The sequence below is a fragment of the Robertkochia solimangrovi genome (assembly GCF_007279655.1).
Classification (GTDB): Bacteria; Bacteroidota; Bacteroidia; order Flavobacteriales; family Flavobacteriaceae; genus Robertkochia; species Robertkochia solimangrovi.
On the sequence record NZ_QKWN01000001.1, the window covers coordinates 519,045 to 576,715 of the forward strand.

Genomic DNA, 57,671 nt, shown 5'->3' on the forward strand with positions numbered 1-57,671 from the left:
ATATGCAATTTTTCTTTGTCAAATAAAGCGATCGCACAAGAGGGGCCATTCGAACCATGCATGATCCAGGGCTTGGAATAGACGGCCTTATGTGTGATCTGAGCATTTTGCTGTGCCTCGGCTAAGTTGCCGTTTTCTACATCGGTTTGTGTGTCTGCCGGTAAGGATTTAATGTAATTAGTAAGGTTTTCGTATTGCGGCAGTTCTTTGGTGACATACCATTTACAGCGATCGGTCATTTTCTGCTGGAGTTGTACTGCCTGGTATTCACCCTCGGTGATTATACCCAGGAAACTTCCTGATCGTACCAGTTTTAAAAATCCCGGTTCCAGGTCGAGCTCTTCTTGCCGAATGCTTTGCAAAACGGCTCCGTAAACCGGAGGACGCACAACCCGGGCATGGACCATTTCCGGGAATCGCATATCATGTATGTAAAAGGTTTCACCCCTGACCATCTTTTCAAGATCCGGTCTTTTTACCGGTTTACCTACAATATTCCGTTGGGTTTTGCCATAATATTCTTTTGGTTCATAGGCAGCGCGTTCTATCTGATTTCCCTGTAACAGTTCATGAAAATTTTTAACTTCTTCTCGTCCGCGTATTTGTCCGTCTTCTAATACCAATTCATTTACGGGTAATTTCATAGACGTTCCTGCGATCTCCATCAGAATCTCTCTGGCACAGGCTGCCGCCTGCCTGACCGACATGGCGGAAGTTTCAATGGAACGACTTCCTGCTGTGATCCCTTCATCCGGAGTGATCCCTGTTTCTGCCAGATGAATCGCAATCCTTGAAACAGGAATGTTCAACTCTTCTGCAGCGACCTGCATGATCGCAATAGAAATGCCTTGTCCGAGCTCCATCTTACCCGTGTAGATTTCGATACTACCATCTTCCAGCACCTGCAACCAGGAATCGATACGTTCGTTTTTTGGAGTATGTTCGAACACCATTGCCAGCTCCTTTTCGTTTTCAGTTAAGCAACTAAGGCTTCCAAATAGTGAAAATCCAATACTTACACTGCCCAGTTGTTTCATGAAATTCCTGCGTCCCGGCTTATTCGAATACTTCATGGGGCTATAGATTTTTTAATGGCTTTTAGAATACGACAGTGTGTACCACAACGACAGATATTGATCTGTAATCGTTCTCTGATTCGTCGCTCATCGGCCTCGGGCTCTTGCTCTGAAATAGAAACCCCCTGCATGATCATACCGTTCATGCAATAGCCACATTGAGCCGCTTGTTCGTCGATAAAGGCTTGCTGAACTTTATGCAGGTCACCATTTTTTGAAACCAAACCCTCAAGTGTTCGTATATCCTTTCCAGAAACCGCAGATACAGGTAGCATACAGGAAGGTTGTGCCTGACTGCCGATAAGCACCATGCAGGCACCACATTGCTGGAGTCCGCACCCGAATTTGGGTCCGTTCAATTCAAGTTCGTTTCGTAAAACGTAGAGTAAAGGCGTATTGGGGTCAGCGGTGATGGTATGTGTCTCACCGTTTACCTTAATTTCAATGGTTTCCATAGAATCAGAATTTCACATCATAATTTACAGAAAACTAGAACGATAAACAAGTGACGGGAAGGCTCAGGTTTTGAAAATCATTTTTGGAGTTTTCAGAGGATAAGTATCGCAGATTGCATTTTGTTGGTATCCGTTTTAACAGGGCTTTTTAGTGATACAAATCATTTTTAGGACATCAACAAAGTCTTTTCGTAAATTACGTCAGTTTAAAAAAATAAGTAATGTTAAAAATTATCAAGGGTACCCTTCTTTTCTGTTTTATAGTTATTATAACTCCCGTTCTTTCACAAAATACCGAATACAAAGAAGTTCATGAATTGTCTTATCGTCAGGATGGAGATGATTATTCGAAACAACAATGTCTGCTCGATATCAGTTATCCCGTAGCTGTCGAGGATGCTCCTGTCGTTGTTTGGTTTCACGGTGGCGGACTCACCGGAGGACACCGGGAAGTGCCCGAGGTGCTTACCAAAAAAGGGGTTGTCGTTGTTGGCGTTGGCTACCGACTTTCACCCAGGGTCGAGGTGGTTGACTGTATCGATGATGCGGCTGCAGCGGTTGCCTGGGTGATAAAAAATATTTCAAAATATAATGGAGATCCAAATAAAGTCTTTGTCAGCGGGCATAGTGCCGGAGGTTATCTGGTAAGCATGATCGGTTTTGACAGATCTTGGCTGCAAAAATATGGAGTACAGGCAGATCAATTGGCAGGGCTTATTCCTTTCAGCGGACATACCATCACACATTTTACAGAGCGTGAAAAACGAGGAATTCCCGGCACTCAGGCGATCGTTGATTCCCTTGCGCCTTTGTATCATGTGCGTAAAGATGCCCCACCGACCCTTTTGATCACCGGCGACCGGGAACTGGAAATGTTGGGACGTTATGAAGAGAATGCCTATTTCTATCGTATGCTTAAGGTGGTTGGGCATCCGGAGGTGGATATTATGGAGATGCAAGGCTATGACCATGGAATGACCTATCCGGCATTTCCGATATTGCTTAAGTTTATTAAGAATGGGTTGTAGGGTTTTAATCTTTTGGTCTGCTGCGCACTGAAAGTGACGATCTCCTGCCTTCGGCGGCGTCGAGTGTCGTCGCTATTTAAGTCCTTTAGCCCTAAATGCTGGAGTGACCTGTGGTGGTAGTGTTCTTCGCAGGCTCAGGTTTTTTTGGGTATCTTCATGGTTAGAAATCAATCTTATAAAATCATGAAATCATTATTGAAGCTGGAAGGGGTGGGGCTTTTGATCCTCTATGTGGTAACGTACTATTTTTTAGATTTTTCCTGGGGATATTTTGCCTTGTTATTTTTCGTGCCTGACCTTGGATTCTTAGGTTACCTGATCAATCCGAAGATCGGTGCAGTTACGTATAATATTTTGCATCATCAGGGTTTGCTGGGGATCGTATTAGGCCTTGGAATTCTGACGACATCCGACATAATTTTGGAAACAGCTTTGATTTTTCTGGCGCACTCAGCATTTGACCGGATCTTTGGTTATGGCTTAAAGTATAACGATAGCTTTCATCACACCCACCTGGGCTGGATAGGAAAGAATTCTGATCAGCGCGGACACGAATAAATACATTTACAAGAATTAAAATTATATAGAATGCCACATATCACGATTAAATTATATCCTGGTAAAACGGAGGAACAAAAAGAATCACTATCAAAGGCGATCGTTTCCGATATCATGGAGATCATGGGAAATTCGGAGGCTTCAGTATCCGTTGCCTTTGAGGAAGTGGAACCGGAACAATGGAAGGAAGTATATCGCGAGGAGATTCTCCCTAAAATGGACAGCCTTTATAAAAAGCCTGGGTATAATCCATTGTAGGTTGAAATACAGTTCTTTAAGTGTTTTTTGGTGAAAATATTTTCTTTAAATTTGATTTACGTATTAATCTGATAATCAAATTTTTATATCATGAAGACACTCTTAGTTGTTTCACTTTTTTTGATCACCACTTTCGTGAGTTATACCCAGGGAGATAATTGGATCAAACTGGCGGATAAGTATGTCGCTTTTAAAACTGAAAAGGATAAAGTTTCTGTTTCCGGGAAGGAAAAATCGGTAGACAAGATCAAGATTACCTGCGTACAGGGAACGGTACAGATCAAAAGTATAAAGATCGTAATGGCCAATGGAAAGGAAAAGGAATACGATGCTAAGGGTATTGGAGTAATGACTAAAGGGATGTCTTCCCTGAATTACAGTGTTCCCGATAAGGATGAAAAGATCAAATATATCGAATTGGAATATGATTCCAAGGGAAGTATTGTGACCAACAAGCGAGCCAAGGTAGAGATCTGGGGCAAGAAAGGTGGAGATGATGATTGATTATGCTAAAAGTGAATGCAGGTTTCTTTGAAGAAAGGTGCATTCCATTTCACTCTTAGTTTTCTATTTCAGTTACGTTTTGTTTGATACTATACCGTTCACTCTTATCGATAAATTCGTTTAAGAATTCCATTACCCGATCCCAATCGGTGTATTCGAAATCATGACTGGTATCGGTAGGACGACCTTCTTTTTTAGAGATCATCTTCATGATGAGCTTTTTAAAGTAATTGTATTCTGTATATTTTAATGCGCCGGCAATATGTTCAACCAGCATTGGGTTCCATCCGGTATCTTTCAAATATTCATTGGCGATTCGTACTGCCTCCTTGTGCTCTTCTTCCAGTGTTGAAACAATAGCAAGACAAACAGAAAAGAATGCTCCGGGCATTTTGTTTAGCGCAGTAACATGCTTTTTGATATAATGGGTTACACCACTTTGATAATGTCCGATATGAATAGAGGCTCCAATGAGCACAGCTTCGAAGTCATCTGCCGACGGCGGGTCCATGGTCGCATCGCAGATCTCAACACTATGACCTTTTTGTTCCAGGATGTTTCCCATAAATCTTGCGATCTTGCGGGTTTGTCCTTCTGAGGTGCCATATACTATTAAAACTTTCATTTTTATTTTAAAGTAACTCAATAAAAACCGGATGTAAATTGATATAAATCAATACGGGCGTGATTTTAATTAAAGGCGTTGTAAATCACCTCCGAACCTAAGGCAAGACTAAGAGGATTGGAACTTCTTTTAGATTCTGAATCTAACAGTTAAACTTATAAAGTTATTTGGTTCTCACTTGTTTTTGGTTCCCCAAGGGCAGCGTTTAACCAGATAGTTGATCGTACTTTGATACTGGTCAAGGGACGAACCAAATCCGTTTCGTTTCACATTGTAAAGGTTCTGACCCTGATCATTGAAGATGTTCATTTCGATCGTGGTATCATATTTTGTAAGCGTTGAGGTGCTGGTACTACTGAATTCTTTACCGGAACTCTTTTTCTCTTTATCCTCTTTTTTTTCTTTGTCTTTATAGGTCGTGCTGGTGCTCCCGAAAGTAGAAGTGCCTTCAAAGTTGATATTCGCAGTTCCATACACTACGAATTCCACACCTAAAAGTTTTGCAACTTCCTGAGGCAGTTTTGTTTTGATAGTTTCCGCATTCAGATTATTCCTCAATAACAAAGCATTGGTGGTCATGGGATCCATGATAAGGATTCCACGGGTATTCTCTTTAAAGGAGTTTACCGTGGTATGCTGAATATCTTCACTCATTTCCCGCGTGGTCAAAGATCCTTCATTTGAGATCATAACATAGGGTATGACCGCCAGTTTATTTCTTGAATCGCCCATAGGTGCCGTTGTGGTAGCAGCTGCCGGGGCCGCTTCATTGATCACCTGAGTTCTGCCACTGGCAAAGACGATCTTACTGATCTTAGCTTTTTCAAAGGTGTACTCTAAAGTCTCCCCTTTATAAATAAACGTGATCGAGCTGGCTTCGATGGCTTTTACCGTTCCTTCGTTGACATCACCGTTTAACATATAGACCTTGTCTACATTCTCTTGCGCATAGATATTTATGTTTATGAAAAGTAAAAATAAGGTTCCGAAAAAGACTGTAAATTGTTTCATTGTATACTGAAATATAGTTGATTACCTATAAAAATACATAAAAGAATTCAGATTAATTCACAAATGTTTTTAGACTTATTGTTCTAATGACCAGTCATAAGCGTAAAAGATCCGGAAGGGAAATTCTTAAGTAATTTGAAATGTATAATGGAAAGTTTTGAGTGTGATTTCCTTAGGGTAGATAATGAAAAGATGATTTTTTACAAAATCAGATGAACCCCAACAAAAAAGCCCTCCCATTCGGGAAGGCTTGATTTTACTGGTGGTCCCACCTGGGCTCGAACCAGGGACCACCTGATTATGAGTCAGGTGCTCTAACCAACTGAGCTATAGGACCAATAAATATCGTTATTTAAGAACTTTTGCTATTTGACTCCTTAACCGGAGTGAAGGAGAAAAGCGGATGCAATATTACTACTATTTTTAAACTACTGCAAGGTTTTAATTAAAATGATCTTTTAAAAATTATTGCGAATCTAAGAAAATTGTAAAACTAACGGATAACCAATATTAAGGATATTTCTATTGATTACCTGCTTTAAATCAATCACATAGCAAATTTTACACTTTTCATGAAATCAGAATTGTTAATAAGTCTTTATTGCAGAGTAAGAAAATATTTACGAAAGTAGTTCATGATGCTTTATATTTAGCCTGAATTCAATAAATAAATACCTAAAAATGAGAAAATTTTTACTTCTTTTCTCTGTATTCGTATTGCAATATGGATACAGTCAGACCCATTTGTATGTTCATGAAGATGCTGAACATTATGTAGCAGAAACTAACATTATCGCAATTTTACCTTTTGATGTGGAAGTTAAGTTACGTCCAAATGCCATGAAGAAACTTACCGCTGAACAATTGGTAGAAATGGAAAAAGCCGAAGGCCTGGACGTTCAAAGGGCTATGTATTCATGGTTTCTAAAACGCAAGAAAAGAGGTGATATGCGTATTGAAGTATTGTCACCGCAAAAGACAAATGCGATTCTACAGAGAAATGGGGTTGATCTTCATAATTTAGATAAATATTTGCCCGGTGAATTGGGGGCAATGCTAGGTGTAGATGCTCTGGTTATGGGAGACCTTGAAACCTCTAAACCAATGTCTGACGGTGCCAGCATTGTTGTTGGAGCATTATTTGGCTTTTTTGGTTCTACCAACAAAGGCGTAATTAATCTCGATATCGTTCATACCGCTGATGAAACGCTGGTGGTGAATTATAATAAGAAAGTATCAGGTAGCCTGGGTTCCAGTTCTGAAGACATGATCAATGTCCTGATGCGAAAAGTAACCAGACGTATACCTTATACGGGTTAAAACTAATATAACATTTTATAAAGTCCGGATAATTGTTTCCGGACTTTTTTATTATACTCATAGCTTTAAACGATAGCGGTGTTGCTTGATGTTTAGTTCTATAAGCACTACTAACACCACAATTGATTCATAGTTACTATCATAAGGTATAGTTCATTATAGTCCTTTCTTAACGTAAATTTCTGATTTCTATCCTTAAAAGGAGTTAATTTTGCACCCGAATTAAAAACCTGAATCATGAGTCTTATAGATAATTTGAAATGGCGCTATGCCGCTAAGAAGATGAACGGGGAAAAGATACCTCAGGAAAAACTTGATTATATCCTGGAGGCTACCCGCTTATCTCCCTCATCATCCGGATTGCAACCCTACAAGGTTTTTGTGATCTCCAATCCTGAATTACTGGAAAAGATCAGAGGAATAGCCTGGGATCAAAGCCAGGTAACCGATTGTTCTCATCTGTTAGTCTTTGCAGCATGGGATGGTTACAGCGAAGAGCGTGTTTCTTCCGTATTCAACTATACCATGGATGAGCGAGGACTTCCACATAGCACTATGGATGAGTATAAGGAGCGTTTGATGGGTCTCTATAAACCCCTTGGGAAAGAATGGCAGGCAACGCATGCTGCAAAGCAGAGTTATATAGCTTTCGCTATGGCGATCGCTGCTGCGGCTGAACAAAAAGTTGATGCTACTCCAATGGAAGGATTCCTTCCGGAGGAATTGGATAAAATCCTTGAACTGGATAAATACGGACTTAAAAGTACGCTTTTGCTTACCCTTGGTTACCGTGATGCGGACAACGACTGGTTGGTGAATATGAAAAAAGTTCGTACGCCTAAAGATGAATTCTTTGTAGAGATCGATTAACATTCGATCATTTCATACAACTTATAAATTAGAAACTCCCGGCTTACACCGGGAGTTTCATCCCCCAAACCTCGTCTAGTAATTGCACTAAACGCAGTGTTTATTTTAAAATCAAATTTGATACTAACAAATATTAAAAAGATTACGCGTTTTTCGTTACGGAATTCCGTAAATAACAGATAATTTCACAATAAATTTAATATTTATTCATATAATATTCGAAATTGATAAGATATCTTTAAAAGTTAGGGAACGATTATTATAAGCATATTCGTTTTACTATCAGACTACTAAGGTGCTATTCAGAAAGGTTCAAATAGGATGCCACCGACCTTTCATTATGTCTGAATCTTTTTTCAGATCTATAAAAATTTTTCTCTTTTTTTTCTAAAAGTTCATTTCGCCCACTAAATTTTACTCTTTTGGCACTGCTTTCTTGTGGGGTTGAGATGAATAATTCCCAGCGACCCGAACGAACTGCTTCTTTATGGTAGGGCCATGGATCACTCATATCGATGCCATGAGCCTGACTATGGCAATAAGCAATGATGATCGAAGGTCCGTCATAAGCCTCAGCCTCAGTAAATGCTTTTAACATTTGATCCGGATCGGCACCCATAGATACTGAGGCTACATAAACATGGTCGTATTGCATCGCCATGGCACCCAGATTTTTTTTTGCCTGTTTTTTCCCTTTGGAAGCCAGGCGTGCCTTTGCACCTGCAGGAGTTGCTTTGGAGGCTTGCCCTCCCGTATTATCGTAAACTTCATTGTCCAGCACCAGGATATTAACATTCGCTCCAGAAGCCAGAACGTGATCGAGTCCGCCAAAGCCGATATCATAAGCCCAACCATCACCACCAACGATCCAGATACTTTTCTTTATCAGCGCATCTGCCTGGCTAAGTAAATTTCCTGCCTGGGGGTGGTCACTATCCTTTAATGCTATTTTCAGTCGCTCCACGCGAGCTCGCTGCTGGCGTATACCTTCTTCCGTTGATTGGTCCGCTTCCAACAGATCGAAGACCCTATCGAAATCCAGAAACGGTAGCATTTGTAACAACAGATTTCGTGCAGCTCTTTCCCTGGAATTCGCAGATAATCTGAAGCCGAGTCCGAATTCAGCATTATCCTCGAATAATGAATTTGACCATGCCGGCCCTTTACCCTCTTTATTACTGCGCCATGGCAACGCTGATGGGATTCCTCCGAAAATTGAGCTCGATCCGGTAGCATTGGCGATAAGAAGCCGATCCCCGAACATTTGTGTCAGCAATTTTATATATGGTGATTCACCGCAACCGGGGTCACATTTCGGATAGCGGAATAAGGGTTCCTGTAATTGCTGTAGGGGTAGATAGGTCGCCTCGATCTCGGTCCTGTCAATTTCGGGTAACTGTTCGAAGTGTTTCCAATTTTCCATTTGTTCTTCCTGATCACCTTTTCTAGCGGTCATCATCAAAGCCTTTGCAGGACATGCATTTTCACAGTTACCGCATCCTGTACACTGATCTGGATTTACCTGTATGGTCATCTGGTCATAACCGGTCATTGCATAATTTTTATTGACCGGAGCTGATTTCCATCCAACGGGTGTTTTTACAGAATCCTGATCAAATACCTTAACCCGGATACTGCCTTGTGGACATGCCAGCGTACAGGCGCCGCATTGGATACAGGCCTCTGGATCCCAATCGGGGATCATTCCATTATTACAAGTCAGGGATGCAATGGTATTGTCTGTTATATAGGTTCCGTCAACCGGAAACATACCGACAGGAGCTTTATTTCCTTCTCCCGCCAGTAGTATTTCCATCAAGGTTCGGGGACTCGTAACCGGTGTATTGTTTTTTCTTTCTTGTTGCTGACCAGGGTCTGTAAGCACTAGCTTGTTAAGGGATGTGGGAACTGTATCATTATCGATCAGTTCCAATACGGCAAGGAACAACGCATTTAAACTAGCATTCTTTTGACCGATACTGTAAAGGCGCACATGTTTTTTATTGAATTCATAAAGAACTTCCTGGGAGCATCCCTTCTTGAATTCTGATTTTAATGCTTCATTGATGATCAAAACGCCTCCTTCGCGCATGCGTCCCGGTAGTGTTTTTATCTGAGAGTAATGCAGTTCACTACAGAGAATGAACTTAGCTTCCTCGATGAGATAGGGTGCCTTAACCGGTTCTTTGGCAATTCGTATATGGGAAGTTAGCACTGGAAATGATTTGATGTAATCGCATTCGGTATAACGCTGTACGTACCTGTTGGTTCCTAATTTTTGTGTGAGATACTGTAGTCCTTTCAGATCACCTTCTTTTCTGCCATGAAGTAATATTATTTCATCATTACCGGTATGGAGGTTTGGTATAGGCTTTTCTGAAATATGGCTTTGATGCTGATCATCGTCAATTCCTATGGTAAAGCCATTCTTAATTTCACCGGAATTTAAAGAATCAAAGATCGCAGCTACCATTCCAGGGGTGAACTCTTTGGAGGAGAGTCCGTATCTGCCTCCGATAATACGGGGAAGGGTCTTTTGATTGCCTTCCTGAAAGGCATGGGTAAGTGTTTGTACGACATCCAGATAAAGCGGTTCTCCGGTGGATCCCGATTCTTTCGTTCTGTCAAGTACTGCAATATTTTTACAGGTTGCCGGAATAGCTTTCAGGAAATGCTCAGCGCTAAAAGGACGGTAGAGCCTTACTCTTATCATACCATATCGTGATCCGTTTTGATTCAAATGAGCGATGGTTGCTGCTATAGTCTCAGTAGAAGACCCCATGGAAATGATAAGGTTTTCTGCTTTTGGATGACCGAGGTATTCAAAGATCTGATATGCTCTTCCTGTAAGTTTATTAAAGGAATCCATGGTTTCCTGAACGATGCCTGCACATAAATCATAATATTTTGTAGCGGCTTCACGACCTTGAAAATAGCTTTCAGGGCCTTGTGCGGTACCTCTGATCACTGGATTTTCCGGAGAGAGCGCACGATTCCTGTGTGCTGTGATGTCACTTGAGTCTATCATAGCTCGTATAATTTTATTATCGGCCACTTCAATCTTATTGAATTCATGAGAGGTGCGAAAGCCGTCAAAGAAATGCACGAATGGCACCCGTGACCGTAGGGTGGCTGCCTGTGCGATCAGGGCCATATCCTGGGCTTCCTGAACACCGGATGAGCCTAATATTGCATATCCCGATTGACGAATAGCCATGATATCAGAATGATCTCCGAACACTGAGAGTGCATGGGTGGCGATAGTTCTTGTCGCTACATGAATAACATTGGGAGTGAGTTCTCCGGCGATTTTGTACATATTGGGTAACATTAATAATAACCCCTGCGAAGCGGTGAAAGTTGTGGCCAGGGATCCCGTTTGCAAGGCTCCGTGTAACGTACCTGCTACTCCGCCTTCACTTTGCATGCTGATGACCTCAGGAACGTTTCCAAAGCAGTTCTGTGTTTTATCGGCATACCATTCTTCTGCTATCTCAGCCATGGGTGTGGCCGGTGTGATCGGATAAACCGGCATGATCTCATTGGTTTGATAGGCGATTCGGGCAACCGCATGATTTGCGCTGGTAACGGTATATTTTGTTGTTTTCATGTTTTTAGTGCTAAAGGATGGGAGGGGAAAGAAAAAATGGTCGCTTACGGGCGACCATTTTTTACTGTAAGCTTACTTAACGATCTCGATCTTTACCGGTGTCGGATTTGTAATGATGTCGAGTACCGGTGAAAATCTGGCAAGATTTTCAAGTTGTTCGGTAGTGGCGTCAGATTTCACTTTAAGTTTTACGGTGATACCGTCAAAACCTTTTCGCACCTCCGGATCGAGTCCCAGGAATCCGTGCAGGTCACATCCTGCAGTCAGGCTGGACTCAGCACTTTCGATTTCGATTCCATTGGCAGCAGCATGATAGGTCATCGCTCCGGTTAAACAGGAAGCTAAAGCATGCATAACTACTTCGGCAGGTGTGGCCGCAAGGTCATTTCCAAGTAATACGTTCGGGTGGTCACATTCCATGGTGAACACTTCCTTGCGGGTAGTGTCTTCTTGTCCGGCTCCATAGAACCCTTTTACACTACTAACACAATGTCCGCCATCGATCCAGTTATTTTTTGCTCTGAATTCGAACTTAGCCAGTTCTGGCTGTTCCTGAATGTGTCCGATGGTTTCTACCAGTTGATCTACGTTTACTCCGTTTTTAACATTTTTTGATGCAATCATTTTGATTAAATTTAAAGTTGAACAATTTTGTTGCAACTCATAAAACCATTTGCGTGCCAAAAATGATAAAACCCAGTAAATAAAGGGGTTTCGAAGGTTTTTATAGATTTGAAGAACTCACGTAATCTCGTGTATTCACGAATTTTCGTGAGATTATTTATGAGATCTCGTGAAATTAAAGGGGTCTTGAGATCCCAAGTGCTTTCATTCGGGACGAAAGTGTGGTGGGAGGAATATTCAGTAACGCAGCTGCTCCGTTCTTGCCGGATATTCTCCAGGATGTTCGCTTTAAGGCTTTTCGGATATTCTTAATTTCCAATGCCTGCATTTCTTCAGCGGTAAGTATTGTATCTTCGGCGGGAGCAACAGAATCCGATGGTTTGGAAGCACCCGGAAGTATGGTATGCCAGTGCACTTTTCCTGAGCCAGCCAGTATTACTGCTCTTTCTACCAGGTTTTGTAATTCCCTGACATTTCCCGGCCATGAATAGGCGAGTAATTGTTCCCTGTCGGTTTCCGATAAGCTGAATGTCGGGATATTCATCTTAGCAGTATAATGAGCTATCATCGTGTTTGCGATCAAACAAATATCGTTACCACGGTCGCGGAGTGGGGGTACTTTAATCGGAAAAACATTGAGACGATAGTAAAGATCTTCCCTGAACTCATGCTGACGGGAACGTTCGAGCAGATCACGGTGAGTTGCGGCGATGATACGAACATCTATCTTGATGGTTTCAGAACTTCCTACCGGTTCAAATTCCCGTTCCTGAATCACTCTTAATAGTTTGGGTTGAAGATTCAAAGGAAGTTCACCGATCTCATCCAGGAAGATGGTGCCTTTGTCGGCCAGCTGAAACCTACCTTTTCTACTACTCACGGCTCCTGTAAAAGCACCTTTTTCATGTCCGAACAATTCGCTTTCTATGAGATTCTCCGGAATAGCACCGCAATTGATCCGTATAAGGGGGTGTGCATTTCTATGGCTTTCATGGTGTATGGCTCGTGCAACCAATTCTTTTCCGGTACCCGTTTCTCCTGTGATCAATACATTGGCATCGGTTCTGGCTACCTTACCGATCATTTTAATGACCTCTTTCATTGAAGGAGCTTCTCCAATGATGCCATGATTGTTGGTGAGTTCACGTATTTCATTTTCCAGATATTGCGTCTGTGAAGTGAGGAGACGTATATTATCTTCATTCTTGAGTCTCTCTTCAATACTTCTCAGGATCAGGATATAAAACGTTTCCGAATCGGTGCCACTTTTGCTGAGCGTAGCTTCACAGAGAGCGGTAGTGTCGTTGGAGCCGATCACCTTAAGCGGGAATTTGAAAAAAATGCTGTCGCTGGCAGCTACTTTTTCAAATTTGTCACGGATCTGTTCTTCTAGTACGGTGGAGGAAGTTTCATCGAAGAAGTAAAGAATATTTCGTTGCAAGACATCGCTATTTTCCAGTATTGATTCTGCGGCATGGTTGGTATGAACAATCCTGAAATTCTTATCGAACATAAGAATGGCATCCATGGCGCCATTGATCAGTGTATTCATACGCAGGTTGGCATTTTCAAGGGCTTTCCCGGAGGTTGCCAGTTGTTCCTGAATAATATCGAGATCACGGTGTCTTTTGATGAGTACCGATAGAATGCCTTGTGAAAATCCCTGATCGGAAGCCATCAATTCCATAAATATTTCGCGTGTGGCAGTCATAAATTTGCTGTCTCCCGCTGCACTTACGGTGGTAGATCTGCGTTGTCTGTCGATCATGGCATATTCTCCGAAACACTCCCCGGATTCCAGATATCCATAAATATGGGTGTTGTCATGAATCATGACTTTGCCTTCCAGAATAACATAGAGGGTATCGCCTTCATCTCCTTTTTCAAAGATGACATCGCCTTTATCTACAGTGATGATCGAGGCCATTTCACAAAAGCGAAACAGGGAATCATGAGCCACTTCTGCAAACAATGAAGTTTTAGAAAGAAAGCTACAGATATCATTTACTTGTTTATCGGCCATGATAACAGAAAGGATGAAGTACCATTTTTATAAAGATAGAAATAATCCGCTTTTCTTGAATGTTGGTTGCTTTCGCCTGAATATTCATCATGGTTCGCTAATGCCATGTTCTTTTAATAGTTGATTATAGCGTTCTGTTCCTTTCAAATAATTAAAGAAGTACAGATGATCGTCATTAAAAAGTGTCGTTTTATTTCTGGTTGTATCTAAATAATAATAAACACTGTCGTTGAGTTCGATTCCGGCGAAGACTACTGCGATTCGATGGTTTTCCAATCTGCTGCCATCCTTCGCTTTGATCTCCTTTATAGTCTTTAACGCACTCAACGTGTCGCCAGTCTGACCATAGGAATAACCGAGAAAGCGGAAATAGGCAGGGTCATCTTCGGCCAGTTCGGTTAATACGGGAATCGCTTTCTTATAATCAGGTTTTGACATATAAAGGCGCATATACAACCTGTTCATCGTAAACCTGTCGGCTTCTTCATATTCATTTTCAATCTTTCCGATAAGGTCTTCAGCATCCTTATACTTTGCATTGAATATAAGGGCGCTAAAATAATTGGTAGCGGCAGCAAACGAAAGTGGATCGAGCTTATATGCAATCTCAGCTTGTTCCAATTGACGCTCATACTGATCTGTGTAGTAGAAAAATGTGGCGTATTGATATCTGGCGGTAACATCGTTCGGCGATAGGCTGATCGCTTTTTCAAAAGCCTCTTTGGCGGCTTCGTATTGTTTCTGATGATTAAGTAATAATCCTTTTACCGTATAGATTCGGGTAAGTTTATTATTAAGTTTTTCGGCTTTCCGCAGGTAGATCTCCGCTTTTTCTGTTGCTTCTTCTGGATCAGCACCTCCGTAATACGTTTGAAGAAATGTGGAATTCGCGATCTCAGCATAGGCTTCCGCATAGTTTGTATCGATGGCGATAGCCTTTTCGTAATATTCAATGCTCTTGGCGATACTTTCGCGGGTTCTTTTATCAGCTTCATTTCTGCCTTTGAGAAAGAATTCATAAGCCTGAATGTTTTCTGTGGGGATCGTAGCAAGATTTTCAATATCCTCATTACTGATGTTCAGTTCCAGTGCCATGGCGATCTTTTGCGCAACCTCGGCCTGTACTGAAAGTATATTAACCAGGGTCCGGTCGTAATTATCAGCCCAGATATGCTCATCGTTTCTGGCATCGATAAGTTGAGCCGAAACCCGGATGTCATTTCCGAATTTTCGAAGACTTCCGTCAAGCACATAATTAACACCCAGTTCTTTCGCGATTTCGGGGATGGTCTTGGAAGAGTTCTTATAATGCATCACCGATGTTCTTGAGATCACGTGAATATCTTTTAGCTTTGACAACTGCGTAAGGATGTCCTCTGTGATTCCATCGGAAAAAATGTCGTTTTCCAGCTGATTGCTGAGGTTCTTGAAAGGAAGCACGGCGATGGAAAAGTCTCCTTCCCGGGCTGCCGGTCTCAAATATTCTACATAAATGATCGAAGCCAATGCTATAAGTAATGAAATGATCAGGATGAGTCCTCCTCTGGAAAGTTTCTTAGGTCTTCCCGAACGGATGCTTCCTGATCTCAGTTTTCCCTTGATTTTTTTGGCATCCGGAATAGTCAGACCTTTATTGGCCAAAGCGAAGATCGGCATGGTGCCCTCCACATTTTTCAGCTCATAGGCATCCAGGAATTTGAATTCGAATTGTTCGTGATTTCGGGTTTGGTCATGGACCTTATCAGAAATCAGTACACTGCCGGGAATGGCACAGGATTCAATTCTGGAGGCAATATTAACGGCATTTCCGATTATATCATCTTTGGAAGTGATAATATCCCCTACGTGGATACCGATCCGAACAGGGATGACCGGTGATTCCTGAAAGGCTTGTTGCATTTCAATGGCACAGGCTACGGCTTCTACACTGCTTCGGAATATGCTTAGCGTACCATCGCCGAAATACTGGATGATCTTTCCGTTATACTTCCCTGTCAGGGTATTAAAGATCTCTCTGTGTTTTTCGCGGATCAGAACCGCTTCGCTTTCATTCTGATGCATTAATTTGGTATACCCTTCAATGTCGGTGAACATTATGGCGGCCAGTTGTCTCTTTTCTGCCATTATTAGATCGGATAGGTTGGTCTTGTAAGTTAAAGATAGTGAATTGTTTATCATGATAGGTCAGCTAATTTTAATCGGCCTTACTTTACAGAATAGGCCACCATCTTAGCGGAATAGGTTGCGCTTTGGTTTCTTTCGATCTTTAAAAGAAAATAGGGATGTGTATTCATCGTATGAAGTCTTCATCTCATTCAAAAGTGTATAGCACACCTGAAAATTGCCTGACATAGTCGTAGCGATATCAGATGGTCAGTTTTATAGCTATCCAACTATCTTTTAATAGATAAAATTGTGTTAAATGTGTTCAAAGAGGCTATTAAATTATCCTTTGGAAAGTGAAAGCAGTATTCCGGTAATAGCCAAAAAGTTAGGGCTGCCAGTATAACCATTATATGTGTTTAAATGTTGTTTTAACGTTGTTAAACGGCATTTTTCACCTCCGTTTCATAACCTATATCATTGTTCGGTTTGAAAAATGCATCTATATTTGAGATATGGACCTCTTTATATCAGCTACTGCTGTTACTAATTTTATATGGCTTCTTATACTATTTTCATAACCGAAACGTATGGGTAAAAAGCAGGTAGCCTGGCGGCGTACATCAGGCTTCCGGAGGTAATGGAAATGCCAGTTGTACAGTGTTTAGCTGCTTCAAGTGGTATAGCTGAGTTGGCAGGGTCTGATAATGATGGTTCTATATATTTCAAAGCGTTAGAACCTTCTGGCAGAACAAAATGATAATACGGTCGTCATTGCTTTCAGATAGGTAGTGATCTGAGGAGATCTACCCTACGATACGGAAAACCGTATAAATATCGCAGGAGTAAATATTAGTTTTGAATCGGCAGTAGATGCCGGGTTTAGTACAAAAATTACGTTTTAAATGTTTAGAAAAGTTTTAATCGCAGATGATCTCGGAAGTATAAATGCTGGGGTAAGGTCTGTCGCCGAATCTTTGGGGATTGCAGAAGTCGATCAGGTACAATATTGTGATGATGCCTGGTTAAAGCTGAAAAAGGGAGTAACTGACGGGGCCCCATACGATCTTCTGATCACGGATCTTTCATTTAAATCAGACCATAGAGAACAACGCCTCCATAGCGGCGATGATCTTATTGCTGAAGCAAAGCAATATTTTCCTGAATTAAAAGTGATCGCCTATTCCATGGAAGATCGTTTACAAAGAATCAGAATACTTTGTAATAATTTCGGACTTGACGGATATGTATGTAAGGGAAGACGTGGTTTACAGGAATTGGAGATGGCTATCGGTGCAGTCTATGATGCTCAGAACTATTTGTCGCCTGAAGTTTCTCAAGCCCTTCATCCGAGGTCTGATCTCGAGGTGGAAGAATTCGATGTCGAACTGATCAAACAACTTTCACTTGGGCTTTCTCAGGATGATATCAGCAAATTATTCAGAGCGCATCATATATCCCCAAGCAGTCTTAGTTCTATTGAAAAGCGTATCAATAAACTGAAGATTCAGTTTAAAGCGAACAATGCGATTCACCTGGTGGCGATCTTTAAGGATCTTGGGTTCATTTAAAGGCTCATTTCATGCAAACTGTGATGTCGAAGTAAAAATCAACCTCACTAACGTCGCCGTCAATGGCAGAAAGCATATGAATAACATCCATAGGTTTTCCGTTTATTCGGATTAGCTTATGGCCTAAATGTTGTAATACCATATTATTCAGGAGGGCTATGTATTTTATAGTGATATATTCCACCTCGTGGGCACCATAAAAGTCATCGGTAATAATAATGGCGTTCTCAGGGGAACTTCCATCACCACCGTCAATAGGAAGGTCCTTTCCGAACCGGATCTTAATCATTTCTTTTAAATTCATTACAGTGTAGTGTTATGAATTTAAATTAAATATAATTATGCTGAAGGTCATTACGGTTTTCCGTATGAGAAGAAAATAAAAAGTCTAAATTCAGATTTATTCGTTAAAAGAGATTCTTTTTTAAAATTAGTCTTCCCATCCGCAAAGTGTGCGTTTAAGTTCACGGGCTTCCTTAAGGGTTGTTTCATAGACCTTTGTGGAACAATTACTAAGCCCACGGCATTTCGGTGTTAAATGGTATTTCTTACTGGAAGGGCCTTTGCAAATATATACCTTGGTTTCACTACTTCCGAAGGAAAATAGAAATACCGAAGCAACAATAAGGAACCCCTGAGTAAGGTATTTACCTTTCAGGTGCTTTATCATGATCAAGGATTTATTGATGGCTAATGTATGAAAAAGATGTCAAAACACAACATATATGTGTTGAAAATTTTTTAAACATATCAACCTCCACTTCAGATCATCGACATTATGAAAGGAAAGTTTGATTATTCCAAAACGGCATATCCAAAATTCACCGAAAATTCAACACACCAAACGATGAGATATTTGTGAGTTTCGAAATTGACATTTTCAGGGATGTCATACGTGTAATTTCCTTCGAGTCCTTTTAATTCCCCCAGTGTGATATAATCAGTTGCATTTTCATCGGTGGCCAGATACAGCTCCAGTAGGGGGCCATCATCAGATTTGAAATCAGAAAGCGAAATTTCAGTCATTTCATTGTTGACACTCGCTTTTCCTTCCGTGTCGTGAGCCACGCTGATAAAATCACCCATAAGTAGGGAATCATCTTCTGTCATGGAATCATCCTCCTCATCCATGGCCATTTCATCCGGAGTGTTTACCGTGGGATTATTAACAGGAGAACTATCATCAGAGCTGCTACAGGAGATGGTGATGGCATATAAAATAACCAGCAATAAAAGCAAAGATCTCATAGGGTTGGTGTATTGGTTACTTTAATTGGGTCGGGGATCCTGAAGTATCCTTACAGATCAACGTATGTTACATTTGCTGAAGTGTGCATTACAGCGGTTTAGTGGTTCAGAAAAATCAGGTCTGTGAAACTACCTCGATCAATCACAGGTTTGCTGACACTCAGCATTCATTTTATCGAGATATGCACGGGTATATTTATCAGGGTTGTCATCTACATCCTGTGGCGTGTACGGTTGTTTTAGATATTGACCGACTTCTGTATAATACCTGCAATCACAGGTTTCGTCTTTTTCACAACTATTGGTTAGTAAGAGTATGCAAAGCAGGGTAAAAATCTTCTTCATAAGCATTTCTGTAATCCGGATAGCTAAGTGTTAAGGAGCGCCTATCCGCTAATCATCAAAAATACTGCTGTGACTTAAGCTTTGGGTTAAGTCAATATTACCTAAGTTTTAAGAAATATCTGTTGTTAATTTAACGTTGTGATCGTTTGCGGTACATTGTACTGACTTCGCGGTAATGCGAAATGATCTGCTCTTCTTTAAGGCGGAGGAAACGCGCAGCATTATGATACAAGATATTATATTTCTCCTCATTGTCCAGCCATCCGATATCATAGACCACCCTAAGGTTTTGTTCTATCGTGCCCGTGTAATCAGACCCGAACATCAATCGGTCTCCGAGACCTTCCTCGTAAAGTAAACGAAGATTAGGTTCCCATATTTGTTTAGGCATCATAATACAGATAGCTGAAAAATCGCAATACACCTGTGGATATTTCTTCATTAAGGCGATAGCTTCTTCGGTATAACCCCCTCCGTAATGCATAAGGATAATCCTTAGATTCGGATATTTTTCAAGAATGGGTGCCAGTAGTTCAGGATTCGCGAATTGCGGACTGTAGTTTGGTCGCTCCTTTTCATCGACTTTCGGTGGGCCTGTATCGCTGTGTACTCCAACTGGCAGATCCATATCTGCAGCAAACTTCCAATAGGGTTCCAGTCTTATATCCGTGGGGGGGATTCCATAATAATTGTATACGGATTCTCCGAGAATTTTCAGCTCATATTTTTCATAGAGTTCTTTTAATTCGTCGTAGGTAAAAAATTCTTTTTCACAGGGTGATTCCATTTCAACCAGTTTACTGCATGGGAATTGGAGTCCGCCCCAGAAATCTTCGTCTGCTTCAGCATAGAGTCCGGCATACTTGGCAGTCCCGCCAGCAAGGGCGAGCACTACATTGTTCTGTTCCATTTCCTGCTGAGTCCATTTTAATTTCAATTGATCAAGGGAATCACCTTCTGTCAAACCTTGAGGATTATAGGCTTCATTTCCTTCATATCCTTTGGTCAGATGCATATGGACATCGATCACGGGTCTGCCTCTCATGAATTGTTCAAAGGTTTGGAAGGTTGATGGATTCGCCGTCATGATCAAATACCCTCCACTGAAAGCGAGGGCAAAAACTAAAAGCCTGAGTAATTGTATCTTCATCAGAAATTGCTATTGAATCAATTAAATTAAAGAAATACCCGCTTTAAACCTATTATTAAGGATAAGTTTCGATGTTTGACCTATGAATACTGAAAAAACACTATTATTTAAATCTTACTCCAGCAACCGTAGAAGATCCGACTTAGAAACAGTTAGGAGTCCTGCGGCCGGCAATCTTTTGGTGAGCTCGCGCCAGTTTGTATCTTCTGCATAGATCTTCTTTAGCATCGGGAGTGCATCGTCGGTCTTGCCATCATTTGCAAGTGTAATCGCTGTCCAGTACTGCATTTCGAGATTGTCGGGAAACATCTCCATAGCCGCATTATATTCTGTCATGGCTTTATCCATCTGAAGTTTTTCCACATAGAGGTCTCCTTTATTCATATGTTCATAGGCTCTGTGGACTTTCAGCAATCTTTCGAGCTCTGCGATGGGGTTGGTATGATCATCTACCCGAAGATCTACCAATCGATCATTCCAGGGTTCTTCACTCGCTTTTCCCGGTACGACTAAAAGAGCAGCAGATTGTTTTCCTCTGATATCTCCTCCCGCGTTCTGCGCTGCTTTTAATACGTATACCATACGTTCGGCGAGGGGCATGGTTTCACTTTCATTCCATGCTTTCACCATGGCAGGTACCACCTTGTTATTAAGCATCATGTTGGCCTGAACTGAGAAATTTTCCCCATGGCTGTCACCGGCATCTTTGATACAACTTTTACCGGTATGCACCGCAGTCCTGCCATGGGTGTCGAGTATTGCCAATTGCCGGAATTCCCTTCCTTCGTCGGTAGCGAGCAAAGCCTTCACGGCGTCCTCCGGAGATTTTCCTTGCTTCAAAAGTGTTAGGCCACGCGGACCAAAGGATTTGTTTATAAATGACTGTGTAGCGATAACGCCAACACCCGCTTCTCCCCAGGCAACGGAAGTTCCCACTGCGAACCAGTGACTTTGAACCGCCACCGCCATTTCGCCGGTACGGGCGTCGCGGGCGACAATTGAAAAAGTATGGGCCAACGGATCAGCTGGCTTTTCCTGAGCAACGGAAAAATTGCAAATAGCAAACAGAAGAGCGAGGGAAAATAAATGTTTCATATGGATGGTTTTGGTAGTTGATCATTTTTTTAAAATCTGTAATGGCGGACTAGTAATTACGCTTCTGCTGTTCGTAACACCGATAAGGAGTATTAAAAGTGTAACGGTAGGCAGCAAAACGACAAACGGGAATAATGAGGGGGTAAAGGTAGTTTCGAACATATACACCGCCAGTAACTGACTTGCGAGAAGGGAGAGTAGGATTCCGGATAATGCACCTAATAATCCCAGATAAAGATATTCAAGTGCAACAATGGAAAGTATCTGTTTACCTCGTGCACCTATAGTTCTGAGGAGAACACTTTCTTTGATCCTTTGATATTTACTGCTTCTGATGGATCCCAACAATACGATAATTCCGGTGATGATACTGAAAGAAGCCATGAACTTGATGATCCAGGAGATCTTGTCTAGCAGATCCTCGATTACAGAGACGACCTGTCTCAGATCCAGAATAGAGATATTTGGATAGGCTGAAACTAGTTTCTTTTGCAGGTTCGCGGCACTTTCCGGAGTGGCAGATTTGCTGGTGATCACACGAAATTGTGGGGCATTTTCAAGTACACCGACCGGGAATACGATCGAAAAATTGGGCTGCATCCTACTCCAGTCAACTTTTCTTATTCCGGCGATCCGGGTATTCATCATCAATCCCTGCACATTGAACTTCACGGTATCCCCGACGTTGACCATCGCACTTTCCGCAAAATTTCGGCTTACCGTTACCGGAATCATTTCCCGTGAGGAAACAGCAGGGACGAATTCACCTTCTTCCAGTACTTCTGTATCTATCATGTGATCGCGATAGGTTACCCTGAATTCGTGATTAAGGATCCAGCGATTAATATGGGAAGTGGTATCCTTCCGTATAAGATCAGCGGGTTTGCCATGGAGCTCGGCTACGCGCATGGTGATGATCGGTATATTGTCAAGTACCGGATTTCCCGTTTCCTCAATGGTGTTAACAACCGCTTCTGACTGGTTCGATTGTACATCGAGAAGTACAATGTTCGGACTGGCTGAATCATTCTTTATGGAAGCCTCGGCAAGCAGCAGGTCACCTGAAAAATAAAGGGTACTTATCAGGAAAGTACCGGTTCCGATGGCCAGTATGAGTATAAGGGTCTGGTTTTGTGGTCTGAACAAATTGAGCAAACTCTGCCGGGCTTCGAAACTCCATTGAGAGGGGAAAAAACGTTTCACAAGTTTGATAAAAATTCTTCCGATTCCACTCAGGATTCCAAAAGTGACTGCAACACCGGCGATAAATGACAGGGCATATTTCCAGCTTCCCAACAGCCAGTAACATATGAGCAGTAGTGTAATTACGATACTGGCGATCACATAAAATCCGGTGCGACCGGCTCCTTTGGTGTTCTCATCACTGACCCTCAGCACCTGAAGTGGAGATACCTGCCATGTACTAATCAAGGGATGTAGTGCAAAGAGTATCGCCATCAGCATACCAAGTAAAATACCGGTTAGAATGGCACGGGGAGAAATGGAGATCACCAGGTCAACCGGGATGAGGTCATGCAACAGGTATGGAAAAAGATACTGAAGCATCACTCCTATAGCACTTCCTATAATACCACCGCAGAGTCCGATGAATCCAACCTGGATCAGATAGATCATAAAGCTCTGCTCCTTGCTGGCGCCGATACATTTGAGCATAGCAATAGAGGGAAGTTTTTCTCTTATATACAATTGGATCGAACTGGCCACCCCTACACATCCGAGGAGTAAGGCTATAAATGCTACCAGATTCAGGAATTTACCAAAATTTTCATAGCGTCTTCCAAGTCGTTGGCTGGTAGAATTATGTGTGTCAAGATCGGCATCTTCGGCATCCAATACCGGGTCGATCTTCTTATCCAGTTCCTCCAGATCTGTATCGGGGCCGGATTTAAAATAAAATTCATAGTTCACACGGCTGCCCAATTGAATAAGTCCGCTTTCTTCGGCTGCTTTCAGAGGGATGATGACAGGTGGGGCAATGGCTCCAAAAAAGGTTGAACTTCCCGGTACGGAAATAAGGGATCCGGCTATTCTTAATTTACTTCTTCCGAGTTTGATGCTGTCTCCCGGCTTTAGTCCGAATTGTAACATCAGCGTCGCATCTACGAGTGCTGTATTATCCTCTTGGTAGGATTCTGCTGCTGCTGCCGGATCGGTTTCCAGTTTACCATAAACCGGGAATTGTCCTGAGAAACCTCTGACCTCAACTAGTTTTGTGGAGGATGTAGAAGAAAATGCCGCCATGGAAGAAAAGCTTGTCTCCTCAGCCTGGGGATTCAGAGAGTCTATAATATGTCTGACCTTTTCATTCGGATAATTATCACTATCGATAGTATAGTCGGCACCCATCAATGCTTTTGATTGTAGTGCAATATTATTGTTCAGGTTGTCACCGAAAGATTGAATGGAAACCAGTGCAGCGATTCCAAGAACGATGGAAGCCATGAACAGTGCAATCTTGCTAACACCTGATCTGCCATCCCGCCAGGCCATTTTAAAAATCCATGCTAATCCGGGTTTAGAGTGCTTTTTACCCATGAGCAACCGAAATTTCGTCAGCGATCTTTCCTCCCCGTATCCTCAGAATATGATCGGTCTTTTGTGCGAGTTCCATATCATGAGTAACGATGACCAGTGTGGTTCCCGCCTGGTTGTTTAGGTCAAATAGCAGCTCGATAATCCGGATTCCGGTATCGGAATCCAGATTTCCGGTAGGTTCATCGGAGAATAGTATTTCCGGATCATTGGCAAAAGCACGGGCTAATGCAATTCGTTGTTGTTCACCTCCTGATAATTGTGAAGGGTAATGGTGTCCGCGATCCGATAATCCGACCTTCTCAAGGAGTTCAAGACCTTTTGATCTTGCGTTCTTATCACCGAGAAGTTCAAGAGGAATAATGATGTTTTCTAATGCTGTGAGAGTGGGGAATAATTGAAAATCCTGAAACACGAAGCCAACCTTTTGGTTACGAAGCATTGCTCTTTCGTTCTCATTCATTTTTGTCAGATCCTCTCCACAGAGAACGATCTTTCCATCATCGGCATAATCGAGTCCGGCACATAATCCTAACAAGGTGGTCTTTCCGCTTCCAGAGGGGCCTACGATAGAGAATGTCTCTCCTTTTTTGATTTCAAAGCTGATGTTATCAAGTACTTTTAACCTGTTGTTTCCGTTGGCATACGATTTACTCAGGTTATCGATCGTTAAAATTTTATCCATCTTTTGTAATTTGCGGGATATGCATTGGTTAAACAAATTAAGGAAATGATTTTGAATAGATCGGTTTATAGAATGTTAATGGTGGTTTCCGGGATGTTTTTATGTGCCCTGACTGCCTGTAAGGATTCAGAAAAAAAGGAAAACAGCACAGAAAGTTCTGTGGAGAATACATTAGAAAAGCAGGAAGATGCGATAATATCGGAGGTAGAAGCAAAAAAAGGCACCATCCTGTTTTTTGGAAATAGCCTTACAGCGGGTATGGGTTTGGCTCCCGAAGAATCATTTCCTGCGCTTATTCAAAAGAAGATAGATTCATTAGATTTACCCTATACGGTGGTGAATGCCGGTCTTAGTGGTGAAACCACGGCAGCCGGGAAGAACCGGCTTGACTGGGTGCTGGACCAACCCGTGGCTGTTTTTGTATTGGAACTGGGAGCTAATGACGGACTCCGGGGGATTCCTTTATCCGAAACGCGTGCGAATCTTCAGGAAATCATCGATAAGGTGCGTGCCAAAAGCGAAAATACTGACATTATACTGGCCGGTATGCAATTACCTCCCAATCTGGGTGTTGAATATACCGAAGAGTTTAAAAATATATTTCCGGAGTTGGCAGTGAAAAACGAGGTGAAACTGATTCCATTCTTATTAAAGGATGTGGCTGCTATTCCGGAGTTGAATCAGAATGATGGGATCCATCCGACTGCTGAAGGACAGAAGATCGTCGCTGGTAATGTTTGGGAAGTTTTGAATGGATTATTACATCAGTGATTCTGAATGCAACTTATCGAACCGTTAAAGATTCATTCATATGACCGTAAAAATAAAAAGCCACCTCATTTGAGGTGGCTTTTCCATAGCTACTATTATTTATTCGACCTGCCTTAGATCTAATTAAATGGGATGATCTTGTCAATGATGTGTAACACACCGTTGGTTGCCTGAATGTCTTTTGTAACAATCTTGGCAGAACCGTTGATGATATATTCACCATTGGCATTCTTGGTGATAGTGATTTGGTTGTCGACTCCGGCCTGAATAGTGCCTTTTTCGACAAGTTGTTCAGCTGTGAACGCACCACCCGCCACGTGATCGATGATTAAGTAGGTCAATTCAGACCCTTCCGGAAGCGGACCGTAGCTATCAAATGCAGCGTTGTTCGGGGCAAACACTGTATAAGGACCATCTTCCTCAAGGGTGCGATCTACTTCAAGAGTGGTCAGGAACTCTTCGAGTTTAGATAGTTCCGGACGCTCTTCGATTAACTCACTCAATTTCTTTGTAGGAGCTTCAGTAAGTGTGGTTACTGTTACCTGATTGCTTTGAGAAGACATGTTTCCGGCTTCGTCAAAGGCGTACACTACAAAGTTATAGTTTGTTCCAGCCGTTAACCCTGTTACATTGAAGTACGTGTTACCGGTGGTTGTTCCTACCTTAGATCCATTCTGATGGATCTCATATCCTGTTACAGCTTTGTTATCGGTAGCAGCATTCCAGTTAAGGGTCAATGATGATTCCTTAATGTTGCTGGCCTTTAGGCCGCTAACGGCTGTCGGAGCTTCTGTATCCGCAGCTTCTTTTGTTGTCACCTCAAGTACGTCGCTTACTGCACCTTGGTTTCCTGCTGCATCCTTAGCTCTTACGGTGATCTGGTACACAGTTCCACCGTTCAATCCATCCAGTGTAAAGGCAGTTCCCTCAGTCACATTTCCTTTTACGGCACCGTTTACAAGTACATCGTAAGATGCGATACCGATATTGTCGGTTGCCGCAGTCCATTTGATCGTGATACTGTTTTCAGTGATGGTTACTGCTTGCAATCCGGTTACCTTGGATGGCGCCTCCGTATCCTCTACAGCTTTTGTGGTAGGAGACACAATGTTACTGGCTTCAGAGGCATTACCTGCAGCATCTTTAGCGACAACTTTGAATGTGTATTTGGTAGCACCTTCAAGTTCAGTGATCGTAACGGTAACTTTGTCACCGGTCACGGTTTTAACCACAGCACCATTCTGGTAAACATCGTATGCTGTTACACCAACATTGTCTTCGGATGCCTTCCAGGTTAAGGTTACCGCGCTTTCAGTGATGTTTGATGCAGCGAGGTTTGCAGGAGCCGTTGGTGCCTCTTTATCTTCTCCGGCCTTAGTAGTAGCAGATACGATGTTACTTGCCTCAGATGCATTATCAGCAGCATCTTTAGCTACGACTTTGAAATTGTATTTTGTATCCGCATCAAGTCCGGTAATCGTAACGGTAACTTTATCACCAGTCACGGTTTTAACCACGGCACCATTCTGGTATATGTCGTATGCTGTTACACCAACATTGTCTTCGGATGCTTTCCAGGTTAAGGTTACAGCACTTTCAGTGATATTTGATGCAGTCAGGTTTGCGGGTGCTGTTGGCACTTCTTTATCTTCTCCGGCCTTTGTGGTAGGAGATACTACATTACTCGCGTCTGAGTTATTGCCAGCTTCATCTTTAGCTACGACTTTGAAGTTGTATTTAGTACCTGACTCGAGACCGCTGATCACAACGGTGTTCTTATCTGCAGTCACCGTTTTAACGAGTGTACCATTCTGATAGATATCGTAAGCGGTCACCGCTACATTATCCTCAGATGCATTCCAGGTCAACGTCACTTCTGTTTCTGTGATGTTTGAAGCTGCAAGGTTCGCAGGAGCCGTTGGGGCCTCAGTATCTGCACTTACCTTTGTCTGTACAGTTACCACATTACTCGCCTCAGAAGCATTCTTGGCAGCATCTCTGGCAACTACTTTGAATTTATACTCTTTTCCTGATTCCAGTGCGTTTATAACTATTGTAGTAGCCGTTGCATCCTCAAGAGTTTTGACGATAGTACCGTTTTGATAGATATCATAAGCAAATACCGCTACATTATCTTCGGATGCTTTCCAGGTTAGCTTCACTGACGTTGCAGTGATCTCACTGGCTGTGAGGTTCGAAGGAGCTGTTGGCGCTTCAGTATCTTTTAATTCATTGGTTTTTACAGTAACAATGTTACTGGCTTCAGATGCATTATCGGCAGCATCTTTAGCAATAACCTTGAACTTGTATTCCGTCACCGACTCAAGTCCGTCGATAGAAATCGTGGTTACGTCACCTTCAACAGTTTTAACGACTTTATCATCCTGTAATATATCATACGTATTTACGCCGACATTGTCTTCAGCGGCAGTCCAGCTCAGTTTTACTGAATTTGCGGTAATATTACTCGCTTTAAGTGCCGTAGGGGCGGAAGGAGCTTCAGTATCTTTTTCAGCAGCCGTGGTAACGTTGAGCAATTCACCTTCATCAGAGAAATTGCCTGCGCTGTCTTTAGCCAAAACTGTAAATTGATATTTTGTGCTGCTTTCCAGGTCGGATACCTTATAGGTAGTTTCTCCATCGGAATATCCAATGCTCTCTCCATCCTTATATACTTCATAATTCGTCACTTCAACATTATCCGTTGAAGCATCCCATGAAAGAGTAACAGAATTGGTAGTTATCTGTGTAGCGATGAGACCGAAAACTGCGCTTGGGGCTTCTTTATCTGAAGGTTTAATCAGATCTTCAAAATCTTCGGTTTCACACGAAACAAAAATTGAGGCAATAATTGAGAATAGGGCCATGCCTCTCAGTAGGTTAAATTTCATAAATTTTTCTTTAGTTAAATTTATTAATCGGGGCTTCCTTAAAATTGCACTTCTGCAATCGACATTAATAGTTTTACGGGCAAAAACTATTTTCGGATCTCAATAATTCTAACTTTAACATTTGCAGTTGTAAGTTACGTTAAATCAGTCTAATAAGCTAATTTTCTACGCAAATGACTCTTAAATATGACAGTAATTAGGAAAAAACTCACAGTTTTGAGTATGAAGTAAAATATTTTCTATGTTTTATCGACGAAATGCATGTCTATATCGACCAAATAACCACCTGAAAAGGCATTTTAGTATGGATTTTTTTTTGAAAACTTACCCGAAAAAGTATTTTCGGAAGATCCAAAATCTGATTTTAAGAAGAAATTGCGGTGGTTAAACAGGAGTTTCTTAGGTGAAGATCCATTCCTGTTAGGTCATATTTTATTTCAGACCCGAGGCACTGATACCGAAGAGGGTGCTGTTATGCGGTCTGAAGTTCTGCTGAAATTGGTTAAATGCTATATACTGGTTGTCGAATCTTGTAGGAAAACCATAATCATCGGTATATTATCGTAATATAACGTGTAGTTTATCCTTGTTTTTGTGTATTTTATCAGGCGGCTGACACAAATATGGTAGGAATATTCAATTTTTGCTGATGATAGCGCTAAATATCGAATAATCAGTAAAGTACTACTAATATTCCTTTTGTAATGAACGTATCGCGACTGCGGGTTCTTCTTCTATTACTTCCTTGGCTGTTCAACTTCGGTTATTCCCAGGATCATCGTTTGAGGAGAGCCGACGAAACATATGAGCAGCTCGATTTTATAAAGGCGATCCGTCTTTATGAACGTCTGTTGCATAAAGGATATCGTTCTGAAACCATCTACGAAAATCTTGGTAATTCCTATTATTATACTTCTTCTTATGAAGAAGCTGCAAAGACTTACCGTCTCCTTTTCGGAATGTCCCGGGAACTGAAATCCGATTATTATTTCAGATATGCGCAATCCTTGAGATCTTCAGGACGTTATCAGGCTGCAGATTCAGTAATGCAGGATTATTATCAAAAAAATAGTGCAGTAGCAGTAGATTCTTCCGCAATTACCGGAGATTACCGTGAAAGGATTCGCAGGGTTTCCGGACGCTATGCGGTTACCAATCTTCCTTTCAATTCCGAATACTCTGATTTTGGAGCAATCTATAAAAAGGACCGTGTGATTTTTACTTCGGCCAGAGATACAGGGTTCCTCGCAAAGAAAAGACATAGTTGGGACTATCGCACTTTTCTTGATCTCTACAGTATACCTTCCGACGGAAAAGGACATTTCGGGGTTCCTGCAAAGTTATCGAAGGAACTCAACAATCGGTTCCATGAAAGCAATGCTATTTTTACCAGGGATGGTAAACGCATGTTCTATACCCGAAATTACTACGAAGGAAGACGTGCAGGTCGCGATGATGCCGGGATTACACGCCTGATGATCTATACGGCTAAACTGGATGATAAAGGAGAGTGGGTTGATGTACACCCGATCTCCATTTGTGAAAAAGGATATTCTACGGCTCATCCAGCGTTAAGTCCGGACGAAAAGTATCTGTTCTTTGCATCCGACAGATCCGGATCCCTTGGGCAATCAGATATTTTCTATGCGGCAATTCTCGGTGATGATGAGTTTGGAGAAGTAAAGCCACTGAAGGGAGCGGTTAATACCGGAGGACGTGAATCATTTCCCTTTATAGGGGATGACGGACAACTGTATTTTGCCAGTGACGGACATCCTGGTCTGGGAGGGTATGATATCTTTACTGCCGAACTCAACGATGATATGTATGCTGTTCATGTTACTAATATCGGGGCGCCTGTGAACAGTCGGTGGGATGATTTTTCGGTTTCACTTAACCCGGGTTCGCGAGAAGGATTTTTTGCAAGTAACCGGGAAGGAGGAAAAGGAAGCGATGATATTTATTCCCTGGTGAAAGTTGAGAAACTTCGTGACCTGAAAGGAGTTTTACAGGATAGTACTGCGCGGGTACCTATTGCCGGGATACCGGTTGAGTTACGGTCTAAAGACAGCCTGTTATATAGCGTGGTAACCGACAGCCTGGGTGCATATAGCTTTCCGGATCTAAAGGAGGATTCGGAGTATGTGATCCGTGTTGATCAGAAAGAATATGAATTAAAGGAAATTCAGGTACCTGAAGGCAATGATAAAAGATTTGATGCCAATCTCAATCCGGTGAATGCTTCTGCAACTCTGGAAGAGCTTTTAGATTTCGATGCTATCTATTTTGCTTTCGACCGGTCAGATATCAATGCATCTTCTGCTTCGGAACTCGATAAGCTTGTTGCTTATATGAAAGAAAATGATGGGTTGGTGCTGAACATCACTTCTCATACGGATAGCAGAGGAGCGGCTGCTTATAATCTGAAATTATCCGAACGCAGGGCGCAGGCTACCCGTGATTATCTGGTTGCGAATGGTATCTCAAAAGATCGTATCGAAGCGATTGGGATGGGTGAGAAAGAACTAATCAACGAATGTGGAGATGGGGTGAAATGTTCTGCTGCGAGTCATCGTGAGAACAGGAGGTCAGAATTTCAACTGTATCGACAGACCTCCGAAACCATGAACGGAAACGGAGGCTGATCGGCTTTTAAGAGCGAAGTTCCATCAGGCGGGCCACATATTTACCCACTACATCAAATTCCAGATTGACTTCGGTTCCTATTGTATATTGATTGAAGATCGTATGATCATAAGTGTAAGGAATGATGGCAACACTAAAGCTGTCTTTGTTGGAATCAACAACTGTAAGGCTGGTTCCGTCAATAGTGATCGAACCTTTTTCAATGGTCATATTACTTTTTGACGGGTCATAGGTGAACGTAAATCTCCAGCTACCTTCTTCATTAGCGATCGCTGTACAGATCCCGGTTTGGTCAACATGTCCCTGTACGATATGTCCGTCGAGACGATCTCCGAGTTTCATAGCTCTTTCCAGATTTACTTTTTGTCCGGCTTTAAGAGATCCGAGTGCCGTTTTGTTAAGGGTTTCCTGTATAGCGGTAACGCGATAGGTATCACCTTCGATAGCTACGACTGTAAGGCAAACCCCGTTATGGGAGACACTTTGATCGATCTTTAGTTCATGGGTGATATTGCTCTTAATCGTAATATGGAGGTTCTCCTGTTCCTTTTCCAGTGATATGATCTCACCTAACTCTTCTATTATTCCGGTAAACATTCTATTTTATTAGTTAAATTTGCGTAATTGCAGCAGCAATTTATGAGGGTATAAAGATACGGAAAGCTTTGCCCTGTAAAAAGGCAATTTAATAGAATAAAAGCATTGCATATGAAAAATGATGAACCTATCAGAGTAGGGATCTCTGTAGGCGACCTGAACGGGATCGGTTGTGAGATCATCCTGAAGACCTTTGAGGATAACCGCATGCTTGATTTTTGTACACCGGTGATCTTCGCTTCCACCAAGGTAATGTCATATCAGCGAAAATTGCTGAATATCAATATGGCCTATCATGGAGTGGATAAATCGGAGAACATAGTGGATGGTAAGATCAATATAGTTAATGTCTGGAAGGAGACACCGAATATAGAGCCGGGAAAAGAAACTTCGGAAGGAGGTAAGTACGCATTTCTTTCATTGAAGGCGGCTACCGAAGCACTGAAAAAGGATCAGATCGATGTATTGGTGACCGCACCGATCAATAAGCATAATATTCAATCGGATAAATTCAAATTTCCGGGACATACCGATTATCTGGCCAAAGAACTGGAAGGGGAATCCCTTATGTTTATGGTTACCGATGATCTTAAGGTAGGATTGATGACCGATCATGTGCCGGTTAAGGATGTTAGCAAGGTGATTAATGCGAAACTTATCCGTAAAAAATTACAGCTGATCAATGCATCACTGATCACCGATTTCGGAATCCGCAGACCGAAGATCGCCGTTTTAGGGATCAATCCACATTCTGGAGATAACGGAGTGATCGGAAAAGAGGATGATGAGGTGTTGAGACCGGTAATCACAAAGATGAATGAAGAGGGTATGTTGGTTTACGGGCCATATTCTGCCGATAGTTTCTTTGGAACAGGAAATTATAAGAAATTCGATGCTGTACTGGCTGCATATCACGATCAGGGACTCATTCCATTTAAGACCCTTTCTTTCGGGAGAGGGGTAAACTATACGGCCGGACTCAGGAAAGTGAGGACGTCACCAGACCATGGTACTGCTTATGAGATCGCCGGAAAAGGCGAGGCAGATCACCATTCTTTCGAGGAGGCGGTTTTTACTGCGATTAGTATTTTCAGAAACAGAGAAGAATACGCGGAATTGACCGAAAATCCTTTGAAAAAGCTATCTGTAAAGTTATAAACAAAAAAAAGTTGATAACATTACTATGATTTATAAAATTTTATATCTTTGCACCCGCCTTATCTCTAAGGAGATGGCAATTAAAACTGTTGTTTAAAATGATGAAGCTAAAGGAGTTCGATATTCCTTTTGTAGGATTGAAACAAGGTAAACACCAGTTTGAGTATCAAATTGACAAGTCGTTCTTTGCTGCTTTTGAGTATACCGAGTTCAACGATGCGAAAGTAGAAGTTGAGATTGAGCTACAAAAAGGGAGCACGATGCTGGAGCTGTTCTTTAAGGCGAAGGGTTCAGTTAATGTTAACTGTGATCTTTCCAATGAGCCATTTGACCAGAAGGTGAAGGGAAAACTTCATCTGGTGGTTAAGTTTGGTGAAGAATACAATGATGAAAATGAGGAGTTGCTCATCATTCCGTTCGGAGAACATCAGATTAACGTCGCGCAGTATGTTTATGAACTGATCGTATTATCGGTTCCTGCGAAACGGGTTCATCCCGGTATCAAAGACGGAACTTTGTCAACGGAAATATTACAAAAGCTCGAAGAGTTTCAACCGAAGGAAGATAATAAAAAATATGACGGGGATACAGATCCTCGTTGGGACACATTGAAGAAACTATTAACGGATAAATAAGATTTAAAATGGCACATCCTAAGAGAAGACAGTCCAGTACAAGGAGAGATAAAAGAAGAACGCACTATAAGGCGTCGATGCCTCAAATTGCTACTGACCCTACTACAGGTGAATCGCACGTTTATCACAGAGCACACTGGCATGAAGGTAAGCTTTACTACAGAGGTCAGGTACTCATCGATAACACTACAGAAGAAGTAGCGTAACGATATCAGAAGATAAAAAGTTAAAACTCTCACGGTGGTGAGAGTTTTTTTATACAAAACTTTTGTATCCGTCAAAAACAATTTATTTTGCGCCATTATTCGGATAAAAATTAGTAATTTCGACTAATTTTTATCGAATTTTGCACGTTTTTGTCCAAAACTTAGCGAATTATGAGTGAACTAAAAGCCGCTATCTCGGCTGTGGGAGCTTACGTTCCCGAATTTGTGTTGACGAATCAGATGTTGGAGAGCATGGTGGAGACCAATGATGAATGGATCACTTCCAGAACCGGCATTAAACAACGTCACATATTAAAAGAAGAAGGTAAGGGAACTTCTTTCCTTGCTATTAAAGCCGCAGAAGACCTACTTAATAAAAGCGGACTTGATCCTAAAGAAATAGATATGGTAATCGTAGCTACAGCTACGCCCGATCTTCCCGTTGCTGCAACCGCAGCTTATGTCGCTTCTGAAATCGGAGCAACGAATGCATTCGCTTATGACCTGCAGGCTGCATGTTCCAGTTTTTTATACGGAATGTCTACAGCAGCAGCTTATATCGAATCAGGAAGATATACCAAAGTATTACTGATCGGTGCGGATAAGATGTCGTCAATCATTGACTATACTGACCGTACGACCTGTATTATTTTTGGTGACGGTGCCGGGGCTGTTCTTTTCGAACCGAACACCGAAGGACTCGGACTTCAGGATGAATATCTCAGAAGTGACGGACATGGAAGAGAGTTTTTGAATATCGAAGCCGGAGGATCTATTTTACCGACAACAGCGCAAACTGTTCAGGAAGGAAGGCATTTCGTTCACCAGGATGGAAAGACCGTATTTAAATTCGCGGTTTCCAATATGGCTGATGTTGCCGAAAAGATCATGGTACGCAACAATCTTACCAGGGATGACGTTCAATGGCTGGTACCTCACCAGGCAAATAAGAGGATCATCGATGCAACAGCCAATCGCGTTAATTTGGATGCTGAAAAGGTAATGATCAATATTCATAAGTATGGAAATACGACTTCCGCAACCCTTCCCTTGTTGCTCAATGATTATGAGAAACAATTGAAAAAAGGTGACAATCTTATCTTTGCCGCTTTTGGAGGAGGATTTACCTGGGGGTCTATTTACCTGAAGTGGGCTTATAACTCTTAAAAACAAATACACTAAAACTAATAGAGGAATCATGGATTTAAAAGAAATTCAAAGTTTAATCAAATTCGTGGCTAGATCCGGCGCAAGCGAAGTAAAGCTTGAAATGGAAGATGTAAAGATCACCATTAAAACCGGCGGAGATGATGAGAAAAGAGGTGAAACAACCACCTATGTTCAACAGATCCCCGTTAATCAGGCTATGCCACAGCCTCAGATGCTACCTCAAACTTCAGCTCCGGCCCCTGCCGCTGAAACTCCGGCTCCTGCCGCAACAGAGGAAAACAGTAAATATATCACGATCAAATCTCCGATCATCGGTACGTTCTATCGCAGACCTTCTCCGGATAAACCTAACTTTGTAGAAGTTGGTGATACCATATCTCAGGGTGACGTTCTGTGTATTATTGAAGCGATGAAGTTATTTAATGAGATCGAATCGGAAATTTCCGGAAAGGTTGTTAAAATTTTGGCTGAGGAATCTTCACCTGTTGAATTCGATCAGCCTTTATTTTTGGTAGATCCCTCATAAGTTTAATCATATTATCCAAGCTCCAAATCATCCCCCGGATGTGTTTGTTTTTTGAGATATGAAAATTGCGTGATATGTTTAAAAAAATTCTAATTGCAAACAGAGGTGAGATCGCACTACGTGTGATCAGAACCTGCAAGGAGATGGGGATCAAAACCGTTGCGGTTTATTCCAAAGCCGATGAGGAAAGCCTTCATGTGCGTTTCGCAGATGAGGCTGTATGTATAGGTCCGCCCCCGTCGAAAGACTCTTATCTGAAAATTTCCAATATAATCGCTGCAGCAGAGATCACGAATGCAGATGCTATCCATCCTGGATATGGCTTCCTTTCTGAAAATGCTAATTTTTCAAGAATTTGTAAGGAACACGGTATTAAATTTATCGGTGCATCTCCTGAAATGATCGAAAAGATGGGAGATAAGGCTTCGGCCAAGGCGACCATGAAAGCTGCTAAAGTACCTACCGTTCCCGGTTCAGATGGAATCCTTGAATCTTATGAGGAGGCTATAAAAGTAGCCCGTGAAATGGGATATCCTGTTATGCTGAAAGCTACTGCCGGAGGTGGTGGTAAAGGAATGCGTGCAGTATGGAAGGAAGAAGACCTGCAGAAAGCACTTGCCAGTGCACAACAAGAAGCCGGTGCAGCCTTCGGAAACGATGGTATGTACATGGAAAAACTCATCGAAGAACCTCGCCATATCGAGATTCAGGTAGTAGGTGATCAGTATGGAAAAGCATGTCACCTTTCTGAAAGAGATTGTTCCGTACAACGTCGTCATCAGAAACTGACTGAGGAAACACCTTCTCCTTTTATGACCGATGAACTTCGTGATCAAATGGGTAAGGCAGCCGTTAAAGCTGCGGAATTCATCAAATATGAAGGTGCCGGTACTGTTGAATTCCTGGTAGATAAACACAGGAATTTCTATTTCATGGAAATGAATACACGTATTCAGGTAGAACACCCGATCACAGAACAGGTGATCGATTATGACCTGATCCGTGAACAGATCATGGTAGCTGCCGGAGTACCGATCTCTGGTAAGAACTACATTCCAAAATTACATTCTATCGAGTGCCGTATCAATGCGGAAGATCCTTATAATGACTTCCGCCCGTCTCCGGGAAGAATTACTACCCTACATGCTCCGGGAGGGCATGGAGTACGTCTCGATACACACGTTTATGGTGGTTATGTGATTCCGCCGAATTACGATTCGATGATCGCTAAACTGATCACTACCGCACAAACCCGTGAGGAAGCGATCAATAAAATGAAACGCGCTCTTGATGAATTCGTAATTGAAGGTATTAAAACGACTATTCCTTTTCACAGACAATTGATGGATGAGCCTGATTATATCGCAGGAAATTATACCACCAAGTTTATGGAAACTTTTAAAATGAATCCTCCTTCAGAAGAAGCCTGAGGCATTCATTGAGTGTAAGATTTAAATTGAAAGTTATATATATTTGGCAGGTTAGCATGCGCTAACCTGCCTTTTTTTATTCAGAAAGCCGTGCCAGCTTACGGCCCGTATGACTGCCCAACGCAATACCCATGCCGCTGAGGCGAACGCCGCAATATACATTTTCGGAGAGTTGCCGTAAGATCGGCAGTTTGGATTCTCCGACCCCCATGATACCGCTCCAGCGATGATCGATGGTGAAATCGGTCTCCGGAAGGATCACCTCTCTCAAGAGCGTTTCCAGTTTGTTTTGAATCAAAGGTGTTTCCCCGAATTCTTCGGTTTGTTCTCCTCCAATATCCAGATTCCTACCTCCGCCGAACAAAACACGACCATTTATATTCCTGAAATAATAGTATCCCTGATCGATATGAAAGGTGCCTTTGAATTTGAGTTTGGGAATTACTGAGGTGATCAATACTTGTGCTCTCGCCGGTTTGATCTCGTCATCGAGCAGGTTCCTGGCGAAGCCATTGGTCGCAACGAAAAGTTTTCCGGACTGGAAACCACCGAGATCAGTCTCAAGGTGAACCTGGTTGTTCAGCTCTTCGAAGGTATGCAGGGTTACCCCATAAAGTATATGGATCGATTCACTGATGCATTTACGATGCAGTTGGCTCATCATCATTCCAGTATCGATCTGGCCTTCATAGGCACTGTAAAGCATATGATCCTGAATACGTCGGAATCCGAACTTATTCTCCTTAACCTCGAATACCTTTTTTCCAAAGACAGGCTTCAGGATCTTATTGAGACGTTTCCGGTTCTCCAGGCAGGCTTCGAAAAATTCAGGATCTCCCTTTATAAAGAGTTCGTAGCCGCCATAGTTCTTATAGCCAATATTTTTATCGCCAAGGTTCTGACGTAAGAGCTGAATGCCTTTATAACGCATTTCGACAAGGCTCCGCATTTCATCTTCAGTATGCTGGTTCATATCACTTAGCAGCTCTGAAGCGCTGCCAAAACAAGCGAAACCTGCATTCTTTGTACTGGCCCCTTTAGGTAATAGGCCGCGTTCCAATACCACGATCTTGGCTTTAGGCTCACGCTTGCGCAGCGCAAGTGCACAATTGAGTCCTACAATGCCCGCTCCCAGGACTACATGATCGACCTTACTGAGATACGTTTTGAGTTCCCACCAGGATAGTTCGTGGTTACCCTACCCCTCTGTGCGATCCTGGCTCAGAGGGAATGTTTTTTATGGTTGTTTTCATTCGTAGCATATAATTTGCTTTAAATAATGTCATACGAAGCCTCCTTTAAGGTCTAAATCGGTGAATTTTTACAGTTGGGGGAATTCGTAATACTTAAAGATAAGTTTTTTGGTCGATTTTTTCAGAATGTATTTTTAAGTATGTTAAGCGCTGATATACAATGTTATATGAAATGAGATTCGCTGGGGTATTCATCAATTGTATAATCGGTCCTCTACTAGAGTGAATTCGTTTTTAAAAATTAACAGAATTATCAAGCAACCTTTTGTGGTTTTCTGCATTTACTAGAAAAGAACTTAAACTTGAATATGATGAAAATGAATTTTTTCAGAACTTCTGCCATCACGTGTATGGCAATATTTGCTTTGGGGTGTAATAATGATGATACCAATGAATGCGATCAGAACTTTACCGGTGCACTGCAAACGGAGGAACAGGATTTGGTAGGAGAGTGGCGTCTAACCTCTGCAACAGCTGAGGATGAGATCGATCTTACCGATGATGGTGAAGAGAATCCAACGACCGATCTTTTCATACAATTTGAGGAATGTCAGCGGGATATAGCATATAACTTCGAGAGCGACCGTGATTTTACGTATCTGATCGGGTATAATAATACCGAATGCGAAAGTAGTCGTGATGGTATTGCCGGTACCTGGAAATATGAAGCAGGAGTGTTGAGTATCCGTTCCGGATGTTCCTTTGGAAATATGGTAATCACGCTTAACGATAGTGATACTGCCTTCACCATCTCCGAGGTGAACCGAATCAGAGACGTTCAGAATGTAGTTGTGGAAACAACGATCACGTATACGTATACCCGATACTAAGGTTCAGAGGTTAAACATTTAGATTTATCGGTATTAAAAGGGACTTTTCGTAAATTCGGGAAGTCCTTTTCGCATTTAAAAATGAAGAATTCAGAAGTATCAAAAGCTACCATCATCCTGTTTTGCCGTGAACAGCTGGCCAGGGATATCTCCGGGATAAGAACGCAATTGCTGGACATAGAGGAAGCACTTTCGGGTGAGACAAAAAGTACGGCCGGTGACAAGCATGAAACGGGAAGGGCTATGCTTCAGTTAGATCGTGAACAATTAGGGGAAAGGCTACTCAAAGCAGAGAAAGCACAACAAGAATTCGAACGATTATTGTATGGATCCGATCCGAAGGAGTTGTACATACGGCCTGGGAAACTGGTTTGTACCGACAAAGGCTATTTTTTTATCGGACCTCCCTTGGGGAAACTGAATATAGATGATGTTCACGTATTTGCGATCTCTCCGGGTTCTCCCTTAGCTATAGCATTCATGGGGAGAGGGGCTGGTGATCATTTAGATTTTCGGGAAACTATTTACCGGATCATTTCGGTTGATTAAGACGGCTTTTGATCAGGGACGCATTAGCCGACAATTGTAATCGGGAGCCAGGCTCAACCGGAGCTTTTGTTTTGAACAATATCTTTTTTCGGCCACAATTTGCTTCCGTAAGGTAACCATTACCTTCGTAAAAGGACTGGCGTATAGTTACGGGGACTCCGCCGTTCTTCACAGCAAAAAGCTCTTCTGGATATAAGAGTACCTTATCTTTAGGATCTCCTTCAAAATATTTCATGGAAATATCATTGACTTCACCGAAAAGTCCGGCCACATATTTATTCTTCGGAAACTGATACAGGTTATAAGGAGTGTCCAGCGCTACGGGCTGGCCTTTTTTAAGTACAAGGGTGCGGTCTGAGTAGGATAAGCTATCGGTGTTTTCATGGGTTGCAACGATACAACTGATCTTATTTTCCCTCAGATAACTGAACAATTGCCTTCTGAGTTTGTTCTTTTTATTATTATCGATATTGCTGAATGGTTCATCGAGCAATAACAGTTTTGGTTCTTTGGCTAACACTCTGGCCAGGGCGATACGTTGTTGTTGACCGCCGCTTAGTTCATTTGGTTTTTTGCCGGTATGATCCTGCATGTCCACCAACTCCAGAAGTTCCTGTATACGCGCCTTTTTCTTTTTTAGATAGAAGTTGGAGAGGTATTTGCCGATATGTTCTTCAATGGTCAATGTATGCTGCAGGTCAAAATCCTGAGCCTGATATTTCATAAAGTCTTCTCCCGGAACCAGATGGTATAGCGGACCCAGAAGTTTCTCACCGTTCCAGGTTAGTTCACCTTGATCCACATGAAGTAATCCATAGATGATTTTAAGTAAGGTGCTTTTACCGGATCCGCTTTCACCGATGATCGAGAGCTGTTCTCCCGCCGTTAGTTCGAAGTTGATCTTGTGCAACACTCTGCGGTCATCATAACTAAAACTCAGATTGGAAACTTTCAGCATATCTTGTAGAATAGATGCAATATTACTAATATAATTATGAACAAACAGGATTCCTTCAGCAGTAAAACACGGCTAAAATTATTCTCCGGATTCTCTTTAAATTAAAAAGCCGCCTGATCATCAGGCGGCTTGCGCATATTTAAGTAAACCATCGGTTCTACCCTTTCAGCTTATTCAGAACTGCCTTATTAGGAAGTTCAGTATAACCCATATTGTAAAAGGTAAATCCGAAGATATCGGCATATTGCTCTATGGTCTTGCTTACGGGAGTTCCCGCACCATGACCGGCATTTGTTTCAATTCTGATAAGTACAGGGTTATCACCTGCTTGTTTTTCCTGAAGTTCTGCTGCAAATTTAAAGCTGTGCGCCGGTACTACACGATCATCATGGTCACCGGTGGTCACCAGGGTTGCAGGATATACGGTTCCTGCTTTAACATTATGCACCGGTGAATATCCTTTCAGATATTCGAACATTTCCTTGCTGTCTTCTGCAGTTCCGTAATCGTAGGCCCAGCCCGCACCAGCGGTAAAGGTATGATAACGCAGCATATCCATGACGCCAACAGCAGGTAGGGCAACTTTCATCAGGTCCGGACGTTGTGTCATCGTCGCACCTACCAATAATCCGCCATTTGAACCACCTCTGATGGCCAGATGTTCCGGATTGGTATAGTTTTCCTTAATCAGGTATTCTCCTGCAGCGATGAAATCATCGAATACGTTTTGTTTTTGCATCTTAGTTCCTGCGATATGCCACTCTTGTCCATATTCACCACCTCCACGCAGATTCGGGACCGCATAGATTCCTCCCTGCTCCATCCAGACAGCCATAGCCGTACTGAAGGAAGGGGTGAGGCTGATGTTGAATCCGCCGTAACCGTAAAGGATGGTCGGATTCATTCCGTTGCGTTCAATTCCTTTTTTATACGTGATGATCATCGGTACTTTCGTACCGTCTTTAGAGTTGTAGAACACCTGTTCAGAAACATAGTCTTCACTATTGAAATCGATATCCGGCGTATAATACACAGCAGAAGTTCCGGTTTCAGGGTCGTACGTATAAATACTTCCCGGATTGTGGTAATTGGTAAAGGAATAATAGAGTTCTGTGTCTTCCTTTTTACCGTTTATACTGCCTGCACTTCCAGCTCCTGGTAGTTCGATCTCACGGATCTTATTCCCGTCGTAATCATATTGGTAAACTTTGGATATAGCGTCGACCATATATTCCGTAAAGAAATACCCGCCACCCTTGGAGGGAAGTAATACATTTTCGGTTTCAGGGATGAAATCTACCCAGTTTTCCGGTGACGGATCTGCGGCATCAACGGTCACGATCTTTTTATTCGGTGCATCCAGATTGGTGAGGATATATAATTTACTTCCCACATTTTCAAGAATAGAAGTGTCGCTGTCTGTGTCACCAACAATAGTGATCAGAGGTGCATTTTCCTGAGTCAGATCCTTTATGAATAGCTTGTTTCCGGTAGTGGAGATCGACGCTGTGATCACCAGATAGCGATCATCATTCGTTACATATCCACGTACATATCTGTGTTTTTCTTCCGGTGTTCCGCCAAAGACCACTTTGTCTTCGCTTTGTGGTGTGCCCAGTTTATGGTAATAGAGTTTATGTTGATCGGTTTTTGCCGATAACTGGCTGCCTTCAGGCTTGTCGTAGCTACTATAGTAGAGACCTTCCTCTCCTTTCCATGAAACTCCGCTAAACTTAGCATCCACGATAGTATCTTCAATGATCTCCTTTTTAACAGCGTCCATGATAATGATCTTACGCCAGTCACTTCCGCCTTCAGAAATGGAATAAGCAACGAGTTTACCGCTATTGGTAAAGCTCATGCCAGAAAGGGAGGTGGTACCGTCATCGGAAAACTTGTTGGGGTCAAGAAACACTTCCTCTATTCCTTCAGCATCCTTTCTGTATACGACATATTGATTTTGAAGTCCGTTGTTCTTGCTGTAATAATAGAAGTCACCTTCCTTTCTTGGGGCGGTGATCTTTTCATAGTTCCATATTTGTTTTAAGCGGTCTTCCAGCTGTTGTCTGAAGGGTATCTTTTCAAGATAATTGAAGGTAACAGCATTCTCTTCTTTAACCCATTCAGCAGTTTCTTCAGACATATCGTCTTCCAGCCAGCGATACGGATCTTTTACTTCGGTGTCAAAATAGGTATTGACACTATCGGCTTTTTTAGTGGTAGGATAGTTCAAGGTAATGGAATCTTTATTGGTTTCGGAATTACAAGCGGTGATGATCAGGCAAAGCCCCGAAAGTCCCATTAGTTTAGTTTTCATGGTTGATTTTTGCTTAAAAATAAGGATTAGAATGTTAGAGTAACGTTAAAACTGACAAATCAGCGTATTATAGAAGAAGATGTGATGATTTTACACTTTGAAGCATATAAAATTAGTGGAAATTCAATGCGAATACGGTGAGGTTTGAAATGACTGGGATTACTATCAGTGGAACCTCAATGGCTACTCCACATGCTGCTGGAGTGCTGTTATTGGGAAATCCCGGAACTGACGGGACGGTTTCCGGTGACCCTGATGGTAATCCCGATCTGATCATCGTTCATTGATCTGTTATAAAATAGCAAAGGGGACCCGATGGTCCCCTTTGCTTATATATATAACTAACAGATCTAAACCAATTCGTTGGCTACAAGATATTCTGCGATCTGAATCGCGTTAGTAGCAGCACCTTTTCTTAAGTTATCAGCTACAACCCACATATTCAGTGTGTTTGGTTGTGATTCGTCTCTTCTGATACGACCTACAAAAACATCGTTCTTCCCTTCTGCATAAATCGGCATCGGATAGGTATTGGTCTCCGGATTGTCCTGAACCGTAACCCCCGGGGTTTGATTAAGAATGCTTCGAACTTCGTTCAGATCGAAATCTTCACTAAACTGTACGTTGATCGATTCACTATGTCCACCAACTACTGGTATACGTACGGCAGTTGCAGTTACCTGAATCGCTGGATCTACGATCTTCTTGGTTTCTTTAACCAGTTTCATTTCCTCTTTGGTATATCCGTTTTCTTCGAACACATCACAATGCGGTAACGCATTTCTGTGGATCTGATAAGGATAGGCCATTTCACCCTGAGTTCCGGTATATTCATTTTCCAGTTGGGTCACCGCTTTAACACCGGTTCCGGTGATCGACTGGTAAGTCGATACGACAACGCGCTCAACCCCATATCTTTTGTGTAAAGGAGCCAGAGCCAGTACCATTTGAATGGTTGAACAGTTCGGGTTTGCGATGATCTTATCGTCAGCGGTCAGCTGATCAGCGTTGATCTCAGGAACTACCAGTTTTTTATCGGGATCCATTCTCCAGGCAGAAGAATTGTCGATTACAGTGGTTCCTGCTGCAGCAAATTTTGGTGCCCATTCCAGGGAAGTACCTCCACCTGCTGAAAACAGGGCAATGTCTGGTTTCGCCGCAACTGCAGCTTCAAGACCGATCACCTTATAGGTGCTTCCGTTAAATTCGATCTCCTTTCCTACTGATCGCTCAGAGGCTACAGGAATTAATTCGGTTACAGGGAAATTTCTTTCCGCAAGTACTTTTCTCATTACCTCGCCAACCATTCCGGTTGCTCCAACTACGGCTACTCTCATATTCTAAATTTTAAAACTCCCGCAAAATTAAGCTTTTCCTTAAGTCTGTCAATAAAAAAGATATTTATTAATTAAAAAATAACACAATGTTATAAATATAACAACTTGTGTGAAAATATACTATTGTGTCGTTTATTCTCCGATTGTGGATTCTGGGAGGGATATTCCGATACATTTAGAATTGATGAATGTCAAACTTAAATTATTGGGGTTATTATGCTCGGTTACTGGTTCCTGTAAAAGTTACAGGCTGTTACTTATATTAAAAAAAGAACCACCTTTTCGGGGTGGTTTAGTTAAACATTTCGTGTAGCGGATGTTCTGACGCTCAGAAAATATCTTGAATAATTTTATTTCGTTTTGGATCCCTATTCTGGGATGGTATAAAGATAGGTAAAATTTTATCTGCTGATGCATAGGGAAGTGATGATACTGCTCCAGATTTCTCGGGACACCTTCGGCAATGGCGGAATAAGTTTCCGTTTGGCATTCTGTCAGGTTAATTTATAGGAAATTATTTTTTTCCTTTTTAACCGCGGGTTTTCCGCCGATAACTACCACAAATTCACCTCTGGGAGCGTGGTGAGTGAAGTGATCCAACACTTCCTGAAGACTTCCTCTGACGGTTTCTTCATGTAATTTGGACAGTTCACGGGAAACGCTCACCGGTCGTTCAGATCCGAAATAAGTGATAAAGTTTTCCAGGGTCTTCAACAGTTTGTGGGGAGATTCATAAAAAATCATTGTCCTAGCCTCATCAGCAAGCTCAGTAAGCCGCGTTTGCCTCCCTTTTTTGACGGGAAGAAATCCTTCAAAGAGAAATCGATCATTGGGGAGTCCGCTGTTCACCAGGGCAGGCACAAATGCCGTGGCACCCGGAAGGCACTCTACATCAACACCCGCTTCCACACATGCGCGAACCAACAGAAAGCCGGGATCAGAAATAGCAGGAGTACCCGCATCACTAATCAGGGCAACGGTGGTACCTTCCTGGATTCTTCTGACGATCTGCTCCACCGTTCGATGTTCGTTATGCATATGATGACTCTGCATCGGAGTAGATATCTCCAGATGTTTTAGCAACTTTCCGCTGTTGCGCGTATCTTCTGCTAAGATCAGATCGGCTTCCTTCAGGATACGGATCGCTCTGAGGGTGATATCTTCTAAGTTTCCGATGGGTGTGGGTACGACAAATAATTTAGACATGCTGCAAAAATAATATCATCCGACAGCGGGGCGAAAGATTTTTAGGAAAACTTCTTTTCTACGATCTGCATGAAGCGCACCTCATAATCTTCTTTGCCTTCCCAGCCATTATGGTCAGGGCGTACCATATCACGAATGAATGCATCCGCTTCGGAATAATCCTCCATCGTATTGATCTGCGAGATCACACGGGTATAATCATCGGCATTTCCGTCGAACAGATGCTTGATGAAAGCGATCTTATCATTGAGTCCGATATGAAGACCCGGATTTAACCGATCGTTCAGGGAACGTATCTTCTCTGCAACGTTATTTCCGGAAAGAGAAGTCATATCAGGGGTTACCGTATCCATGTCACGTTTAACAAAGGTGGGCTCTGTTGTAAAATCAGCCAAAATATCATCCAGTGATTCTTCTGCTTCTTCTTCCGGCATTTCACTGATCATATCTTTAATGGTATCCATCACCGGAGTGATCAGGTTATCCTCATGCGGATTATTCTCCGGGATATCACTGTTTCCGCTCAGTACGGAATTCGCCAACTCTTCAAAACGTTCCCCAACTTCACTTTTTTCCGGAGCGGAAGGCATGATCAGCTCTCCAAACTGACCTTCCACGAATTTAAGAAGTGTGAGGTTCTCGTAAAGCTTTCTGGCTTCAAGTTGCATTTGGGCAAGATCATCGGTGCCATCCATTTGCACAATTTTCTGTGCCAGTCGCTTCAGATCTGCTTCAAGTTTCTTTCTCATGATTACTTTTATTTAAGTCCGGTCACTTTCCGGAGCAATTTTTTGGTCCTAAAACGAGATATAAGATAAAAAATAATCTTTAAACAGGTAAAGTTCCTGAGATTAAAGATGTGAAAATACGGGGAACTCTCCTTAGTTCCAAATCCGTTATTTCCATGGTGTAATTTAATTCGGAATTCATTTACACCGACCAGAATTTATTGCTTAAGTTTGTTAAATTCATAACGGAAGATTTAATTAATTGTTACACAGGCCGAAAAAGCATGTTTCTCGAAAATACGGTAAATCATAAAGAGCAGTTTGGGTGGATTGAAGTAATATGTGGTTCGATGTTCTCGGGAAAGACCGAGGAATTGATCCGCCGTTTGAGACGTGCACAGTTTGCAAGACAAAAAGTTGAGATCTTCAAACCGGCCATCGATATTCGCTATGATGATGAGATGGTGGTATCGCACGACTCCAATGAGATCCGATCCACACCAGTACCTGCAGCGGCTAATATCCGACTTCTGGCAGACGGATGCGATGTGATCGGAATCGATGAAGCACAATTCTTCGATGATGAAATTATTTCGGTTTGTAATGACCTCGCCAATAAAGGGATTCGCGTGATCGTTGCAGGACTCGACATGGATTTTAAAGGGAATCCCTTTGGTCCCATGCCGGCTTTGATGGCCACCGCAGAATATGTAACCAAAGTTCATGCGGTTTGTACCCGTACCGGAAACCTCGCTAATTATAGCTTCAGAAAATCGAATAACGAGAAGCTCGTAATGCTGGGAGAAACGGAAGAATATGAGCCACTGAGCCGTGCAGCTTTTTACAAAGCCATGTTAAGAGAAAAGGTGAACAAGATGGAAGTCAATGAACCCAAAGAGGTTTCAACCAAGGACCAGACGAAACACAACGATGAATAAGGCCAGGGAAACCGTGCTCGAGATCGATCTTGGAGCACTGGAACATAATTACAAATACCTCCGATCGAAACTCAATTCCGAAACCCGTTTTCTTTCGGTGGTTAAAGCCTATGCCTACGGAAGTGAAGTTCAGGGAGTGGCCAAGAGACTGGAAGCACTGGGAACCGACTATTTCGCCGTTGCCTATACCTCCGAAGGAATCACTCTCAGAGAAGCAGGTATTACCAGGCCGATACTGGTACTGCATCCCTTGCCGGCACATTTCGAAGATATCATTCGGTATAACCTTGAGCCTAGCTTATATAATAAATATGTGCTCAATGAATTCATCAGGTCTGCCAGAAAATTACATTGCAGTGAGTATCCCGTGCATATCAAGATCAATACCGGATTAAACCGACTCGGATTCTGGGAGAATGACACTGACCTGATTACGGAAGAACTGGAGCATGCTCCTGAACTTAAGATTCGTTCCATCTTCTCGCATTTGGCGGCATCTGAAGATAAGAATGAAAGAGAATTCACTCTCGGACAAATAAACAGTTTTAAAAATACGGCTGCACGTCTGATCAAAAAACTCGGCTATAAACCTTTGTTACATCAGCTGAATACCTCAGGTATTCTCAATTATACCCATGAGGCAGAATTCGATATGGTAAGAAGTGGTATCGGACTTTACGGATTCGGTAACGAAGCGAAATATGATCAGGAACTAAAACCTGTTGTAAGTCTTAAAAGTGTTATTTCTCAGATACATGATATTGAACCCGGTGAAAGTGTAGGGTACAACCGATCATTTATCGCCGACAGTTACCGAAGAACTGCCACCATTCCGGTTGGGCATGCCGACGGCATTACCCGAATCTACGGAAACCGAAAGGGCGAACTGAGTATTCATGGGAAGAAAGCTCCTATCATTGGAAATGTCTGTATGGATATGCTGATGGTCGATATCACAGATATTCCGTGTTCGGAAGGTGATGAAGTCATCATATTTGGAGAAAGTCCAACCGCAGCAGAGTTTGCGGAAAGAGCCGGCACAATCAGCTACGAACTACTGACTGCGATATCTCAACGCGTAAAACGTGTTTTGATAAATGAAACAACTTCGCCATAATACCCTGCGTAAGGGAGTTTCGTCACTTTTTTGTGCACAAGCGTACTTAAACCTTTAACTTCTCCAATGCCAGTTCCTTATTGTAAAATACCCCAAATGGGGTATTGTTAGCTATTTAGCTAACCGTTATTTTAGCGCGGAGTCATGCCGTTGGCATAGCTTATGTATCAGGGAGGAGGAGACGTTATTAAATGTTTCGCGTGTTTATCTCCGGCGGGGGGAGCCTTTATAGGTATTGTTCGGAAATAAACCTGAGCGAATTCATATACCGAGTGAATTCGCTCGTTGCCCTGATCTTTAACTTTCCTTTTTAAATCCTTTTTTCATAATCAGAACTGGAGATACCACTGAAAAAGATTGCGTATTTTTGTGGGGTAAAATTCGGATTCTATGACAAACAAAGTAACGACTACCTGGGAAAAGAACATGCGATTTCATTCTACCAATCCCGCCGGTGAACTCTATATCGATGCTGGGCCGGATGACGGAGGAGAAGGAAACGGACTCAGGCCTAAGGCGTTGATGCTGTCATCTCTCGCCGGATGTTCCGGGCTGGATGTTGCATCCCTCATCAAAAAGATGAAACTCGAAGTCGATAATTTCAAGATCGAGATCATTGCTGAGCTCACCGATGAGCATCCAAAATATTATCATAAGGTAAGAGTAGAATACCATTTTTATGGTTCACAATTGAATGAGAATAAGTTACAGCGTGCTGTTGACCTTTCGGTAAATACTTATTGTGGGGTCATGGAAATGTTTCGCAAATTCGCCGAGATGGATATTGCTGTACAGTTCCATCACTCATAAATCAGGTCATTCTCTAAACACCTCATTAATCGATAACCGAAGTGCTATGCGATGGACTGTTAAACCTGTTCCCGATCAAAACCTTGTCGATACGCTCAATGCCGAACTCGGTGCAGGGGAGCTTGTGTCCAGGCTTTTGGTGCAAAGGGGAATAACGACCTTTGAGGAAGCACGTCGTTTCTTCAGGCCTTCGCTCGATCAGTTACACGACCCATTTCTCATGAAAGATATGGATAAAGCCATAGTGCGTATCGAAGAGGCGATTCGTAATGAGGAGAATATTCTGGTATTCGGAGATTATGATGTCGACGGTACTACTGCGGTATCACTTTTATATTCATTCCTGAGTAGTATCTATCCCAATGTTGCCTGTTATATTCCCGATCGTTATGAAGAAGGATATGGCGTTTCCATTCAGGGGATCGATTTTGCCGCCGATAATGATATTTCTCTGATCATCGCCCTGGATTGCGGGATCAAGGCTATCGATAAAGTGGCCTATGCCAAAGAAAAAGGGATCGACTTTATAATTGGAGACCATCACCGGCCGGGAGATCAACTTCCGGATGCGGTTGCCGTTCTGGATCCGAAACGCGAGGATTGTAATTATCCATATGATGAACTATGTGGTTGTGGCGTTGCCTTTAAGATCGTACAGGGATTAGGCGGGAAATTAGGACTGGGTATTGAAGACCTTATGCCCTATCTCGATCTGGTCGCTACCGCAATCGCTGCCGATATCGTTCCCATTACCGGGGAGAACCGCGTATTGGCATGGTACGGACTCCGAATAATCAATTCGTCTCCAAGACCGGGTATCAAAGCCCTGACCAATCAGATGCAACGGGAATTCACGATGACTGATGTGGTTTTTATCATCGCTCCGAGAATCAATGCTGCCGGTAGGATGAAACATGGTTTACACGCGGTCAACCTGATGATAGAGCAGGATCTTGATCAGGCAATGCAGTTCGCTGCTGAAATTGAGCAATACAATGCTGACCGAAAGGATCTCGATGAAAAGATCACACTGGAAGCTTTGGAACAGATCCGTGAAAAAAGTGAGGAAGAGCGCTATACGACGGTGGTCTATAATGAACTCTGGCATAAAGGAGTCATCGGGATTGTCGCTTCCAGGCTTACGGAAACCTATTACCGGCCAACCCTGGTTTTTACCAAAAGTGGGGATAAACTCGCCGCTTCGGCACGATCGGTAAAGGATTTCGATGTCTATAACGCACTGCAGGCTTGCGAAGATTTTATAGAACAATTCGGCGGACATAAATACGCGGCAGGTCTTACCCTGCTGGAACAACAATACGAGGCTTTTAAGAAGAAGTTTGAAGAAGTCGTAGCGGAAACTATCGATAAACGCTTGCTGACCCCGGAACTCTCTATAGATACCGTGATCGATTTTGAAGAAATCACCCCTAAATTCTATAGGATACTTAAACAATTTGCCCCTTTCGGACCCGGAAATCCTTCGCCGGTTTTTATGACCACAGGATTACGTGATACCGGTTATGCAAAAGGAGTCGGTCAGGACGGGAAACACCTTAAGATCAAAGTTACACAAAACGGATCCACAGCTATAGACGGCATTGGTTTCGGACTCGGTGATAAGCTACCCGATATCACAGGCAGGAATGTGTTTGCAGCGGCATACGCACTCGATGAGAATGAATGGCAAGGTCGCGTGAGTTTACAGCTTAAATTAAAGGATGTTCGTCTAGATTTCTGACACACAATACATTATCTTTACATTTATAGTATAAAAATTTTTGATTATGCGATTTTTCTTGGTTGCCATTTCGTTATTCTTACTAGTTTCCTGTACTCAACAAGAGGAACTAAAAGAAACCTCAATCAACTCCCCCGGAAATATAAATACTGTTGAATTCTTTATCGATGCCTCAGGGGTGCCTAAATACCGGGTAATCCATAAAGGGACAACCGTTATCGATACTTCATCCCTGGGATTTGAATTCAAGGATATACCTGCTTTTAAAGGAGATTTTCGTATCGTTTCGATCGATTCCGGAAGTACTGATGAAGCCTGGAAAATGCCATGGGGTGAACAGTCGGAGGTGCGAAACCATTATAACGAACTGAAGGTCGATCTGGAAGAGACCCTTGAAAATGCAAGAAAATTAAATCTCGTCTTCCGGGTGTATGATGATGGAATCGGATTCCGGTATGAATTTCCGGAACAGGCACAAATGAACGAGGTAATCATCACTGATGAACTTACGAACTTCCAGCTCACCGTCGATCATACGGCATGGTGGATTCCGGGAGACTGGGATATCTACGAACACTTGTATAATACTACCCGGGTTTCTGAGATCAATGCGATCAGCAAAAGGAATCATCCGGATCTGGCCCAGACCTATATTCCGGAAAATGCGGTCAACACACCAGTGACTATGCGTTCACCTGGAGAACAGCCCTATTACCTGAGTTTTCATGAAGCGGAATTGCTCGATTATGCAGGGATGACGCTTAAGGTGAATAATGAAACACTGAACCTGGAAAGCGAATTGGTAGGGAGTGATATCACAGGATATAAGGTAAAAAGAAGTTTGCCTTTTCATACCCCCTGGCGTACCATTCAGATAGCCGACAAGGCTACAGAACTCATCGATTCCAAGCTCATTGTGAACCTGAACGAACCCAATAAACTGGGTGATATTCCATGGTTCACTCCGATGAAGTATACCGGAATCTGGTGGGAAATGCATTTGGGGAAATCTTCCTGGGACTTTGCCCGTACACAGGTTGCAGGGCAAACTTTCAGCATGGAAGATGCTTCCGGTACTCATGGAGCCACGACAGAGAATACCAAACATTATATCGATTTCTCCGCGAAGAATAATATTGGAGGGGTATTAGTGGAAGGCTGGAATACCGGTTGGGAACATTGGATCGGTTTTGAAGATCGGGAAGGGGTATTCGATTTTGTTACTCCCTATCCGGATTATGATCTTGAGGAGGTAGTGCGCTATGCCAAAGAAAAAGGGGTTCAGATCATTATGCATCATGAAACATCAGCAGCACCGAGAACTTATGAGAAACAATTAGATACTGCCTATGCACTCATGCAAAAGCTCGGAATTCATTCGGTAAAGTCTGGATATGTGGGGAAAATCATTCCCAAGGGAGAATATCATCACGGCCAATGGATGGTCAATCATTATAATAATGCGGCTTTCAAAGCTGCCGATTATCAAATCGCCGTAAATGCTCATGAACCGATAAAAGCTACCGGATTGAGAAGAACGTATCCGAATATCATATCGCGGGAAGGGTTGCGTGGACAGGAATTCAATGCCTGGTCTTCCGATGGTGGTAATCCGCCGGAGCACCTGCCTATTGTAGCTTTTACAAGAATGCTGGCGGGACCTATCGATTATACTCCCGGGATCTTTAATATTAAGCTGAGTCCATATAAACCTACGAGCCAGGTCAACACCACGCTGGCTCAACAACTTGCCTTATATGTCGTAATTTATAGTCCGATTCAAATGGCAGCTGATCTTCCGGAGAATTACGAAGGAAACCCCGCTTTCGAATTTATCAGGGATGTGGGAGTAGATTGGCAGAAAACGGTGGTCATCAATGGAGAACCTGGAGATTTTGTAACGATCGCAAGGAAGGAAAAAGGCACTGAGCATTGGTTCATGGGAAGTATCACCGATGAGAATGCCCGTGAAATATCTGTAAAACTCGATTTTCTGGATAAAGACGAATCCTATGAAGCGATTATCTATGCCGATGCGGAAGATGCTCATTGGGATAATAATCCAACCGCTTATAAGATCACCCAGCAGAAAGTGAACAGTGAAACCGTACTTGATTTGAAGTTGGCGCCCGGCGGAGGTGCTGCGATAAGTATAAAAAAGGAGTAACGATCACCTGCCTTCCTGACATCGCCGGCTCTGGGTAATAGGCTATGAATTCAATCAATTCTCAATTCTCAATTTTCAATCGGTTCTTATTCAATAACTCTGAACGGTTATATAAAAAGAAGGATTCATCGATTTGCAGCAATGGGAGTATTATTAACTATCTTTGCGAAAAATTTTAATTCGATGGATAAGATCCGTATCACCAAGCAGTTCAATTTTGAAACCGGTCATGCTTTATATGGTTATGATGGGAAATGTCGTAATGTTCACGGGCATAGCTATAAACTTTCAGTGACAGTGATCGGGACTCCCATTATGGATACTTCCAATGTAAAATACGGTATGGTGATCGATTTTGGTGATCTTAAGCGGATCGTTAAGGAAGAGATCGTGGATAAGTTTGACCATGCCACCGTATTCAATAAGAACACACCTCATGTTGAACTTGCAAAGGAACTTTCTGATCGTGGCCATAATGTAATCCTGGTAGAATATCAGCCGACCAGCGAGAATATGGTGATCGATTTCTCCGGAAAGATCATCGAACGCCTACCTGAAAACATTCAACTACATTCGCTTAAATTACAGGAGACGGATACTTCCTTTGCGGAATGGTATGCTTCTGATAATATGTAATATCCTTTTTGTTTGCTTGTACACTCGGAAGTGACGATCCCGCTCCTGATTTCTCGGGACACCTTTGGCGATGGATAAATTATGTGCCGTTAGTTTCATTACAATGTTATCGGAAAGACAGCAGCGAAGCACCCTTCAATTTTCAATTATCCATTATCGATTGCATCTTAATTTAAAATGTACCCTATAATGAAGTAATAATCAAAAAGGGTTGTCTTCCGATATTAATAAATTCATGTGCGGTAGGTGTACTACTGAAAAGGTGATCGAGTTGGGAATTTATTTTTTGTATTCCAGTAATTCCATTTGGGTACCGTCGAAGACTCCGTAGGTATAATAATGGATCCAGTCACCCAGGTTGATGTACCTTGAATCGTTTTCCAGCGATATATCCAGAGGGAGGTGGCGGTGTCCGAATACGAAATAATCGCGATGTTTTGTTTCCAGTTTACGTTTGCAATACTGAACGAGCCATTCCGCTTCCTCTCCCAGAAATTTGATGTCCTCATCACCTGAGATCAATTTGTTCTTTACGGAAAGATACTGAGCCAGACGTACCCCCAGATCGGGATGAAGCCAGCGGAAGAACCATTTAGCCACCGGATTGGTAAAGAGTTTCTTCATGCGTTTATAACCCTTGTCACCGGGACCGAGTCCGTCTCCGTGTCCGATGAAGAAAGACTTACCATTAAATTCAAATTCCTGAGGTTTATGAAAGACCGGAATATTGAATTCCTCTTCGAAATAACCTTCCATCCAAAGGTCATGATTACCGACGAAATAGTAGACCGGAATTCCCGAATCGGTGATCTCGGCAAGTTTTCCCAGGGTTCGGGTAAATCCCTTGGGGACAACCGTTTTATATTCGAACCAAAAATCGAAAAGGTCTCCTAAAAGAAAGATCGCAGCTGCGTCCGATTTTATTTCGTCGAGCCAGGTAACGAATTTTTTTTCCCTCTCCGCACTCTCTTTACGGGTAGGTGCACCCAGGTGATTGTCTGAAGCAAAATAGATCTTCTTTCCTTCCGGTATCTCCATTCAATTGAATTTGGGTGTAAATATAGGTAAAAAGCGATTTAATGATGGTGGTCTGTTTAACGAGGCCATTCATAATGATGGAGATGAGGTGGTTGTAAAATAGTATATTTTAAGTGGTTAGGAGGTGTGTTTAAAATGTATTACCAGGTGAATGATTTTCTGAAATTATTCCGGTTTCTATTCTATATTTGCGCACTTTTTGAAAATTAATGACAGCCGAAGCGTTGTTTGAGCAAATGGACTTCCGGGAAGATCCTTTGCTGGAGAAGATGATTTCTGATATTTCAGAATACCACTATAGTATCATCGATGATTTCTTTTCGGAGGAAGAGATCGCACTTTTCAGGACGAGTCTCCTTTCGAAATATGAAGAAGACCGATTTAAGAAATCAGCAATTGGTGATCACTTCCATGAACAGATCAAAGCGGGTATTCGCGGAGATTTTATTCTTTGGATAAATGAACAAGAAGCCAGTGCGGCTGAAAAGCGATTCTTCGATCGTATCAATCATATGGTTTCCTATCTGAACCGAACCTGTTTTATGGGAATACTTCAAAAGGAATTTCACTATGCGTTATATCCTGAAGGTACTTTCTATAAGCGGCATCTGGATACCTTTCAGAACGATGACCGACGAAAACTGTCCATGGTCTGTTATCTGAACGATCATGACTGGAAGCTGGAGAATGGAGGGGAATTGCGCATTTTCTTTGAGGAGAACGGCAAAGAATCTTTCACTGATATTTGTCCGATGCCTGGCCGTGTGGTGATCTTTGAAAGTCAGTTGCTGGAACATGAGGTTCGTACCGTACTGGCGTCTGAACGATTAAGCATTACCGGTTGGATGAAGACAAGGTAGATCAGTCCTGATCTTCTATAAGCATATTTAAATATTGCATATAGTAGTTTCGTAACATGCGTTCTACCTGCGCCCTGTCTGTATTGGCATACAACATGCGGTTCTTTTCCGCTACATAGAAAATGAAGAGTCCGAATTTATCTTCCGGTACCTGCAGGGTTTCCAGAATGAAATTCCCATAATCTTCTTCAAGCATGGAGGCAGTATTCAGTTGGCGTTCAGCCTTCAGTTCTTTTTTGAGTGTTTTGGAGCGGCCACTGATCAAATTGATGATCGGATCGAGCGAGGCGCCACTGATAATCCCGGTAGCGACCTGTAGTGCGTTCCTTCCTTCGAAGGTTTCCTGATAAACCTTTCTTTCGGCCGGGGTCCGTATTTTGGCATGTTTATTCATAAATCCGGCAACTCCGGTAGTGTCTTTGACCACCGTAACGGCTTCAAGATCGATGGCATCTTTATTAAAATCGAATTCAAGCACCCCCGTTTTAAGTTCGTAGGCACCTACTTTATAGGTAAAGGGTTTTTCTCCTCTGGCGGCGATCATGAGTTCATCGCCATAAGCGGCGAGGATGAACCATTTACCATCTACATTAAAAGAAGGGGTGGACGTGGTCATATTGGCGGCTTCGAAATGATCGAAAGGGTCACCATCCCGGTACATTTTTAGCTGCAGACTGTCGCGTTGTTGGGCATAACCGGATACGGATATGAACAATAGGAACAACCATCGTGCAGAAAGACGACCGGTTTTGTTCTGTATAGACAGAAGTCTGGTGTATTTTGATACAGAGGTTTCGATAATAGTCGGTTACAGTTTGAATCGTAAATAAAAAGATATAATGCAGAGGGTACAAATTGATTAACATTCCCTAAAGAAATATGGATTGAAATTGGCAAAATTTAACGCAATTCTGTATAAAAAGATCAAAATTCTGATAAAAAATATCTGTCAGTAAAAATGTGTATTAAGGGGGTGTTAAATTTATAATCCAAAATACTGAAACATAGTATATTTGCAATGAAATTAATTGATATTATTAAAACCGCAATATTATGGTAAAAAAAGTGTCGATGTTTGCGATTATCGCAATGTTTGCAATTCCGATGTTTGCTATGAATACCAATCCGGACTTGCCAGTTGTTACTGTAGGAGATGAGGTAACGATTAACACTCCTTCTTCTGTTGAATTTCAACATATCAAATTTCCAAAACGCAACCTGATGTTAAAGGCGGGAGCTATTCCAACTTTTAGCGGACTCCATGGAGAAACTGTAAGGGTAACGGATGTACAGACTACCGATAACGGTACCGTACTAACTGTTGAGCGTAAGAACGGAAACAAATTCTTTAATAAATATAAAAGCGTAAAAGTTCATTACGATAAAGCAATGGAAACCGGAGAGATCAGTTTCTAAATTTTTTCAACGCATTTAATGTAAATTCCGAGAGAACCAGCTTTCCTGAGATCGCAGCTCTTTCGGAGAGCAAATCCGACCAATTTTCGGTGCCGACCCACATTATCTTTTTCATCTGCAATAGGGCATCAGGATTGTAGGAAGCTAAATTTGATGAAAGTATTTCCAATTCCTTATCCATTTCGGTAAGTGTTGGAAATACTTTTGCATATAGACCCTTTTCCTGAGCCCAATACGCCGTTTTCCATTCAGTAGGTGCCAGACTTAATTCCGCCAGTCCTGAAACTCCGATCTTTCGCTCCACCGCCGGAGCGATTACAAAAGGACCGATTCCGATAGACAGTTCTGAGAGTTTGATCGAAGCTGCTTCCGTAGCCATTACATAATCACAGGCCGCTGCGAGTCCGACACCACCGCCAACGGTCTTCCCCTGAACCCTTCCGATAATGGGTTTCTTACAAACTCTCATCGCATTGAGTACACCGGCAAAGCCTTCAAAAAATAATTTGCCTTCCGCTTCATTACTCACGGCCAGTAATTCATCAAAGGAAGCTCCGGCACAAAATGCTTTTTCCCCTTCGCTTTTCAGTACCATGACTGAAACCTCCGGATTATCCGAGCATTTATGGATCTCCTTTTCGAGTCGCTTCAAGAGTTCTGCCGGAAAAGAATTACTGGCCGGGTGTCCGAATTCCAGGGTTGCGATCCGATTTTCAATATGAGTGTAGAGACTGCCGTTGCTCATGGGAATTTAGAATTTAGAATTTAGAATTTAGAATTTAGAATTTAGAATTTAGAATTTAGAATTTATTATAAGGATACAAGTTACGATTTAGCGGTTAGATCCTTGTAAATATTTCTGCCGGAATTTGAATACGAGGGCTCCTCCGCGGATCAGCATCCAGACGAAGAAAGCGATCCAGATCGCGTAAAGTTGGAATCCGATACTGTCGAAGAACAGTAGGGTCGGCGTGAATCCGAGGAAGGTGGCTGCTAGCAGGACATTTCTCAGATATTTCGCTTCTCCA

At 42.3% G+C, this 57,671-nt stretch carries 54 protein-coding genes and 1 tRNA gene (2 of these 55 cut by a window edge); 26 read left to right on the forward strand and 29 right to left on the reverse strand.

Annotation, left to right across the window (positions count from 1 at the left end):
* Nucleotides 1-1,073: the start of a molybdopterin cofactor-binding domain-containing protein gene (locus DMZ48_RS02195; protein ID WP_242009080.1), read on the reverse strand. It extends 1,111 nt beyond the left edge of the window; only the first 1,073 of its 2,184 coding nucleotides appear in the window; its start codon is at nt 1,071-1,073; the stop codon falls past the left edge of the window.
* On the reverse strand, nt 1,070-1,531 hold the full coding sequence (locus DMZ48_RS02200; RefSeq protein WP_143953461.1) for a (2Fe-2S)-binding protein: 462 nt from the start codon (nt 1,529-1,531) through the stop codon (nt 1,070-1,072). The genes DMZ48_RS02195 and DMZ48_RS02200 overlap by 4 nt, the downstream gene beginning before the upstream one ends.
* Before the next feature lie 221 nt (nt 1,532-1,752).
* Here DMZ48_RS02200 and DMZ48_RS02205 point away from each other — a divergent pair, with 221 nt between their 5' ends.
* From DMZ48_RS02205 to DMZ48_RS02220, 4 genes are all read left to right on the forward strand, one after another.
* Nucleotides 1,753-2,559 (forward strand): alpha/beta hydrolase, encoded by an 807-nt coding sequence (locus DMZ48_RS02205; protein WP_143953462.1) that lies wholly within the window; start codon nt 1,753-1,755, stop codon nt 2,557-2,559.
* Between the two features lie 183 nt (nt 2,560-2,742).
* Nucleotides 2,743-3,117, forward strand: coding sequence for a DUF4260 domain-containing protein (locus tag DMZ48_RS02210; RefSeq protein WP_143953463.1), 375 nt, complete (start codon nt 2,743-2,745; stop codon nt 3,115-3,117).
* A 30-nt stretch (nt 3,118-3,147) separates the two neighbouring features.
* On the forward strand, nt 3,148-3,375 hold the full coding sequence (gene pptA / locus DMZ48_RS02215; protein WP_143953464.1) for a tautomerase PptA: 228 nt from the start codon (nt 3,148-3,150) through the stop codon (nt 3,373-3,375).
* Nucleotides 3,376-3,465: 90 nt separating this feature from the next.
* A complete protein-coding gene (locus tag DMZ48_RS02220) occupies nt 3,466-3,879 on the forward strand; it encodes a DUF2541 domain-containing protein (RefSeq protein WP_143953465.1) in 414 nt (137 codons plus the stop codon).
* A 55-nt stretch (nt 3,880-3,934) separates the two neighbouring features.
* Here DMZ48_RS02220 and hemG read toward each other — a convergent pair whose 3' ends face one another.
* The 3 genes from hemG to DMZ48_RS02235 form a co-directional block, all read right to left on the reverse strand.
* On the reverse strand, nt 3,935-4,504 hold the full coding sequence (hemG, locus tag DMZ48_RS02225; RefSeq protein WP_143953466.1) for a menaquinone-dependent protoporphyrinogen IX dehydrogenase: 570 nt from the start codon (nt 4,502-4,504) through the stop codon (nt 3,935-3,937).
* 174 nt (nt 4,505-4,678) lie between these two features.
* Nucleotides 4,679-5,515 carry a hypothetical protein gene (locus DMZ48_RS02230; protein WP_143953467.1) on the reverse strand — a complete coding sequence of 279 codons (837 nt, stop codon included), beginning with the start codon at nt 5,513-5,515 and terminating at the stop codon, nt 4,679-4,681.
* 260 nt (nt 5,516-5,775) lie between these two features.
* Nucleotides 5,776-5,852 (reverse strand) — tRNA-Ile (locus DMZ48_RS02235).
* A gap of 344 nt (nt 5,853-6,196) precedes the next feature.
* On the opposite strand from DMZ48_RS02235, the gene DMZ48_RS02240 reads away from it, so the two are divergent.
* Nucleotides 6,197-6,835, forward strand: coding sequence for a hypothetical protein (locus DMZ48_RS02240; protein WP_143953468.1), 639 nt, complete (start codon nt 6,197-6,199; stop codon nt 6,833-6,835).
* A gap of 237 nt (nt 6,836-7,072) precedes the next feature.
* Entirely contained in the window at nt 7,073-7,705 is a 633-nt protein-coding gene (locus DMZ48_RS02245) for a nitroreductase family protein (protein ID WP_143953469.1), read from the forward strand.
* 298 nt (nt 7,706-8,003) lie between these two features.
* Here the strand turns inward: DMZ48_RS02245 and DMZ48_RS02250 are convergent, their stop codons facing one another.
* The 4 genes from DMZ48_RS02250 to DMZ48_RS02265 all read right to left on the reverse strand — a co-directional run bounded on the left by DMZ48_RS02250 (nt 8,004) and on the right by DMZ48_RS02265 (nt 16,086).
* Nucleotides 8,004-11,315, reverse strand: coding sequence for a 4Fe-4S binding protein (locus DMZ48_RS02250; RefSeq protein ID WP_143953470.1), 3,312 nt, complete (start codon nt 11,313-11,315; stop codon nt 8,004-8,006).
* A 72-nt stretch (nt 11,316-11,387) separates the two neighbouring features.
* Complete coding sequence (locus tag DMZ48_RS02255; protein WP_143953471.1) at nt 11,388-11,939, reverse strand: OsmC family protein; 552 nt, start codon at nt 11,937-11,939, stop codon at nt 11,388-11,390.
* Between the two features lie 175 nt (nt 11,940-12,114).
* Nucleotides 12,115-13,962, reverse strand: coding sequence for a sigma 54-interacting transcriptional regulator (locus DMZ48_RS02260; RefSeq protein ID WP_143953472.1), 1,848 nt, complete (start codon nt 13,960-13,962; stop codon nt 12,115-12,117).
* An 87-nt stretch (nt 13,963-14,049) separates the two neighbouring features.
* A complete protein-coding gene (locus tag DMZ48_RS02265; protein WP_162558650.1) occupies nt 14,050-16,086 on the reverse strand; it encodes an adenylate/guanylate cyclase domain-containing protein in 2,037 nt (678 codons plus the stop codon).
* Between the two features lie 884 nt (nt 16,087-16,970).
* Between DMZ48_RS02265 and DMZ48_RS02270 the strand changes: the two genes are divergently transcribed.
* Nucleotides 16,971-17,636 carry a response regulator transcription factor gene (locus DMZ48_RS02270; protein WP_143953474.1) on the forward strand — a complete coding sequence of 222 codons (666 nt, stop codon included), beginning with the start codon at nt 16,971-16,973 and terminating at the stop codon, nt 17,634-17,636.
* 4 nt (nt 17,637-17,640) lie between these two features.
* Here the strand turns inward: DMZ48_RS02270 and DMZ48_RS02275 are convergent, their stop codons facing one another.
* From DMZ48_RS02275 to DMZ48_RS02310, 8 genes are all read right to left on the reverse strand, one after another.
* The gene (locus tag DMZ48_RS02275) at nt 17,641-17,940 is read right to left on the reverse strand and encodes a hypothetical protein (protein WP_143953475.1); all 300 of its coding nucleotides are present in this window, start codon (nt 17,938-17,940) and stop codon (nt 17,641-17,643) included.
* A 126-nt stretch (nt 17,941-18,066) separates the two neighbouring features.
* On the reverse strand, nt 18,067-18,306 hold the full coding sequence (locus DMZ48_RS02280) for a hypothetical protein (RefSeq protein WP_242009081.1): 240 nt from the start codon (nt 18,304-18,306) through the stop codon (nt 18,067-18,069).
* Between the two features lie 125 nt (nt 18,307-18,431).
* Nucleotides 18,432-18,884 (reverse strand): DM13 domain-containing protein, encoded by a 453-nt coding sequence (locus DMZ48_RS02285; RefSeq protein ID WP_143953476.1) that lies wholly within the window; start codon nt 18,882-18,884, stop codon nt 18,432-18,434.
* 138 nt (nt 18,885-19,022) lie between these two features.
* Complete coding sequence (locus DMZ48_RS02290; protein WP_143953477.1) at nt 19,023-19,229, reverse strand: hypothetical protein; 207 nt, start codon at nt 19,227-19,229, stop codon at nt 19,023-19,025.
* Nucleotides 19,230-19,359: 130 nt separating this feature from the next.
* Entirely contained in the window at nt 19,360-20,379 is a 1,020-nt protein-coding gene (locus tag DMZ48_RS02295) for an amidohydrolase family protein (protein WP_199287923.1), read from the reverse strand.
* A gap of 114 nt (nt 20,380-20,493) precedes the next feature.
* Nucleotides 20,494-21,474 (reverse strand): DUF1028 domain-containing protein, encoded by a 981-nt coding sequence (locus tag DMZ48_RS02300; protein ID WP_143953478.1) that lies wholly within the window; start codon nt 21,472-21,474, stop codon nt 20,494-20,496.
* Between the two features lie 21 nt (nt 21,475-21,495).
* Nucleotides 21,496-24,030, reverse strand: coding sequence for an ABC transporter permease (locus tag DMZ48_RS02305; RefSeq protein ID WP_242009082.1), 2,535 nt, complete (start codon nt 24,028-24,030; stop codon nt 21,496-21,498).
* A complete protein-coding gene (locus DMZ48_RS02310) occupies nt 24,023-24,712 on the reverse strand; it encodes an ABC transporter ATP-binding protein (protein WP_143953479.1) in 690 nt (229 codons plus the stop codon). The genes DMZ48_RS02305 and DMZ48_RS02310 overlap by 8 nt, the downstream gene beginning before the upstream one ends.
* Before the next feature lie 45 nt (nt 24,713-24,757).
* Between DMZ48_RS02310 and DMZ48_RS02315 the strand changes: the two genes are divergently transcribed.
* Nucleotides 24,758-25,483, forward strand: a complete 726-nt coding sequence (locus DMZ48_RS02315) for an arylesterase (RefSeq protein WP_242009083.1) — start codon at nt 24,758-24,760, stop codon at nt 25,481-25,483.
* Between the two features lie 119 nt (nt 25,484-25,602).
* On the opposite strand, the gene DMZ48_RS02320 is transcribed toward DMZ48_RS02315, so the two are convergent.
* Nucleotides 25,603-28,374, reverse strand: coding sequence for a fibronectin type III domain-containing protein (locus DMZ48_RS02320; protein ID WP_143953480.1), 2,772 nt, complete (start codon nt 28,372-28,374; stop codon nt 25,603-25,605).
* A gap of 704 nt (nt 28,375-29,078) precedes the next feature.
* On the opposite strand from DMZ48_RS02320, the gene DMZ48_RS18825 reads away from it, so the two are divergent.
* Complete coding sequence (locus DMZ48_RS18825; RefSeq protein WP_143953481.1) at nt 29,079-31,019, forward strand: OmpA family protein; 1,941 nt, start codon at nt 29,079-29,081, stop codon at nt 31,017-31,019.
* A gap of 7 nt (nt 31,020-31,026) precedes the next feature.
* On the opposite strand, the gene DMZ48_RS02330 is transcribed toward DMZ48_RS18825, so the two are convergent.
* The gene (locus DMZ48_RS02330) at nt 31,027-31,617 is read right to left on the reverse strand and encodes a riboflavin synthase (protein ID WP_143953482.1); all 591 of its coding nucleotides are present in this window, start codon (nt 31,615-31,617) and stop codon (nt 31,027-31,029) included.
* A gap of 111 nt (nt 31,618-31,728) precedes the next feature.
* Between DMZ48_RS02330 and pdxA the strand changes: the two genes are divergently transcribed.
* The 6 genes from pdxA (at nt 31,729) to accC (ending at nt 36,742) form a co-directional block, all read left to right on the forward strand.
* Nucleotides 31,729-32,775, forward strand: a complete 1,047-nt coding sequence (gene pdxA / locus DMZ48_RS02335; protein ID WP_143953483.1) for a 4-hydroxythreonine-4-phosphate dehydrogenase PdxA — start codon at nt 31,729-31,731, stop codon at nt 32,773-32,775.
* A 98-nt stretch (nt 32,776-32,873) separates the two neighbouring features.
* A complete protein-coding gene (locus tag DMZ48_RS02340) occupies nt 32,874-33,410 on the forward strand; it encodes a YceD family protein (RefSeq protein WP_143953484.1) in 537 nt (178 codons plus the stop codon).
* An 8-nt stretch (nt 33,411-33,418) separates the two neighbouring features.
* The gene (gene rpmF, locus DMZ48_RS02345) at nt 33,419-33,616 is read left to right on the forward strand and encodes a 50S ribosomal protein L32 (protein WP_143953485.1); all 198 of its coding nucleotides are present in this window, start codon (nt 33,419-33,421) and stop codon (nt 33,614-33,616) included.
* A gap of 171 nt (nt 33,617-33,787) precedes the next feature.
* Nucleotides 33,788-34,783, forward strand: coding sequence for a beta-ketoacyl-ACP synthase III (locus DMZ48_RS02350; RefSeq protein WP_143953486.1), 996 nt, complete (start codon nt 33,788-33,790; stop codon nt 34,781-34,783).
* A 31-nt stretch (nt 34,784-34,814) separates the two neighbouring features.
* Entirely contained in the window at nt 34,815-35,312 is a 498-nt protein-coding gene (gene accB, locus DMZ48_RS02355; RefSeq protein WP_143953487.1) for an acetyl-CoA carboxylase biotin carboxyl carrier protein, read from the forward strand.
* Between the two features lie 74 nt (nt 35,313-35,386).
* Nucleotides 35,387-36,742: an acetyl-CoA carboxylase biotin carboxylase subunit gene (gene accC, locus DMZ48_RS02360; RefSeq protein WP_143953488.1), complete on the forward strand. Its 1,356-nt coding sequence runs from the start codon at nt 35,387-35,389 to the stop codon at nt 36,740-36,742.
* 76 nt (nt 36,743-36,818) lie between these two features.
* Here accC and DMZ48_RS02365 read toward each other — a convergent pair whose 3' ends face one another.
* The gene (locus tag DMZ48_RS02365; protein ID WP_143953489.1) at nt 36,819-37,877 is read right to left on the reverse strand and encodes an NAD(P)/FAD-dependent oxidoreductase; all 1,059 of its coding nucleotides are present in this window, start codon (nt 37,875-37,877) and stop codon (nt 36,819-36,821) included.
* Nucleotides 37,878-38,312: 435 nt separating this feature from the next.
* Between DMZ48_RS02365 and DMZ48_RS02370 the strand changes: the two genes are divergently transcribed.
* On the forward strand, nt 38,313-38,825 hold the full coding sequence (locus tag DMZ48_RS02370; RefSeq protein WP_162558651.1) for a DUF5004 domain-containing protein: 513 nt from the start codon (nt 38,313-38,315) through the stop codon (nt 38,823-38,825).
* An 81-nt stretch (nt 38,826-38,906) separates the two neighbouring features.
* On the forward strand, nt 38,907-39,374 hold the full coding sequence (locus DMZ48_RS02375; protein WP_143953491.1) for a hypothetical protein: 468 nt from the start codon (nt 38,907-38,909) through the stop codon (nt 39,372-39,374).
* On the opposite strand, the gene DMZ48_RS02380 is transcribed toward DMZ48_RS02375, so the two are convergent.
* Entirely contained in the window at nt 39,358-40,332 is a 975-nt protein-coding gene (locus tag DMZ48_RS02380) for an ABC transporter ATP-binding protein (RefSeq protein WP_143953492.1), read from the reverse strand. The two genes, DMZ48_RS02375 and DMZ48_RS02380, sit on opposite strands and share 17 nt — an antisense overlap.
* A gap of 157 nt (nt 40,333-40,489) precedes the next feature.
* On the reverse strand, nt 40,490-42,649 hold the full coding sequence (locus tag DMZ48_RS02385; RefSeq protein WP_143953493.1) for a prolyl oligopeptidase family serine peptidase: 2,160 nt from the start codon (nt 42,647-42,649) through the stop codon (nt 40,490-40,492).
* A gap of 149 nt (nt 42,650-42,798) precedes the next feature.
* Between DMZ48_RS02385 and DMZ48_RS02390 the strand changes: the two genes are divergently transcribed.
* Entirely contained in the window at nt 42,799-42,936 is a 138-nt protein-coding gene (locus DMZ48_RS02390; RefSeq protein WP_199287924.1) for a hypothetical protein, read from the forward strand.
* A gap of 63 nt (nt 42,937-42,999) precedes the next feature.
* Here the strand turns inward: DMZ48_RS02390 and DMZ48_RS02395 are convergent, their stop codons facing one another.
* From DMZ48_RS02395 to DMZ48_RS02405, 3 genes are all read right to left on the reverse strand, one after another.
* Entirely contained in the window at nt 43,000-43,986 is a 987-nt protein-coding gene (locus DMZ48_RS02395) for an aspartate-semialdehyde dehydrogenase (RefSeq protein WP_143953494.1), read from the reverse strand.
* 504 nt (nt 43,987-44,490) lie between these two features.
* Nucleotides 44,491-45,192 (reverse strand): 16S rRNA (cytidine(1402)-2'-O)-methyltransferase, encoded by a 702-nt coding sequence (gene rsmI / locus DMZ48_RS02400; protein ID WP_143953495.1) that lies wholly within the window; start codon nt 45,190-45,192, stop codon nt 44,491-44,493.
* A gap of 41 nt (nt 45,193-45,233) precedes the next feature.
* Nucleotides 45,234-45,941: a hypothetical protein gene (locus tag DMZ48_RS02405; protein WP_143953496.1), complete on the reverse strand. Its 708-nt coding sequence runs from the start codon at nt 45,939-45,941 to the stop codon at nt 45,234-45,236.
* Nucleotides 45,942-46,204: 263 nt separating this feature from the next.
* Between DMZ48_RS02405 and DMZ48_RS02410 the strand changes: the two genes are divergently transcribed.
* From DMZ48_RS02410 to DMZ48_RS02435, 6 genes are all read left to right on the forward strand, one after another.
* A complete protein-coding gene (locus tag DMZ48_RS02410) occupies nt 46,205-46,858 on the forward strand; it encodes a thymidine kinase (protein WP_143953497.1) in 654 nt (217 codons plus the stop codon).
* On the forward strand, nt 46,851-47,975 hold the full coding sequence (alr, locus tag DMZ48_RS02415; protein WP_143953498.1) for an alanine racemase: 1,125 nt from the start codon (nt 46,851-46,853) through the stop codon (nt 47,973-47,975). The genes DMZ48_RS02410 and alr overlap by 8 nt, the downstream gene beginning before the upstream one ends.
* Before the next feature lie 390 nt (nt 47,976-48,365).
* Nucleotides 48,366-48,785, forward strand: coding sequence for an OsmC family protein (locus DMZ48_RS02420; protein WP_143953499.1), 420 nt, complete (start codon nt 48,366-48,368; stop codon nt 48,783-48,785).
* 46 nt (nt 48,786-48,831) lie between these two features.
* Nucleotides 48,832-50,526 carry a single-stranded-DNA-specific exonuclease RecJ gene (recJ, locus tag DMZ48_RS02425; RefSeq protein WP_143953500.1) on the forward strand — a complete coding sequence of 565 codons (1,695 nt, stop codon included), beginning with the start codon at nt 48,832-48,834 and terminating at the stop codon, nt 50,524-50,526.
* Between the two features lie 46 nt (nt 50,527-50,572).
* Complete coding sequence (locus DMZ48_RS02430; RefSeq protein ID WP_143953501.1) at nt 50,573-52,693, forward strand: glycoside hydrolase family 97 protein; 2,121 nt, start codon at nt 50,573-50,575, stop codon at nt 52,691-52,693.
* Between the two features lie 183 nt (nt 52,694-52,876).
* Entirely contained in the window at nt 52,877-53,329 is a 453-nt protein-coding gene (locus tag DMZ48_RS02435; protein WP_143953502.1) for a 6-pyruvoyl trahydropterin synthase family protein, read from the forward strand.
* Between the two features lie 279 nt (nt 53,330-53,608).
* Here the strand turns inward: DMZ48_RS02435 and DMZ48_RS02440 are convergent, their stop codons facing one another.
* A complete protein-coding gene (locus DMZ48_RS02440; RefSeq protein ID WP_143953503.1) occupies nt 53,609-54,367 on the reverse strand; it encodes a UDP-2,3-diacylglucosamine diphosphatase in 759 nt (252 codons plus the stop codon).
* Nucleotides 54,368-54,576: 209 nt separating this feature from the next.
* Here DMZ48_RS02440 and DMZ48_RS02445 point away from each other — a divergent pair, with 209 nt between their 5' ends.
* The gene (locus tag DMZ48_RS02445; RefSeq protein WP_143953504.1) at nt 54,577-55,227 is read left to right on the forward strand and encodes a 2OG-Fe(II) oxygenase; all 651 of its coding nucleotides are present in this window, start codon (nt 54,577-54,579) and stop codon (nt 55,225-55,227) included.
* A 1-nt stretch (nt 55,228) separates the two neighbouring features.
* On the opposite strand, the gene DMZ48_RS02450 is transcribed toward DMZ48_RS02445, so the two are convergent.
* Entirely contained in the window at nt 55,229-55,942 is a 714-nt protein-coding gene (locus tag DMZ48_RS02450) for a hypothetical protein (protein ID WP_143953505.1), read from the reverse strand.
* 338 nt (nt 55,943-56,280) lie between these two features.
* Between DMZ48_RS02450 and DMZ48_RS02455 the strand changes: the two genes are divergently transcribed.
* Nucleotides 56,281-56,643: a hypothetical protein gene (locus DMZ48_RS02455; protein ID WP_143953506.1), complete on the forward strand. Its 363-nt coding sequence runs from the start codon at nt 56,281-56,283 to the stop codon at nt 56,641-56,643.
* Here DMZ48_RS02455 and DMZ48_RS02460 read toward each other — a convergent pair.
* Nucleotides 56,633-57,388 (reverse strand): enoyl-CoA hydratase/isomerase family protein, encoded by a 756-nt coding sequence (locus DMZ48_RS02460; RefSeq protein ID WP_143953507.1) that lies wholly within the window; start codon nt 57,386-57,388, stop codon nt 56,633-56,635. The two genes, DMZ48_RS02455 and DMZ48_RS02460, sit on opposite strands and share 11 nt — an antisense overlap.
* An 87-nt stretch (nt 57,389-57,475) precedes the next feature.
* Nucleotides 57,476-57,671, reverse strand: partial view of an MATE family efflux transporter gene (locus DMZ48_RS02465; protein WP_143953508.1) — the 3' end only. 1,142 nt of this gene lie beyond the right edge of the window; 196 of the gene's 1,338 nt are visible here — the last part of the coding sequence; its start codon lies beyond the right edge, outside the window; its stop codon occupies nt 57,476-57,478.

Bases quoted from the DNA above. Each gene is read 5' to 3' on its own strand.
- DMZ48_RS02200 (WP_143953461.1), bottom strand. From the start codon at position 1,531: ATGGAAACCATTGAAATTAAGGTAAACGGTGAGACACATACCATCACC.
- DMZ48_RS02205 (WP_143953462.1), top strand. From the start codon at position 1,753: ATGTTAAAAATTATCAAGGGTACCCTTCTTTTCTGTTTTATAGTTATT.
- DMZ48_RS02210 (WP_143953463.1), top strand. From the start codon at position 2,743: ATGAAATCATTATTGAAGCTGGAAGGGGTGGGGCTTTTGATCCTCTAT.
- pptA (WP_143953464.1), top strand. From the start codon at position 3,148: ATGCCACATATCACGATTAAATTATATCCTGGTAAAACGGAGGAACAA.
- DMZ48_RS02220 (WP_143953465.1), top strand. From the start codon at position 3,466: ATGAAGACACTCTTAGTTGTTTCACTTTTTTTGATCACCACTTTCGTG.
- hemG (WP_143953466.1), bottom strand. From the start codon at position 4,504: ATGAAAGTTTTAATAGTATATGGCACCTCAGAAGGACAAACCCGCAAG.
- DMZ48_RS02230 (WP_143953467.1), bottom strand. From the start codon at position 5,515: ATGAAACAATTTACAGTCTTTTTCGGAACCTTATTTTTACTTTTCATA.
- DMZ48_RS02240 (WP_143953468.1), top strand. From the start codon at position 6,197: ATGAGAAAATTTTTACTTCTTTTCTCTGTATTCGTATTGCAATATGGA.
- DMZ48_RS02245 (WP_143953469.1), top strand. From the start codon at position 7,073: ATGAGTCTTATAGATAATTTGAAATGGCGCTATGCCGCTAAGAAGATG.
- DMZ48_RS02250 (WP_143953470.1), bottom strand. From the start codon at position 11,315: ATGAAAACAACAAAATATACCGTTACCAGCGCAAATCATGCGGTTGCC.
- DMZ48_RS02255 (WP_143953471.1), bottom strand. From the start codon at position 11,939: ATGATTGCATCAAAAAATGTTAAAAACGGAGTAAACGTAGATCAACTG.
- DMZ48_RS02260 (WP_143953472.1), bottom strand. From the start codon at position 13,962: ATGGCCGATAAACAAGTAAATGATATCTGTAGCTTTCTTTCTAAAACT.
- DMZ48_RS02265 (WP_162558650.1), bottom strand. From the start codon at position 16,086: ATGGCAGAAAAGAGACAACTGGCCGCCATAATGTTCACCGACATTGAA.
- DMZ48_RS02270 (WP_143953474.1), top strand. From the start codon at position 16,971: ATGTTTAGAAAAGTTTTAATCGCAGATGATCTCGGAAGTATAAATGCT.
- DMZ48_RS02275 (WP_143953475.1), bottom strand. From the start codon at position 17,940: ATGAATTTAAAAGAAATGATTAAGATCCGGTTCGGAAAGGACCTTCCT.
- DMZ48_RS02280 (WP_242009081.1), bottom strand. From the start codon at position 18,306: ATGATAAAGCACCTGAAAGGTAAATACCTTACTCAGGGGTTCCTTATT.
- DMZ48_RS02285 (WP_143953476.1), bottom strand. From the start codon at position 18,884: ATGAGATCTTTGCTTTTATTGCTGGTTATTTTATATGCCATCACCATC.
- DMZ48_RS02290 (WP_143953477.1), bottom strand. From the start codon at position 19,229: ATGAAGAAGATTTTTACCCTGCTTTGCATACTCTTACTAACCAATAGT.
- DMZ48_RS02295 (WP_199287923.1), bottom strand. From the start codon at position 20,379: ATGAAGATACAATTACTCAGGCTTTTAGTTTTTGCCCTCGCTTTCAGT.
- DMZ48_RS02300 (WP_143953478.1), bottom strand. From the start codon at position 21,474: ATGAAACATTTATTTTCCCTCGCTCTTCTGTTTGCTATTTGCAATTTT.
- DMZ48_RS02305 (WP_242009082.1), bottom strand. From the start codon at position 24,030: ATGGGTAAAAAGCACTCTAAACCCGGATTAGCATGGATTTTTAAAATG.
- DMZ48_RS02310 (WP_143953479.1), bottom strand. From the start codon at position 24,712: ATGGATAAAATTTTAACGATCGATAACCTGAGTAAATCGTATGCCAAC.
- DMZ48_RS02315 (WP_242009083.1), top strand. From the start codon at position 24,758: ATGATTTTGAATAGATCGGTTTATAGAATGTTAATGGTGGTTTCCGGG.
- DMZ48_RS02320 (WP_143953480.1), bottom strand. From the start codon at position 28,374: ATGAAATTTAACCTACTGAGAGGCATGGCCCTATTCTCAATTATTGCC.
- DMZ48_RS18825 (WP_143953481.1), top strand. From the start codon at position 29,079: ATGAACGTATCGCGACTGCGGGTTCTTCTTCTATTACTTCCTTGGCTG.
- DMZ48_RS02330 (WP_143953482.1), bottom strand. From the start codon at position 31,617: ATGTTTACCGGAATAATAGAAGAGTTAGGTGAGATCATATCACTGGAA.
- pdxA (WP_143953483.1), top strand. From the start codon at position 31,729: ATGAAAAATGATGAACCTATCAGAGTAGGGATCTCTGTAGGCGACCTG.
- DMZ48_RS02340 (WP_143953484.1), top strand. From the start codon at position 32,874: ATGATGAAGCTAAAGGAGTTCGATATTCCTTTTGTAGGATTGAAACAA.
- rpmF (WP_143953485.1), top strand. From the start codon at position 33,419: ATGGCACATCCTAAGAGAAGACAGTCCAGTACAAGGAGAGATAAAAGA.
- DMZ48_RS02350 (WP_143953486.1), top strand. From the start codon at position 33,788: ATGAGTGAACTAAAAGCCGCTATCTCGGCTGTGGGAGCTTACGTTCCC.
- accB (WP_143953487.1), top strand. From the start codon at position 34,815: ATGGATTTAAAAGAAATTCAAAGTTTAATCAAATTCGTGGCTAGATCC.
- accC (WP_143953488.1), top strand. From the start codon at position 35,387: ATGTTTAAAAAAATTCTAATTGCAAACAGAGGTGAGATCGCACTACGT.
- DMZ48_RS02370 (WP_162558651.1), top strand. From the start codon at position 38,313: ATGAATTTTTTCAGAACTTCTGCCATCACGTGTATGGCAATATTTGCT.
- DMZ48_RS02375 (WP_143953491.1), top strand. From the start codon at position 38,907: ATGAAGAATTCAGAAGTATCAAAAGCTACCATCATCCTGTTTTGCCGT.
- DMZ48_RS02380 (WP_143953492.1), bottom strand. From the start codon at position 40,332: ATGCTGAAAGTTTCCAATCTGAGTTTTAGTTATGATGACCGCAGAGTG.
- DMZ48_RS02385 (WP_143953493.1), bottom strand. From the start codon at position 42,649: ATGAAAACTAAACTAATGGGACTTTCGGGGCTTTGCCTGATCATCACC.
- DMZ48_RS02390 (WP_199287924.1), top strand. From the start codon at position 42,799: ATGACTGGGATTACTATCAGTGGAACCTCAATGGCTACTCCACATGCT.
- DMZ48_RS02395 (WP_143953494.1), bottom strand. From the start codon at position 43,986: ATGAGAGTAGCCGTAGTTGGAGCAACCGGAATGGTTGGCGAGGTAATG.
- rsmI (WP_143953495.1), bottom strand. From the start codon at position 45,192: ATGTCTAAATTATTTGTCGTACCCACACCCATCGGAAACTTAGAAGAT.
- DMZ48_RS02405 (WP_143953496.1), bottom strand. From the start codon at position 45,941: ATGAGAAAGAAACTTGAAGCAGATCTGAAGCGACTGGCACAGAAAATT.
- DMZ48_RS02410 (WP_143953497.1), top strand. From the start codon at position 46,205: ATGTTTCTCGAAAATACGGTAAATCATAAAGAGCAGTTTGGGTGGATT.
- alr (WP_143953498.1), top strand. From the start codon at position 46,851: ATGAATAAGGCCAGGGAAACCGTGCTCGAGATCGATCTTGGAGCACTG.
- DMZ48_RS02420 (WP_143953499.1), top strand. From the start codon at position 48,366: ATGACAAACAAAGTAACGACTACCTGGGAAAAGAACATGCGATTTCAT.
- recJ (WP_143953500.1), top strand. From the start codon at position 48,832: ATGCGATGGACTGTTAAACCTGTTCCCGATCAAAACCTTGTCGATACG.
- DMZ48_RS02430 (WP_143953501.1), top strand. From the start codon at position 50,573: ATGCGATTTTTCTTGGTTGCCATTTCGTTATTCTTACTAGTTTCCTGT.
- DMZ48_RS02435 (WP_143953502.1), top strand. From the start codon at position 52,877: ATGGATAAGATCCGTATCACCAAGCAGTTCAATTTTGAAACCGGTCAT.
- DMZ48_RS02440 (WP_143953503.1), bottom strand. From the start codon at position 54,367: ATGGAGATACCGGAAGGAAAGAAGATCTATTTTGCTTCAGACAATCAC.
- DMZ48_RS02445 (WP_143953504.1), top strand. From the start codon at position 54,577: ATGACAGCCGAAGCGTTGTTTGAGCAAATGGACTTCCGGGAAGATCCT.
- DMZ48_RS02455 (WP_143953506.1), top strand. From the start codon at position 56,281: ATGGTAAAAAAAGTGTCGATGTTTGCGATTATCGCAATGTTTGCAATT.
- DMZ48_RS02460 (WP_143953507.1), bottom strand. From the start codon at position 57,388: ATGAGCAACGGCAGTCTCTACACTCATATTGAAAATCGGATCGCAACC.